Annotated in this window: 32 protein-coding genes and 1 tRNA gene; 12 read left to right on the top strand and 21 right to left on the bottom strand. The window is 39.6% G+C overall.

What is annotated here, in order from left to right; all coding sequences use genetic code 11:
* Positions 1 to 20 precede the first annotated feature (20 nt).
* The 3 genes from PVK63_RS19165 to acnB all read left to right on the top strand — a co-directional run bounded on the left by PVK63_RS19165 (position 21) and on the right by acnB (position 5,691).
* Positions 21 to 97: transfer RNA gene (locus PVK63_RS19165), tRNA-Asp, on the top strand.
* 516 nt (positions 98 to 613) lie between these two features.
* A complete protein-coding gene (locus tag PVK63_RS19160; protein ID WP_130088218.1) occupies positions 614 to 2,881 on the top strand; it encodes a patatin-like phospholipase family protein in 2,268 nt (755 codons plus the stop codon).
* Positions 2,882 to 3,102: 221 nt separating this feature from the next.
* Positions 3,103 to 5,691 carry a bifunctional aconitate hydratase 2/2-methylisocitrate dehydratase gene (gene acnB, locus PVK63_RS19155; RefSeq protein ID WP_130088219.1) on the top strand — a complete coding sequence of 863 codons (2,589 nt, stop codon included), beginning with the start codon at positions 3,103 to 3,105 and terminating at the stop codon, positions 5,689 to 5,691.
* A 243-nt stretch (positions 5,692 to 5,934) separates the two neighbouring features.
* Here acnB and PVK63_RS19150 read toward each other — a convergent pair whose 3' ends face one another.
* The 3 genes from PVK63_RS19150 to PVK63_RS19140 form a co-directional block, all read right to left on the bottom strand.
* The gene (locus tag PVK63_RS19150; RefSeq protein ID WP_274440885.1) at positions 5,935 to 7,077 is read right to left on the bottom strand and encodes a glycerate kinase; all 1,143 of its coding nucleotides are present in this window, start codon (positions 7,075 to 7,077) and stop codon (positions 5,935 to 5,937) included.
* Positions 7,078 to 7,089: 12 nt separating this feature from the next.
* On the bottom strand, positions 7,090 to 8,355 hold the full coding sequence (locus PVK63_RS19145) for a GntP family permease (protein ID WP_130046224.1): 1,266 nt from the start codon (positions 8,353 to 8,355) through the stop codon (positions 7,090 to 7,092).
* Positions 8,356 to 8,481: 126 nt separating this feature from the next.
* Positions 8,482 to 9,627: a sugar diacid recognition domain-containing protein gene (locus PVK63_RS19140; RefSeq protein ID WP_274440883.1), complete on the bottom strand. Its 1,146-nt coding sequence runs from the start codon at positions 9,625 to 9,627 to the stop codon at positions 8,482 to 8,484.
* 137 nt (positions 9,628 to 9,764) lie between these two features.
* Between PVK63_RS19140 and PVK63_RS19135 the strand changes: the two genes are divergently transcribed.
* The 6 genes from PVK63_RS19135 to PVK63_RS19110 all read left to right on the top strand — a co-directional run bounded on the left by PVK63_RS19135 (position 9,765) and on the right by PVK63_RS19110 (position 15,812).
* A complete protein-coding gene (locus PVK63_RS19135; RefSeq protein WP_130088223.1) occupies positions 9,765 to 10,133 on the top strand; it encodes a YacL family protein in 369 nt (122 codons plus the stop codon).
* A gap of 168 nt (positions 10,134 to 10,301) precedes the next feature.
* Complete coding sequence (glnK, locus tag PVK63_RS19130; RefSeq protein ID WP_060994159.1) at positions 10,302 to 10,640, top strand: P-II family nitrogen regulator; 339 nt, start codon at positions 10,302 to 10,304, stop codon at positions 10,638 to 10,640.
* Between the two features lie 17 nt (positions 10,641 to 10,657).
* The gene (locus tag PVK63_RS19125; protein WP_274440880.1) at positions 10,658 to 11,887 is read left to right on the top strand and encodes an ammonium transporter; all 1,230 of its coding nucleotides are present in this window, start codon (positions 10,658 to 10,660) and stop codon (positions 11,885 to 11,887) included.
* 172 nt (positions 11,888 to 12,059) lie between these two features.
* Positions 12,060 to 13,073: a Fe(3+) ABC transporter substrate-binding protein gene (locus PVK63_RS19120; RefSeq protein WP_130046220.1), complete on the top strand. Its 1,014-nt coding sequence runs from the start codon at positions 12,060 to 12,062 to the stop codon at positions 13,071 to 13,073.
* A 67-nt stretch (positions 13,074 to 13,140) separates the two neighbouring features.
* The gene (locus PVK63_RS19115; RefSeq protein ID WP_130048901.1) at positions 13,141 to 14,772 is read left to right on the top strand and encodes an ABC transporter permease; all 1,632 of its coding nucleotides are present in this window, start codon (positions 13,141 to 13,143) and stop codon (positions 14,770 to 14,772) included.
* Positions 14,772 to 15,812 (top strand): ABC transporter ATP-binding protein, encoded by a 1,041-nt coding sequence (locus PVK63_RS19110; RefSeq protein WP_274440879.1) that lies wholly within the window; start codon positions 14,772 to 14,774, stop codon positions 15,810 to 15,812. The genes PVK63_RS19115 and PVK63_RS19110 overlap by 1 nt, the downstream gene beginning before the upstream one ends.
* Before the next feature lie 76 nt (positions 15,813 to 15,888).
* Here PVK63_RS19110 and PVK63_RS19105 read toward each other — a convergent pair whose 3' ends face one another.
* The 14 genes from PVK63_RS19105 to hemL form a co-directional block, all read right to left on the bottom strand.
* Positions 15,889 to 17,301 carry a phosphoglucomutase/phosphomannomutase family protein gene (locus PVK63_RS19105; protein WP_130046217.1) on the bottom strand — a complete coding sequence of 471 codons (1,413 nt, stop codon included), beginning with the start codon at positions 17,299 to 17,301 and terminating at the stop codon, positions 15,889 to 15,891.
* Between the two features lie 79 nt (positions 17,302 to 17,380).
* Positions 17,381 to 19,786, bottom strand: coding sequence for a GH36-type glycosyl hydrolase domain-containing protein (locus tag PVK63_RS19100; RefSeq protein WP_130088227.1), 2,406 nt, complete (start codon positions 19,784 to 19,786; stop codon positions 17,381 to 17,383).
* A 38-nt stretch (positions 19,787 to 19,824) separates the two neighbouring features.
* A complete protein-coding gene (locus PVK63_RS19095) occupies positions 19,825 to 21,726 on the bottom strand; it encodes a beta-N-acetylhexosaminidase (RefSeq protein WP_165371245.1) in 1,902 nt (633 codons plus the stop codon).
* A 21-nt stretch (positions 21,727 to 21,747) separates the two neighbouring features.
* On the bottom strand, positions 21,748 to 22,623 hold the full coding sequence (locus PVK63_RS19090; RefSeq protein ID WP_130048897.1) for an N-acetylglucosamine kinase: 876 nt from the start codon (positions 22,621 to 22,623) through the stop codon (positions 21,748 to 21,750).
* A gap of 2 nt (positions 22,624 to 22,625) precedes the next feature.
* Positions 22,626 to 24,344, bottom strand: coding sequence for a glycoside hydrolase family 9 protein (locus PVK63_RS19085; protein WP_130088229.1), 1,719 nt, complete (start codon positions 24,342 to 24,344; stop codon positions 22,626 to 22,628).
* 48 nt (positions 24,345 to 24,392) lie between these two features.
* Positions 24,393 to 25,388 carry an ABC transporter ATP-binding protein gene (locus tag PVK63_RS19080; RefSeq protein WP_130088230.1) on the bottom strand — a complete coding sequence of 332 codons (996 nt, stop codon included), beginning with the start codon at positions 25,386 to 25,388 and terminating at the stop codon, positions 24,393 to 24,395.
* A 22-nt stretch (positions 25,389 to 25,410) separates the two neighbouring features.
* Positions 25,411 to 26,394: an ABC transporter ATP-binding protein gene (locus tag PVK63_RS19075; protein ID WP_130088231.1), complete on the bottom strand. Its 984-nt coding sequence runs from the start codon at positions 26,392 to 26,394 to the stop codon at positions 25,411 to 25,413.
* 1 nt (position 26,395) lies between these two features.
* Positions 26,396 to 27,421 (bottom strand): ABC transporter permease, encoded by a 1,026-nt coding sequence (locus PVK63_RS19070; RefSeq protein ID WP_130046210.1) that lies wholly within the window; start codon positions 27,419 to 27,421, stop codon positions 26,396 to 26,398.
* 2 nt (positions 27,422 to 27,423) lie between these two features.
* Entirely contained in the window at positions 27,424 to 28,410 is a 987-nt protein-coding gene (locus PVK63_RS19065) for an ABC transporter permease (RefSeq protein ID WP_130046209.1), read from the bottom strand.
* Positions 28,411 to 28,557: 147 nt separating this feature from the next.
* A complete protein-coding gene (locus PVK63_RS19060) occupies positions 28,558 to 30,231 on the bottom strand; it encodes an ABC transporter substrate-binding protein (protein WP_130048893.1) in 1,674 nt (557 codons plus the stop codon).
* A gap of 619 nt (positions 30,232 to 30,850) precedes the next feature.
* Entirely contained in the window at positions 30,851 to 34,228 is a 3,378-nt protein-coding gene (locus tag PVK63_RS19055) for a response regulator (RefSeq protein WP_130088232.1), read from the bottom strand.
* Between the two features lie 163 nt (positions 34,229 to 34,391).
* Positions 34,392 to 35,411: a 16S rRNA (guanine(1207)-N(2))-methyltransferase RsmC gene (gene rsmC, locus PVK63_RS19050; RefSeq protein WP_130048891.1), complete on the bottom strand. Its 1,020-nt coding sequence runs from the start codon at positions 35,409 to 35,411 to the stop codon at positions 34,392 to 34,394.
* A gap of 288 nt (positions 35,412 to 35,699) precedes the next feature.
* Positions 35,700 to 36,785 carry an AI-2E family transporter gene (locus PVK63_RS19045; RefSeq protein WP_130048890.1) on the bottom strand — a complete coding sequence of 362 codons (1,086 nt, stop codon included), beginning with the start codon at positions 36,783 to 36,785 and terminating at the stop codon, positions 35,700 to 35,702.
* A 260-nt stretch (positions 36,786 to 37,045) separates the two neighbouring features.
* The gene (gene hemL, locus PVK63_RS19040; RefSeq protein ID WP_130088233.1) at positions 37,046 to 38,341 is read right to left on the bottom strand and encodes a glutamate-1-semialdehyde 2,1-aminomutase; all 1,296 of its coding nucleotides are present in this window, start codon (positions 38,339 to 38,341) and stop codon (positions 37,046 to 37,048) included.
* A 226-nt stretch (positions 38,342 to 38,567) separates the two neighbouring features.
* Here hemL and erpA point away from each other — a divergent pair, with 226 nt between their 5' ends.
* The 3 genes from erpA to PVK63_RS19025 all read left to right on the top strand — a co-directional run bounded on the left by erpA (position 38,568) and on the right by PVK63_RS19025 (position 43,259).
* Positions 38,568 to 38,909: an iron-sulfur cluster insertion protein ErpA gene (erpA, locus tag PVK63_RS19035; RefSeq protein ID WP_130046203.1), complete on the top strand. Its 342-nt coding sequence runs from the start codon at positions 38,568 to 38,570 to the stop codon at positions 38,907 to 38,909.
* A gap of 138 nt (positions 38,910 to 39,047) precedes the next feature.
* On the top strand, positions 39,048 to 40,160 hold the full coding sequence (locus PVK63_RS19030; protein WP_130088234.1) for an efflux RND transporter periplasmic adaptor subunit: 1,113 nt from the start codon (positions 39,048 to 39,050) through the stop codon (positions 40,158 to 40,160).
* Between the two features lie 9 nt (positions 40,161 to 40,169).
* Complete coding sequence (locus tag PVK63_RS19025) at positions 40,170 to 43,259, top strand: efflux RND transporter permease subunit (protein WP_130088235.1); 3,090 nt, start codon at positions 40,170 to 40,172, stop codon at positions 43,257 to 43,259.
* A 68-nt stretch (positions 43,260 to 43,327) separates the two neighbouring features.
* Here PVK63_RS19025 and PVK63_RS19020 read toward each other — a convergent pair whose 3' ends face one another.
* From PVK63_RS19020 to mtnN, 4 genes are all read right to left on the bottom strand, one after another.
* Positions 43,328 to 44,635 (bottom strand): peptidoglycan DD-metalloendopeptidase family protein, encoded by a 1,308-nt coding sequence (locus PVK63_RS19020; protein ID WP_207215692.1) that lies wholly within the window; start codon positions 44,633 to 44,635, stop codon positions 43,328 to 43,330.
* 180 nt (positions 44,636 to 44,815) lie between these two features.
* Positions 44,816 to 45,427, bottom strand: a complete 612-nt coding sequence (locus tag PVK63_RS19015; protein ID WP_130048886.1) for a TRIC cation channel family protein — start codon at positions 45,425 to 45,427, stop codon at positions 44,816 to 44,818.
* Between the two features lie 43 nt (positions 45,428 to 45,470).
* A complete protein-coding gene (locus PVK63_RS19010) occupies positions 45,471 to 46,424 on the bottom strand; it encodes a cobalamin biosynthesis family protein (RefSeq protein ID WP_130088236.1) in 954 nt (317 codons plus the stop codon).
* Between the two features lie 62 nt (positions 46,425 to 46,486).
* Positions 46,487 to 47,185, bottom strand: a complete 699-nt coding sequence (gene mtnN / locus PVK63_RS19005; RefSeq protein ID WP_130048884.1) for a 5'-methylthioadenosine/S-adenosylhomocysteine nucleosidase — start codon at positions 47,183 to 47,185, stop codon at positions 46,487 to 46,489.
* Positions 47,186 to 47,532: the final 347 nt, after the last annotated feature.

The raw sequence follows: 47,532 nt of genomic DNA, 5'->3' as shown, positions 1-47,532 counted from the left end.
ATATGCTGAATAGACACTGCGGAGTGGTAGTTCAGTTGGTTAGAATACCGGCCTGTCACGCCGGGGGTCGCGGGTTCGAGTCCCGTCCACTCCGCCACTATATTAAGAAGCCCTAATCGAAAGATTAGGGCTTTTTTACGTCTATATATAATACCAATCTACATAAGTATTTGATCATTCTTGCTTGTTAAAATCGATTATATCTGCGTTATAAATTTTGTAATTAGATCCACTAGTTACTGTAATTTATATCTTGCTCTAATCGATTTTTCCTACGCAATTATCTGAACAACTACTTATCTAGAATGGTATAAAGTAAAATGATGCAGAATAGACACAGCGAAGTGGTAGTTCAGTTGGTTAGACTTTCTATTGGAGAGCTTAGCGGCCTGTCACGCAGAGGGACGTGTCGCTCTCAAGGTTAATAGAAAGTCCCGTTAACGTAGCCACTATACTAAGAAGCCCTAATCGAAAGATCAGGGCTTTTTTACGTCTGAATAAAAGTATAATTATACCGAATAGATACTGCGAAATAGGCAGTTTAGTTGATTAAGCTTTTTATCTCCTTCTTCATCCTGTATTCTTTTTATATCAATATTTCAAGGATGATTTTATGCGCTTCAAGCCTCTCCTGTTTTCTTCTATTTTTTTATACCTATCTTCTTCAGTGGCATTAGCTGATGAAACTCGCCCTAAAATTGGGTTGGTGCTTGCTGGCGGTGGGGCAAAGGGTGCTGCACATATTGGGGTACTTAAAGCACTAGAAGAAATGAAAATCCCCATTGATTATATTACAGGTACCAGTATGGGGGCTTATATTGGGGGATTATATGCATCAGGGTTAAGTGCGGATGAAATCGAAATCTTTATTGATACTATTGATTGGAATAGCGGATTTGTTGATAAAGTTGAACGAAGTGAAAGACAAATTAGAGATAAGGAATATGAAGACCGTTATCAAATCGGGACAGATATTGGCTTCTCATTCACAGAACTAAAAGCACCAAAAGGCTTTGTTCAGGGCCAAAATATGGCCAAAATCCTGAGAACAACCTCTGGAAATGTTCCTTATTTAGAGTCATTTGATGATCTTCCTATCCCATTCAGAGCTGTTGCTACTGATATAGAGAAGCTAGAGCCTGTGATATTAGATCATGGCAATTTAGCAGAAGCAATGATGGCAAGTATGTCAGTTCCTGGAGCGCTTCCACCTGTTGAATATGAAGGGCGTTTGTTGGTTGACGGCGGCAGTGTAAATAATATGCCTGTAGATATAGCAAGGGAGATGGGGGCAGATATTATTATCGCTGTAGATATAGGTTCTGATTACTTAGAGGCAAAAGATATCTCCAGTTATTTATCTGTAATGGGGCAATTAACAAATTACATTGTAAAAAATAGCACCCTTCAGCAAGAAAAACTATTAGGTGAAAAAGATATATTACTTTCTCCCCATGTAGGGAAGATGGAAACTGCTGAATTCGATCGAATGCCTTTTGCTTATGATAAGGGTTATGACATTGCTTATGAAAAACATAAAGTATTAGATAAATTAGTTATATCAGAGAAGGCTTATCAAGCTTATAGCGATAATAAATATAAAAAAACAGAGCAACTTATACGTGGTAATTCGTTACCAATAAATAAACTGCAATTAGAGAATAAAAGTTTATATACAGAAAAAATGTTGCTAGACCGTCTTAATATAAAAGAAGGTCAAACATATACCGCTGATGAATTAGAAGCACATATAAGAGATTTATATGTCATTGATAGATTTGAACGAGTTGATTATTACTATAAAGAAACAAGTGAAGGAACTCATGATCTTGTTGTTGAAGTTAAGGAAAAAAGTTGGGGCCCAAATTATTTAGATTTTCGCTTTGCTCTTGAAGATGACTTTGATAATCAGAGTAAATATTCACTAGGAATGTCGATTAATTTTACTGATATTGAATTAACGGGCTTTAGAGATAATCGTTCAGAATTGAGAGTTAATTTTGAGTTAGGAACCGATAAATTGATCTCTGCTGAGTTATATACCCCATTTTTAATCAACCAACTATTATTTACATCATTTAAGTCGACTTATAGTGTTGAGCAGAAAAAATTCTCTTTATCAGGTAATGAATTAAGTTCAATTGATAATGATTTTCCCTTGGAGTACAGCGATTTAGTTCTTGAAGCTGCGTTTGGTCTACAAGGGCGTTTATGGAGTGATTTTAGGATCGGTGGACGATACACTAAAGGTGATGTTGCTTTTAGTAGTATCTCAAGCATTGATGCAAGTTATACTCGAGAAGGTGTTTTTGCTCAGTATCGTCTTGATACATTAGATAACTATACTTTCCCAACTAAAGGTTTCTACGTTCGTTCAGAGTATCTATATTCTCATGATAATGTAGATGACAGTGTTATTGATATTGATGGAACAAAAGATTCAGTTATAGAGTTTACTGTGAACACAAGGGCAGCTTGGACTTATTCTCGTCATACTTTCGTCGGTAATTTTGAGTATGGCGTTGTTGAAAATAAAAAGGGAGATTTACAGTTAGAGCCTAAATCACTCGGTGGTTTTTTACGTTTATCAGGTACACCAAAAGATAGCTTAACAGGACAAAATTTAGTTTTTACTAGTCTTGTATATCGATATCGCTTAATGGATAACGATTTTGGATTATTTCAATCACCTATATATTTAGGTGCCTCAGTCGAAAATGGAGGGTTATGGAATGAAGAACACTTTAGTGACGCTCCAATTTATACCGCAGGCTCTATTTTTGCAGGAATAGACTCACCAATAGGTCCTATTATTTTCGCTTATGGACGAACAGAGCAAAATCATGAATCGGTCTATTTAAGTATTGGTGCCACTTTATAATGTTTAAAAGTGCGCCATAAGTCGTACGTTGCTTGATGTGGGTAGATTTTAATTTTAAGTTAAATTTGATATCATCTGGCCACATTTTTAGTCTATACCGATACATATTCTCTTGTTTTATTGAGATTTATAACAGAATTAAAAAGTTAATGGATATAAACTGAATTGTTTCCAAGGATGTTTACTCATTAAGAGTAGACCAGAAAGTGAGGAATTAAGTCGTGCTTGAAGCTTATCGTAAACACGTCGAAGAGCGTGCTTCAGAAGGTGTGGTCCCAAGACCATTAGATGCTGAGCAAGTAGCAGCATTAGTTGAATTAGTAAAAAATCCACCGCAAGGTGAAGAAGAATTTATTCTTGATTTGCTAGAAAATCGCATTCCACCGGGTGTTGATGAAGCAGCTTATGTAAAAGCGGGCTTCTTAACTGCAATCACAAAAGGTGAAGTGGCGTCTCCATTAGTTAGCAAAGCAAAAGCGACTGAACTGCTTGGCACTATGCAAGGTGGTTACAACATCGAATCTCTAGTATCTCTACTAGACGATGTTGAGCTTGCTCCAATCGCTGTTAAAGCATTGTCTCACACTCTACTTATGTTTGATGCGTTCTATGATGTAGAAGAGAAAGCGAAAGCAGGTAATGCTTCAGCACAACAAGTGCTTCAATCTTGGGCTGATGCAGAATGGTTTACAGCGAAAGATAAAGTAGCTGAAAAGATCACTGTTAAAGTATTTAAAGTTACTGGTGAAACTAACACCGATGACTTATCTCCAGCACCGGATGCATGGTCACGTCCTGACATTCCAGTACACGCAAAAGCAATGCTGAAGATGGAGCGTGATGGCATTACTCCTGATGAACAGGGTAGTGTTGGTCCAATTACTCAAATTGAAGAAATGCAAAAAGATGGCATCCCACTGGCTTATGTTGGTGATGTTGTTGGTACGGGTTCTTCACGTAAATCTGCAACTAACTCAGTACTTTGGTTTATGGGCGAGGATATTCCATTCGTACCAAACAAACGTACTGGCGGTGTTTGTCTTGGTGGTAAAATTGCCCCAATCTTCTACAACACAATGGAAGATTCAGGCGCACTACCCATTGAACTGAACGTACAAGACATGAACATGGGCGATATCATTGATATCTACCCGTACGAAGGTGTTGTTCATAAGAACGGTTCTGTGATTTCAAACTTTGAGCTAAGCAAAGTACTTCTTGATGAAGTGCGTGCTGGTGGCCGTATTCCACTGATCATCGGTCGTGGTTTAACAAGTCGCGCTCGTGACTCTCTAGGCTTAGCTGAAACGGATCTATTTGCTAAACCAATCGATCCATCTGCATCTGATAAAGGCTACACGCTAGCTCAGAAGATGGTTGGTAAAGCATGTGGCGTTGAAGGTGTGCGTGCTGGTCAGTACTGTGAGCCTAAAATGACGACGGTAGGCTCGCAAGATACTACTGGTCCTATGACGCGTGATGAGCTTAAAGATCTGGCGTGTCTTGGTTTTTCAGCAGACCTAGTAATGCAGTCTTTCTGTCATACATCGGCATACCCTAAGCCGGTTGATGTAAATACTCACCATACGCTACCTGATTTCATCATGAATCGTGCGGGTGTTTCACTGCGTCCGGGTGATGGTGTTATCCACTCATGGCTAAACCGTATGCTTCTGCCTGATACTGTAGGTACTGGTGGTGATTCGCATACTCGTTTCCCTCTAGGTATTTCATTCCCTGCTGGTTCTGGCTTAGTAGCATTTGCTGCAGCAACAGGCGTAATGCCTCTTGATATGCCTGAATCTATTTTGGTTCGTTTTAAAGGTGAAATGCAGCCAGGTATCACGCTACGTGACCTAGTACACGCAATTCCTTTATACGGCATCAAGCAAGGCCTTCTGACAGTAGAGAAAGCAGGCAAGATTAATGAATTCTCAGGTCGTGTACTAGAAATTGAAGGCGTTGAACACCTATCTGTTGAGCAAGCATTTGAGCTTTCTGATGCATCGGCTGAGCGTTCTGCTGCAGGTTGTACCGTTAAGCTTTCTGAAGAGTCTATCTCTGAGTACTTGAACTCAAACATCGTTATGCTTAAGTGGATGATCGCTGAAGGCTACGGTGATGTTCGTACGATAGAGCGCCGTATCACAGCAATGGAAGAGTGGTTAGCGAACCCTGAATTGCTATCTGCTGATTCAGATGCGGAATACGCGCACGTTATCGAGATTGATCTTGCTGATATCGACCAACCAATCCTGTGTGCACCAAATGATCCAGATGATGCTCGTCTTCTTTCTGACGTTCAAGGCACTGAGATTCAAGAAGTGTTCATCGGTTCTTGTATGACAAACATCGGTCACTTCCGTGCTGCAGGTAAGATGTTAGAAGAGTTTAACGGCTCACTAAATACTCGTCTATGGGTGGCTCCGCCAACTAAGATGGATAAAGACCAACTGACAGAAGAAGGCTACTACGGTATCTTCGGTCGTGCTGGGGTTCGTATTGAAACTCCGGGTTGTTCATTATGTATGGGTAACCAAGCTCGTGTTGCTGACAAGTCGACGGTAATGTCTACGTCTACTCGTAACTTCCCGAACCGTTTAGGTACTGGTGCGAATGTTTATCTGGCTTCTGCTGAGCTTTCTGCTGTTGGCGCGATTCTAGGTCGTATTCCAACAAAAGAAGAGTACTTAGAGTACGCTGAGAAGATCAATGCAACCGCTGCCGATACATACCGTTACTTGAACTTCCATAAAATGGGTCAGTATACAGAAAAAGCAGATACGGTTATCTTCCAAGAACCCGCTTAATCTTTGCTTATAAATGAAAAAAGCAGCCAAATCGGCTGCTTTTTTATTGCGTTGAATCTTAATACCAATCTACATAAGTATTTGATCATTCTTGCTTGTTAAAATCGATTATATCTGCGTTATACCTTTCTCTTGCAAAAATCAGGTGTAATTAGAACCACTAGTTACTGTAATTTATGCCTTGCTCTAATCGATTTTTCCTACGCAATTATCTGAACAACTACTTATCCAGAATGGTATAAGTTAATTATTTTTAATGTTCATAGAGTAAATAGCAGCGACATTTCTTGCTGTATTTTCAACATTAATAGCGGCTTCTTTTAGCGCTGTTTCTAATGATACAGAGCGGGGAACAACACTGAATACTGCATCAATACCATATTCATGAACAATAGCGCAATCATCAGATAAGCAACCAGCAATACCAATAACAGGTAAATCAAACTTTTTCGCTGTTCTTGCTACACCAATAGGCGTTTTGCCATGAATGGTTTGGCTATCGATACGCCCTTCACCTGTAATCACTAAATCTGCTTTAGCCAGCACATCGCTTAAATTAACTGCGTCCATTACGATTTCGATACCAGGTCGAAGCGTGGCATCAAATAAACCAAGTAACGCAGCACCAAGACCACCTGCAGCACCTGCGCCTTCAGTATCTTTTACGTCTTTATTCAATTGTGATTTCATCACATCAGCATAATGATTTAGGTTTGAATCTAATGTTTTGACCATTTCTGGTGTCGCCCCTTTTTGTGGGCCAAACACGAAAGATGCACCTTTAGGGCCACATAATGGGTTATCGACATCGCACGCGACTTCAAGCGTAATATCATCAAGACGAGGATCTTTATTTGAAGTATCGATCGTTGCAAGGTGTGCTAATGAACCGCCACCAAAAGCAAGATCATTACCATCTTGATCCAGTAACTTAATACCAAGTGCTTGAGCCATGCCAATACCGCCATCATTAGTCGCACTGCCACCAATTCCGACAATAATGTGTTTTACACCTTTATCGAGAGCCGCTTTAATTAACTCGCCAGTACCATAGGTTGTGGTGTGTAAAGGATTACGTAAACTTGGCTCAACAAGGTGTAAGCCTGATGCTGCAGCCATTTCTATAATTGCGGTTTGGCCATCGCCAAGTAATCCATAAAATCCAGTTACTTTCTCACCAAGAGGTGCTGTAACCGTATGTTCAATGATAGATCCACCGGTAGCATCAATGAGTGATTGAACTGTCCCTTCACCGCCGTCGGCCATCGGTAATTTAATATATTCTTCGTTAGGTAATACTTGTTTAAATCCAGCTTCAATTGCCGTAGCGACTTCCATCGCCGTTAAACTTTCTTTGTAAGAATCAGGAGCAATAACAATTTTCATAATAAAGCCTTATTAAACAAATAAACCGAAGACACCAAAGATAAGAGTTGAAACAGTTGCGATCATAAGACCAACCGCTGATTCATATGGGATAAGTTTTAAACGCTCTTTCATGTCCATGTGAACTGCGCCACCAGTTGCATGAAAGAAGCTGCCGTGTGGCATGTGATCTAATACTGTCGCACCTGCATGGATCATTGCAGCACCTGCAAGAGCGGGAACACCAAGCTCTAAAATAGTATGACTAAAGACACTGGCTGCAACTGCTGTACCCGCGGTCGTTGATGCTGTCGCGAGTGACATCATTGCACCTGAAATAGGCGCTAATAAATAAGAAGGAAGACCCGAGGCGGTTAATACATCAATCAGCCCTGATTTAAGTCCAGAGTTCGCAATAATTCCTGCAAGAGTACCTGTACCAAGTAGCATTACCGCAACTGGAGCCATACGAGAAAGGCCTGATACAGCAAAGTGATTGGTGTCTCTAAAGCGTCCCATAGCAACGGCACCTAACAAGCCGCCAAGTGGAAGTGCAATGAGTGGGTCAACGTTAATTCCCGCTATAGGACGTAAAGCAAGAAGGCTAATAGCAACAAGAGGAGCGACGATGGAAGTAACGAAACTTGGTAAACGAGAGTGATCAACTGCTACGACTTCGTGCTCTTGAACTTTGCTGCCTTTATTAACTAATTTCTTAGCGATGAAGTAAGCAAAGACTAGACCGAATAAACCAGGGATCACACCTGCCGCCATTACTGACGTTAAAGGAACATTAAAGGCATCAGCAGCTGCAATGGCGTTTGGATTCGGTGACATAACGTTACCTGCTTTACCACCACCAACCATAGCTAATAGAATCGCCATTTTGGAAAGATCAGCACGACGAGCAATAGCCAGTGCAATAGGAGCCACAGTGATAACAGCAACATCAACAAAAACCCCAACGGCGGTTAAGATCATTGTAGCTACCGCTAAAGCCAGTAAAGCTCGAGTTTCCCCGACTTTCTTTACAATGGTTTCAGCAATAGAGGTTGCGGCACCAGATTCGATTAAAACACCAGCAAGAACACCTGCGGCTAGAATACGAAGCACAGCGGTAACAATGCCCTGAGCACCACCTATCATTAAGTTAACGGTATCTGTAAGTGATACGCCACCAATAACACCACCGATTAAAGCACCAATGATCATGCCATAAGCCGGAGGTACTTTTTTCAAAATGAGTGTTATTGCAACGGTTAAGGCGGCGAGTGCACCTAAAGTCGATACTTCGATCATATTAACGTTCCATTTAATAATTAAGATGCCAGTAATCTATCTTTAAGTGTCGAAATAAGCTTTAGACGAATGAACAAATTTTATTGTCTGGGTAGACCTTTGATTGTGCAGTTGCACAAATGTGTATTATGTATAACTTGATAGTGTTGATAAATATAAATAAGTGCGATCATTTATCTTATTGATATCTAATGATGTTTCTTGTTGTATTTTGTCTATTCGATAGCGAAGAGTATTTCGATGAATATGAAGCGTATTGCAGGTTTGAGCTGAATCACAATTATGACTAAAAAAAGCTCGAAGCGTTTTAATTAAAATACCTTTTGTATCGCTGGCCATTAATTTTTGGATTGGAAGAGCGAGTTGTTCTGAACGCCATGCATCGGTTCGTAAGCCATCAATTAAAACAGGCAAGACATTATCTTGGTAAAAAAGAATACGACTTTTTGAATTAGCAGTATTCATGGTGGCTTTGGCTGTCATATAAGATTGCGCCAACCCTTCTAGATTTGGAAAGTAATCACCAAGCGCTATTTTTATCGTGAACTTTTCATCATGAGAGATCCTTTGGAAAAGTTGGCGAATACGTTTCTCTTCGTGCGATCTATTCCAGCCAGTATTCGTCAATGTAATTGGTTTCAATACCACAACTTCATTTAATGTCACTGAACTGATCGCGACCAAATTATCGCGCTCAGGGTATTCAAGCAAATGAACTAACTTTTGTAAGTGAGTAAGAGAAAGGTTTTCCCCTTTAAATGAGTCAACCTTAATAATGGTAGCGATTCGAGGTTGATGAAGATCGAGCTCTAAGCGTTCAGCAATTGAGTACAGCTGTTGAGCATTGAGTTCTGAAGGTTGAATAAGCTGTAAAACCAACTCTTCCTTATGTCGTTTCGACCACTGTATCTCTGTCATTAATGCCGCTTGCTCTATGATTAGCTCAGCGGTCATTTTTACTAATTCACCGTATTGTTGAATATCTGTTGGATGGCCAGAAATACCAACCACACCAATGATGTGATTTTGGAAAATAATAGGTAGGTTGATTCCCGCTTTTACTCCACGTAATTGCTGAGCTGTAGAGTGATCTATTTCGACAATACGGTTTTCATTAATGGCTAAAATAGCACCCTCATGGCGGCAATTGAGTCGAGATGGATCGCCAGATCCAATAATGACGCCATATTCATCCATCACATTGACAGAATGCTTGATGATTTTCATAGAGCGTTCAACGATTTGTTTTGCGATCACGGTGGTTAGTTGCATGGTTGGATCTCTTTCATCATGGAATAAGGGCTTAACTATAAAAATACTAGGGATAGGATTATACTGGAGGAAAATAGCTCAGCATTGTCTTTGGTTAAAAACGTGTGAGCTAACGTCAATTATCGTAAGGGTTTCCGATGGATTACGAATTTAAGAAAAATACACTCGATGGCACTTATCATGCAAACTTTTCTATGGGGCATGAAGCCATGGGACGTTGGTTGGTGGAAGATGTCGCAAAAGATACCGAACTATTGGCGGAACTGTATCAACAAATAGCAGCAGTGAAGAATACTCAAGATGAATGGAAACGCTCAGGTCAGGTAATGACTCTAATTCTGAGCGATCAAGAAGTTATCGTCCAAGAAAACGCGTTATTTGAAAATTCAGAAGAAGAATTTGAAGAAGATATTCATATGTATGACGATGAATGTATTTCAGTATGCGGCTTAGAAGATTTTGAAACCATGCTTCAAAGTTGGGAGGCGTTTATTCGACGTTTCTAATTTGAGTTATTATTGCTCAATACTAGGGAAAGGCTGCACTTATTTAGTGCAGCCTTTTTTCGTCTTTTGGATGGAGAATAATTAACGCATTGAATTTTTTATGTTTTTAAAGTTGGCACACGAATTGGATTGTTAATTATAAGTTACAAATAATTCAAGGACTGAAGCATGAAAATAATCAATGCCATTATAAAGCCATTTAAATTAGATGATGTACGTGAAGCGCTTGCTGATGCTGGCGTCGATGGAATGACGGTATCAGAAGTAAAAGGATTTGGTCGTCAAAAGGGTCATACAGAATTGTATCGTGGAGCTGAATATCAAGTCGATTTTTTGCCAAAGGTAAAACTTGAAATTGCAGTTCAAGCAGAGCATGTAGACAACATTATAGAGGCTATTACAAAAGCTGCGCATACCGGAAAAATAGGTGATGGTAAGATTTTTGTTTATGATCTTCAGCAAGCTGTGCGTATTCGTACTGGTGAAACTGACACTGAAGCACTTTAAGGATAGAGGACAATATTATGGAACTTTCAACAACAGTATCAGAACTACGTTATGCCCTAGATACCTTTTTCTTCCTAATGTCAGGTGCTTTGGTTATGTGGATGGCAGCAGGTTTTGCCATGTTAGAGGCCGGTTTAGTTCGCTCAAAAAATACCACAGAAATTTTAACTAAGAACTTATGTTTGTATGCGATTGCTTGTACTACGTATTTAATTGTCGGTTATAACATCATGTATGTAGATAATGCAGCGGGTGGGATCATGCCTTCCATTGGGGCTTTAATTGGTACTCAATCAGAAGGGGCTGATCATTCACTTGAGTCTGATTTCTTTTTCCAAGTGGTTTTCGTTGCAACAGCAATGTCAGTAGTATCTGGTGCAGTGGCTGAACGTATGAAACTTTGGTCTTTCCTTGTGTTCTCTGTCATCTTAACGGCCTTTATTTACCCAATGGAAGGGTATTGGACATGGGGTGGTGGCTTCTTATCTGAAGCAGGATTTAGTGACTTTGCCGGTTCTGGTATTGTACATATGGCTGGTGCTTCAGCCGCATTAGCTGGTGTGCTATTACTTGGTGCACGTAAAGGTAAGTACGGTAAGAAAGGCCAAATTTACCCAATTCCTGGTTCTAACATGCCACTGGCAACATTAGGTACCTTTATCTTATGGTTTGGTTGGTTCGGATTTAACGGAGGTTCTCAATTAATGATTTCAGATTTTGAGAATGCAACTGCAGTAGGTCAAATCTTTTTGAATACTAATGCTGCAGCTGCAGCTGGTGCAATCACAGCGTTATTCGTATGTAAAACTACGTGGGGCAAAGCGGATTTAACCATGGTATTAAATGGTGCATTAGCTGGGCTTGTAGCGATTACCGCGGATCCTTTATCCCCGTCTCCATTAGCGGCTGTGAGTATCGGTGCTGTTGCTGGTGCATTGGTTGTCTTTAGTATTGTTGGTTTTGATAAAATTAAGATTGATGATCCAGTGGGCGCGATTTCTGTCCATGGCGTATGTGGCTTATTTGGTTTGATGGTTGTTCCACTTAACAATGCAGATGCAACCTTTGGTGCTCAACTATTTGGAGCTGTGGTTATTTTTGCTTGGGTATTTGGTGCTAGTTTAGTTGTTTGGGCTATATTAAAAGCAACCATGGGCATTCGCGTATCAGAGGATGAAGAGCTTGAAGGGATGGATGTACATGACTGTGGTATCGATGCTTATCCAGAATTTGTTAGTGTGAAATAAAGCGTAGTTAATATTTATTTACAAATTATGAAGCCTCAACATAAACAATGTTGGGGCTTTTTTAGTAAATAATGCGTGAGATCATTGCCATTTAAGAATTGATTTGTATAATAGCGATATTGATAAGTATTCTTATTACCATTTGTAACTAGAGAAATATTAAAGGAATATCATGAAAAAGTTATTATCAGTTTCTGCACTAATCGCAGGTATGTTTGCACCAAGTGTTATGGCTGCTGAAGAAGTTAATGTTTACTCTTACCGTCAGCCTTTCTTGGTTGAGCCAATGTTTAAAGAGTTTACCAAAGAGACTGGTATTAAAGTTAACGTGAAATTTGCTAAAAAAGGCTTGGCTGAAAAGCTAGCTCAAGAAGGTGAATTAAGCCCTGCTGATGTTATATTAACAACAGATATTAGCCGTCTTGCTGAGTTAACAAATAAAAATCTAGTTCAACCAGTAGACAGCAAAACGATTGATGCTAACGTTCCTGCTCAATACCGTGATTCAGATGATGAGTGGTTCGCATTAACGCTACGTGCTCGTAACGTATATTCATCTCGTGACCGTGTTGGTAAGTTAGGTGCTGATTTTGATTATGCTGATTTAGCAAATCCTGAGTGGAAAGGTAAAATCTGTACTCGTAGTGGTAAGCATCCTTACAATGTTTCTCTTGTTTCTTCTATGATTGCTCATCATGGTGAAGCAGAAGCAAAAACATGGTTAGAAGGTGTAAAAGACAACTTAGCTCGTAAACCACAAGGTAATGATCGTGCTCAAGTTAAAGCGATTAAAGAAGGTCTTTGTGATCTTGCTTTAGGTAATAGTTACTACCTAGGTAAAATGGTTAACGATCCTAAACAAGTGCCATGGGCAGAATCGGTATACATTAATTTCCCAAATCAAAATACTGATGGTACTCATGTTAATGTGAGTGGTATGGCGATGGCTAAATACGCACCAAATAAAGACAATGCATTAAAACTAATGGAATTCTTAACAGGTGATGTTGCTCAAGGTATGTACGCTGAAGTGAACTATGAATACCCAGTAAAACCTGGTGTTAAACGTTCTGAGTTAGTTGCATCTTGGGGGGATTTCAAAGCCGATACACTATCTCTAGATGCGATTGCAGATAACCACACTAAAGCAATTAAACTTTTAGATGAAGTGAAGTTTGATCTTTAATTTGATATTTACTATTGGTGAGGTAACAATACCTCACCATTTAAAAAAGAGCCTTGCAGTTTAGGCAATGAAAGAAAAATTATTATTCTGGAAAACCAGTAGTTGGAGTTTATCTCTACTACTGGTTTTGCCGATCTTAGCGATCCTATATACCGCACTAGGTAATACCGATGATATTTTTACTCATCTGTTTAATACAGTGTTACCTACCTATACGTTAAATACGGTGTTATTAGTATTTGGTGCGATGTTCTTTTCCTTAATTTTAGGGGTTCCTTCTGCATGGTTCATGGCCATGTGTCGCGTACCTTCCTCTTCTATTTTGCAGTGGGCGTTGGTGCTTCCTTTAGCAATGCCTGCTTATATTGTTGGCTATATCTACACCGATTGGTTAGATTTTGCTGGACCTATCCAAGTATTACTTCGAGATATTACCGGGTGGCAATCCTACGGGGATTATTGGTTCCCTGATATTCGTACCTTAACCGGTGCTATTCTTGTGATGTCTTTGGTTCTTTATCCCTACGTATATTTACTTGCTCGTGCTGCATTTATGGAACAAAACATCAGTTTGTTGCAATCAGCTCGTCTACTGAAATGTACACCTTGGGAAAGTTTTAAACGTATATCTTTGCCTCTTGCAAGACCTTCTATTGCGGTGGCTTTATCTCTTGTAGCGATGGAAGCGTTAGGAGATTTTGGTACGGTTAGCTATTTTGCGGTTAATACGTTAACGACAGCGGTTTATGATACGTGGTTAGGCTACTCGAATTTGAATGCGGCAGCGAAAGTGTCCGCATTTATGTTGATGGGGATCCTATTGCTCATCAGTGGTGAACGTTATAGCCGTCGTAAACAAAAAATGTTCCAAGAGAAGTTTAATACTAATGAAGAATTTCAATATGAACTTCATGGTTGGAAAAAATGGGGCGCATTTACTTGGTGTTGGGGATTGGTTTCCATCGCATTTATTTTTCCGTTGTTACAATTGATTAGTTATTCTTTTCATTACTTTGAAGAGAGTTGGACGGCAGAGTTTCAAGAGTACGCAATAAACAGCTTATACGTATCTTCTATTGCTGCCGTTATCGCTGTCATTATTGCTTTGGTGGTGAATTTTCTACACCGTTTACAACCAAATAATAAATGGAGTGTAATGCCAATGCGTTTGGCATCTCTTGGCTATGCAGTTCCAGGAACCGTACTTGCCATTGGGGTCATGCTACCAATGATTGGGTTGGATCATCTTGTGAATGATATTTCAAAACAATTAGGCTTTGGAATGGTTGGCTTAATTTTCTCGGGTTCAATCTTCGCGTTAATCTTTGCTTCAGTGACGCGTTTCTCTGCCGTCGCTATTGGGTCGATTGAAAGTAATTTAAATAAAATTCCCCCTTCATTAGACATGGCATCACGCACTTTAGGTTGTGGAACATGGTCGATGTTACGTCGAGTGCATTTTCCATTAATTCGTCGTGGTTGCTTGATTGCTGGGTTATTAGTCTTTATTGAAACCATGAAGGAGTTAAATGCGGCATTGCTATTGCGTCCATTTAATTTTGAAACGCTTGCAACGTATGTATTTAACTTTGCTTCTGACGAGCAATTAGAAATTGCAGCAATGCCTGCAGTATTATTGGTTTTAGTTGGCTTGATCCCATTGATTATAGTTAACCGTTCTCTGGAGCAACATCATTAATGAATTCTGCATTATCTATCTCTAATTTGACTTGTCGTTATCATGATCAAGATATCCTGACTCAGCTATCACTAAATGTTGAGTCTGGTGAAATAGTCTGTCTACTTGGGGCGAGTGGTTGCGGTAAAACAACATTATTAAAAGCGATTGCTGGTCTTTTGCCTTTATCTGAAGGTGAAATGAATCTTAATGGGAAGGTGATTACTGACAGTGATACCTGGTTACCACCAGAGCAGCGAAATATAGGTATGATCTTTCAAGATTATGCATTGTTTCCCCATCTTACGGTAAATGAAAATATCGGTTTTGGCTTAAAGAGTTGGGAAAAGCAGCGAGCAACAGAAAAAGTTGAATCTATGCTTCATCTTGTGCATTTAAGTGGCTTTGGAGATCGTTATCCTCATCAATTATCAGGTGGTCAACAGCAGCGTGTTGCTATTGCAAGAGCACTAGCCAGTGAGCCAGATCTTCTGCTATTGGATGAACCATTCTCTAATATTGATACTCAAGTACGTCATGATTTAATTAAAGAAATCCGCCGTATTTTTAAAGCTCAAGGTGTAACTGCAATTTTCGTGACCCACAGCCGTGAAGAGGCCTTTGCTTTCTCTGATAAATTAGCGGTAATGAATCATGGTGTGATAGAGCAGTTTGGCAGTGCGAATGATTTATACTATTCACCAAACAGTCGCTTTGTTGCTGATTTCTTAGGTGGTGGCTCGTACGTATCAGGCATGATTGATCAAAATGGCAATATTGAAACTGCCGTTGGCTTCATTTCTTGTGGTCGCAGTTCTGATGATCTTAATAAAAAAGCAGACGTGTTGCTTCGTCCACAGAATATAACCTTGTATCGAGATAATGCGGGAGAGGCGGTAGTGCAAGAGCTGCAATTCATGGGAGATACTTGTCGTTATATTGTTGAGCTTAATGGCACTCAACTGATTGGTGTTTCTAATGACGCATTATCAAATGGGGAGAAAGTGAAAGTGGATATTAAACCTCATTGCCCAATTGTTTTTGTTCAAGAAAATAAATAAAAAGAACCCAGCTAATCGACTCAAGTATTAGCTGGGTTAATTCTTTAGAATTTTGGTTTTAGTTAAAACGTAGAAACTAAAGAGAAAGGAAAGCTTTCATTTGATTCAGTACTTTTTCTGCTGTTAGTTGGTCTTCCATTTCAGCAAAAATTCTTAGCAATGGCTCTGTTCCTGAGAAGCGAGCAATCACCCAACCACCATTTTTGAAATAGACTTTCGCACCATCTTCATAGCTTACTTTTTCTATTTCGTATTCAAATTCAGGCAGTTGTTTTTCAATATAAATTTTATTGTACAGTGCTTCTTTTTCACTTGATTTAAAAGTACAGTCGCCTTCGGCTGTGTAGGCATAACCATATTTAGCATAAATTTCATCAAGCATTTCAGATAGTTTCTTTCCTGTTACACTGATCATTTCAACTAATAAACTTGAAGCGAATACGCCATCTTTACCTTTAATATGACCACGAATAGTTAAGCCACCCGAGCTTTCACCACCAAGTAAAGAGTCATCTGCTTCCATTTGTGAACTAATATGCTTAAAGCCTACCGGAACCTCAAAGCTCTTTTCACCGTGATCCGCGGCAACTTTATCTAATAAGTGAGTGGTCGCGATATTACGCACAACAGAGCCTTTCCAGCCTTTGTACTCAAGTAGGTAATAATAAAGTAGCAATAGCACTTCATTTGGATGAATAAAATTACCTTTCTCATCAATGATCCCTAGACGGTCAGCATCACCATCGGTGCCAATACCAATGTCATAGCCATCATGAGCAACTAAGTGCTTTAAGCGATATAGCGTAGCTGCATTTGGGGATGGCATAAGACCACCAAAAGAAGGGTTTTCGCCATCATTGATAACGTCAACATCACAACGAGCACTAATTAATACGGTCTGTAGGGCATTTTTTGCTACACCAAACATAGGATCGATCAGTACACGTAAATTCGCTTTTTTAATGGCTTCCATATCGATAAAGTTAACGATGGAATCAACGAATGCGTTCATTGGATTGATGATTTCAATGCAACCATCATTTAATGCATCTTCAAAATCGACACTGCTGACATCTTGCTGCGTCAAATGAGCAATTTGTTGCTCAATTTTTTGAGTGATTATTTCATCAGCATCGCGGCCGCCTTCAATGAAGACTTTAACGCCGTTGTAATCAGCAGGGTTGTGAGAGGCTGTAATACAAGCCGAGTAAATACATCCCATCTCTTTTGCTTGAAACATAACAATTGGCGTTGGGACAAATCGGTCAATAAAACTGACTTTAATGCCATTTGCTGCGACAACTTCAGCAAACCATTTACCTGCTTTATCTGAAAGAAAGCGACGGTCATAACCGATAACAAAGCCTTTTTCTTGCGCTTGTTCATTGATCATAATATTAGATAGGGCTTGAGCAACAAGGCGTACATTGTCTTTAGTGAATTCTTCACCAATGAAAGCACGCCATCCGCCAGTACCAAATTGAATCATTGTAAATTCCTTTTAGAGTAAGGAGCTTGCAATAAGCTCCTTACTTTTATCATTTAAATTAAGCGTTAATTAAACGTACTTAACCCATGATTACGATAACGTCGTTCACACTGCCTTCTGCTTGAACAGGGACAGCGCCATTAACTTCTTCGCCATTAATCGTGATAGATTGAACGCCTTTACTTACTGAGTTAGGGTTCTTAACTTGAATGTTGTATGTCGCACCACGCCATTGACGAGTCACCGAGAACTCAGGCCAATCAGTTGGAATACAAGGATCAATAGTTAACCCTTCAAATCCAGCACGTACACCAAGAATAAAGTTAGTTACTGCGAAGTAAGCCCAACCAGAAGTACCTGTTAACCAAGGGTGGTTAGCTCGGCCATGATCTTGATGATCTTTACCCATAATAAATTGTACGTATGAGTATGGTTCTGCAACACGCTTTTCAATCATGTCATTTTGGTTGTATGGGTTTAGTGCGTCGTAGAATTTCATTGCACGGTCACCACGACCCAGTTTCGCTTCTGCTACCCAAGCCCATGGATTTGGATGGGAGAAGATTGCACCATTTTCTTTTACGCCTTGGTAAACACGAGTAACAAAACCGATATCATCGTTTGGTGTTGCGAATGAAGGTGAATTTAGGTGTAAACCGTATTCAGAGAATAAGTTCTCATCAACCGCATCCATCGCTTTCTCACCGCGCTCTTGAGATACAGCACCAGATAAAACCGCTAAGGTGTTTGATTCAAGGTGAACACGGCCTTCAGTTTGCTGTGCTGTACCAATTTTGTCGCCATCTTTGGTTAGACCACGAATGTACCAACCGCCTTCTTCATCCCAAAGATGAGTTTCACACGCTTCGCGTACATTAGCTGCCATTTCCGAGTATTTAGTTACATCAGCGTCATTATTACGGAATTTTGCTAAATCTAGGAATTCTTCTAATGCCCAGAAATGTAAGAATGAAACCATTGATGATTCACCACCACCCAAGTTCAAGCAGTCATTCCAGTCAGCACGTAAACCTTTACAAATACCAGTACGGCCAACGTATTCTGCAGAGAAATCTAACGCCGCTTTCATGTGCTCATAAACAGTAGCGTTACCGCCATCAGCGTATGGGATCACTTCGTCGAAGAAAGAGTGTTCGCCAGTTTCCATTACATATTTGATGATCGTCGGAACGATCCATAAATGGTCATCAGAGCACGTATCTTCAATACCGTGGATCTTATCGTCATCCGATGGAGTAGGAACAACGGTTGGTGATTTTGATGGTTTCACGTCTGCTTTTGCAGGATCGAACCAGTCAGGATCAAATAGGTGTAGACCGTAACCCGCTTTAACTTGGCCACGTAATAAGTCTACGATACGTTTGCGAGTCATTTCAGGGTTTGCATGAGGTACAGAGATCGCATCTTGAGCTGTATCACGGTAACCAAGACCCGTACGTCCGCCTACTTCGATGAATGAAGCAAAACGAGACCAAACCACACAGGTTTCAGCTTGATACAGTGTCCAAGTGTTGATCATTGTATCCAAACCTTCGTTTGGTGATTTAACTTGGAACTTATCGCAACGCTCGCTCCAGTGATCTTTAATCTCTTGGAAAGCGGCATCAACATTAGCAACGTCTTGGTATTTTTGACGTAGGCGCTCACCGTTGCCTTTGCCTAGACCAAGTACGTAAGCAAAACGAACTTCTTCACCAGGTTGAATAGTAAATTGCTTATGAAGCGAACCACAGTGGTTGTAACAGGTTTGTGCTGAGTTAGAGCATTGACCTTTTTCAACCGCAATTGGGTTTGCTTCGTCACGGTATGCGCCTAAGAAGCTGTCACGTTGACCGTCGTATGAGTCAGGATCAAACGTAGATGCTAAGTAGTAGAAACCTTCAAAATCATTGGTGTTGTAGTAAAGATCGTATTCGATCACACCTTCATTGTAAGAAGTACCTGCAGAGTACAATGACATTTGGTGGTTTTGGTTATCTGATTGGATATGGCTGAATGAGAATTCAACAAAAGAGAATGCAGAGATAACACGAGGCTTATCGCTAGTATTCTTAATAACCACATCCCACACTTCAGCGTCTTCACCTTTTGGAACAAATAAGGTTTTAGTCGCTTCAATGCCGTTGTAATCACATTTGAATTTAGAGTAAGACAGGCCGTGACGAACTTCGTAGCTTGCTTCATCTAAGCTTTTTGCTACAGGTTGCCATGAGATTGACCAGTAATCGCCTGTTTCATCATCACGTAAGTAAACATAGTGTCCAGGGCGATCAAATGTGCCGTTTGGACGGAATTTAGTAACACGGTTGTACTCTGGAGAGTTATAGAAAGAGTAACCGCCAGCATTGTGAGAAATAACCGTACAGAATTTCTCTGTACCTAAATAGTTAGTCCATGGTGCTGGTACGTCAGGGCGAGTGATTACATATTCACGGTTATCGTTATCAAAAAAGCCGTATTTCATTGTTTTATCCTTAACTAAAATACTAATAATTGGGTGACTTATGGTTGACGGAAATTAATACCCTGACGTGTTAGGGTTGGTAATCGTCCATTTAACCTTGATAAAAAGTCTGTCCAGTTTCTGTGTTGTTTTTGTGTCCACATACCTTCAGACATTGCTAAAAGGCGTGGGAAAATCATGTAGTCCATACGCTCTTGGTTATTGATGATTTCACACCAAAGCGCGCATTGAATACCAAGAATTCGTTTACGAATAGGGTCGTTATCAGCAAGTTCTGCTAATGGTTCATAGTTATATGCATCTTCAAGAGGAAGTACATTAGCCCAATCAACCCCCGGTTCTTCAGGAGCATAATCTTGAGCCATATCTAGATAAGTCGTTTGTCCTGGTTGAAGTACCACATCAAAGCCTTGTTTAGCGCAATTAAGTGCCGCTTCTTCGCTTAACCAAGAGTAAATCACTGTGTCTTTACTGACTTTATTACCATGTTGAGCCTCTTCCCATCCAAGCATTCTTTTACCAAGCTGTTTCAATTTTGTTTCAGCGTGACGAAGTAAGTGGCCTTGAAGCTCTACTGGATCGCTATAGCCTTGTTGTTCCATTAGTTCTTGGCATTTTGAACTGTCTGTCCAAACGCCTTTTGGAACTTCATCAGCACCGATATGAATATATGGAGCAGGGAAAAGTGCAGCAACTTCTTCAAGTACCGTATCAATAAAGGTGTAAGTTCCTTCTAATGCAGGAGAAAGTACATTGTCTGTGTAATGTTGGATACTGCGATAATTTGAGTGATCGTCGGTATCAACTAATAAATGAGGTAGTGCTTTAATAGCAGCGCGACAATGCCCTGGGATATCAATTTCAGGGATCACGGTAATACCACGAACTTCAGCGTAAGCGATCACCTCTTTAATTTCTTCTTGTGAGTAAAAGCCACCATGAGAGCTAGCAACATGCGTATATTGAGGCTCTAAAAGATGGTTAGAACCACGCCAAGCACCAACTTGAGTTAATTCTGGAAATGCTTTGATCTCAACGCGCCATCCTTCGTCATCAGTGAGGTGCCAATGGAAAACATTGAATTTGTATTGAGCTAATTGATTGATTAAACGCTTTACTCGTTCAAGTGGATGGAAGTGTCTTGCGCAATCTAGCATCATGCCACGGTAGTGAAAGCGTGGCTGATCTTTAATTGTTACACATGCTACTAACTGTGTTTCTTCATTAATTAATTGTAATAACGTAGCACAAGCATGAGCAAAGCCTTCAGTTGAACCTGCATGAAGAGTGACTTTATCTTCTGTCACTAAGACTTGGTAAGCTCCTCTATCAAGAGTTGGGTTCGCAATAAATTGGATCTTTCCACTATCACTAATAGGATGACTTTTTGATGTAATTATCTCTAGCTCTTCACTTAACCATGTTGCAGGCCCTTCTGCTAAGTGAGTTTGAATTTCTAGCGAAACGTCATTTAAATTAAATAATCCATCAAGACGCTGCACTGATTCTGGTTTTGGAATTAATGATAATTCAGCGGGAGCCACTCTTGGTATTTGAGTTCGTTTAGTATGTGGTGATGCTAATACTATTGGAGAGATTGAAACCTCTAAAAATTGAGGTTTTTCGCTATCGGCAATGAATATCGCTGCATCATCAAGACCATCAGAAATAAAACGAAAAGGGGCAGTACCAATACTGAATTCAATGTAGTAATGGTTGTTTGCTTTTAGTACTTGGTTAACATTTGGAATGAGTTTGCAGAAACTACCCACTTGTTCCAAAGTGCCTTGAGTATTGCTATTTGGTGCAATAAAGCGATCAATCGTAAAATGAAATTGCCAATGATGAAGATCCACATCGCTTAAATTATGCAATGTTAAGCCAAAGCGACTTAAATTATCTTTTTCAGATAAGACTACGAGGTCTACACGATAATCCATCATCTTTTATCCTTATGAATGCTAGAACAAATTATGTTCTGTTTTTCCTGCCATCATGATGCCACCTTCAATAGCATCAAATTGTGGCTGAACTAAATATTGGCGAATAGAAGGGGATAACCACTCAACAATGCGCTCACCAATACTTCCCATAAGCGCAATCTTTGTTGCGCCTCTCTTATTTAATGCAGTTAAAAACATTTCAATATCAGCTGCGGTTTGTTGTAGCATTTCAATAGCAAGGTCATCCCCTTGTAATGCGAATGAGAAAATTGCAGGAGAAAATTGACCATAATCACATGGACGAGCTGTTTTTGACCAATCTACAATGCTGTCGATGTCATGATTAAAGTGTGCTAATACATGTTCGGTAAGTGCTGTTGCTGGTTTTATCTCATCGGAGGCCAATAGAGTATATTGAATTAAACGAAGCCCCATAATAGCGCCGCCGCCTTGATCTGATATAGGGAACTCTCGACCACCAACCACATGTTGTTGCCCATCTTGAATATAAATACCGCAAGAGCCAGTACCTGCAATCATGATCGCACCATTTTCACCTTTATGAGCACCTAAACAAGCGCCATATGCGTCAGTATTTAGTGTCAGTGAGGCAAAAGGATGTGGTAATTGCATAAAGTTATGCCAAGCTGATTTTTGTTCTGCACCAGCAAGGGCAAGGCCCACATGCATTGCTGAAAAGTCACTTTCTGATAATTTACTTTGCGCTGCGGCTTGAGTGATAGCAGTAATGATCGAATCCATAGCGACATTAATACCAAGCAATATATTGGCGCTGCCACTTTTCGCTTCACCAAGTAATTCACCTTGTGCATCGCGAATACGAGCGCGACAAGAAGTACCACCACCATCAATACCTACGTATAAATGCGTCATGATTATGCTCCTTGCTCTGAGTAATAAGCAGATTGAGACATAATGGCTAATAAATACCATGCTCCGTGAGGGATCCATTGCTCACCCCAACGCCAGTTTTGCAACATATCATCGCCATGTGGTGCTGGGTTAAATGCGATGTCTTCTTCATCGTCAAACCCGCCTGTAATACCGTTACAAACACCACCTTTAGCATTAAAGAAACCAAGCTGGGGAAGATAGTCAGGATTGTTGTGTCCATGACCGTCTAACATACACATGTCATAAGGATTTAGGCCTAATACCCAGTTCAAATTATGCTGAGCAAATTCAGTGAGTTTTTGTTTTACATTCGTTGATGCCAAGTGCGGTAGAACAAGATAACTCATGCTAGCAAGAGATCCGAGTCGTGCGTTTTCTCCTTGCCACCAATAACCTGACTCATTGTCGTGAGCAACAAAGAAAGCACTGTGTTTTTTACCATTAACGGGTTTTACATATTGTCTTGGGTAACCAAATGGATTGAATACTTCAGAAGAGACAGTTAATTCAAATTCAATCGCTTGGTTGATAATTAGTTGAGTATGAGCTTTACGGCTATTATCCGTTTCTACTTCTAAGTATTGAGATAGCGCAATAACAGGAAGGCCAGCTTCTGCTGCGTGAAAATATGGACGTTCGCCATTATCTGTCGCTGACCAGAAGTGTGAGAAATTATCATCACTTTGTTGACGAGCTGATAGTTTATCTGCCCAAGTTCGTGCTTCAATTAAGAAAGTGTTGTCTTGAGTTGTTTTGAAAAGCTCAATAACGGCAAGTAGTGCACAATACTCATCAATAATATTCTCTTCGCCATTATTTAAATAACTAAGGTTGTTTTCTTTTAAATGCCAGTAACCTTTTACTGCTGCTGCGAGATATTCTTCTTGAGTATACTCACCATCTATTGTTAAGCGAGATGCTGCGGCCAATGCTGCGATAGAAACGCCACCACCTTGGCGGAATCCTGCTTGATAGTCATCAGATTTAAGACCATCTTGGGTAGCATAAGCACAGATATCACGTTGATTGATATCCTTACTCCACTTGTCAAATACAGTCATGTAAAAGAAACCTTCCGGACTTTGCATTCTAACTAGGAAGTCAGCACCAAATAACGCCTCTTCCGTAAGACGGGTGCGAGAGAACGCGGCAAAATCCGATAGGTTTTGTGTTAGTTCTAATCCTTTTAGCATATTCCAAACAACCATCGGAATTTGCTGAGGGTTAAGATAATTTGCATAAGACAAATGACTGAGGTATTTACTTACGTCACCAGACGCATCGTACCAACCACCATGAACATCGACGGTTTCATTACTGTTTAATAAAGGGGCTTGCTTATCTTGCTTATCAAAAATGCCGCCACAACGTTGTGATTTAAAGTAGTGCATAACATCAGAAAATGTATGACTCATTAATAGGTTGGTTTTGATAATAAAAGGGTGAGAAATCGCTCCTTCGATAACAAGAATGAATTCTCCCTGTTCTGAGAATTCATTAAATGAGATCTCAGCAAAGTAACCTTGATGCCAATGAGCAACTTGGTTTGATGAAGAAATAGAAAAGCGGTGTTTTACCTCTTGTGTTTGAGTACAAACAATTTGACCTGATATTGGCTGTGCTAAGGCAGTGGTAGTTAATAATACCGCTGATTTCGGTCCGTTTGTTTCATATCCAATATGGTTAGTTAACAGTTGCATCTATTTCTCCAAAATACCAATTACTGCTGTTCGATATTACTAATGAAATTAATTTTCGTATAAGTAACAACGAACAAAATGGTTGTCTGACAGTTTTGTTACGCCAGGCATACGTTCTTTACATTTTTCTGTTACGTGAGTACAACGGCCGGCAAATGGGCAACCTGCTGATTCTGGTGTCCAAAGAGGAATTTCCCCTTTATTACCTTTCAACTTGGTATGGATCGATTTGCTTGGATCTGGCACTGCGGATACTAATAATTGAGTATACGGGTGCTGAGGATCATGGATGATCTCATCAGTGTCTCCCCACTCAACCATATGCCCAACATACATTACCGCGAGATCTTCTGCGATGTAACGAGCGGTTGCGATATCGTGCGTGATGTAAAGTAGAGACATTTCTTTCTCAAACTTCATCTCTTCCATCAGGTTAAGAACCCCTGCACGGATAGATACATCAAGCATGGATGTCGGTTCATCAGCAAGTACAACTTCGGCACCTACTGCAATATTTCGAGCAAGGTTTACACGCTGGCGTTGACCACCTGAAAGTTGATGCGGGAATTTAGCCGCAGTCTCTTTTGGTGGAATTAGACCTACTTGTTCAAGAAGATCATACACACGATCTTCTAACTCTTTCTTATTACCCGGAGCCACTTTCTTATGAATAAGAAGAGGACGAGCAATGTGATGGAAAATGTTATGGGTAGGGTTTAAAGAACCAAACGGGTCTTGCCATACCATTTGAACGCCTTCGCGATAGCTCATTAAGTCATTTTTCTTAACGATATCTTGAATATCACGGCCTTTATACTCGATTACACCGTCTGTCGGTGCGTACATTTTTGCGATCATTTTTGCTGTGGTGGATTTACCAGAACCTGATTCACCAACCACAGAAAGACCACGGCTTTTGTACATTTTGAATGATACGTCGTTGATTGCTCGCATCATTGGGTTTTTTAGTGCGTTACTGCTTACAGGGAAATCTTTAACTAGATTTTTACCTTCAATCAGTAATTCGCCAAATGCTTTGCTCATAATTTACTCCAGAAAATCCGTTTTATGCTTTTGCTTGTGCAATTGTCTCACCGTATAGGTGGCAATTTGACAAGTGACCAGGCTCAATCTGACGAAGCTGTGTAGGAATCGTACGGCATGCTTCGTGTACACGATCACAACGAGACTGAAAGCGACAACCTTGCGGTATTTCTAATAAATTAAGAGGGTTCCCAGGAATACCCGTTAATTTGTTTTTTGGTCCCGTTAGTGGCGGGAATGAACTTCCCAGCCCTTTTGTATATGGGTGGTAAGGAGAGGTTAAGATCTCTTTTGAAGAGGCAACCTCGATTAACTCACCTGAGTACATGATCCCAATGCGATCTGAGAACTCAACCATTAACGATAAATCGTGCGTAATAAATAGAATTGAGAAACCAAATTCTTCTTTAAGCGCATAAATTTTCTGTAAAATTTCACGTTGAACAACAACATCAAGTGCCGTTGTTGGTTCATCCATAATGATCATTTTAGGGTTAAGTGCTAATGCAATGGCAATAACCAAACGTTGACGCATACCACCAGAGAACTGGTGAGGATAATCACTTAAACGACTTGGGTGAATATCAACAATCTCCAATAAACCTTGAGCGCGAGTAATCGCTTGCTCACGAGTCATTGTGGTATGGCGCATGATTACATCACAAAACTGCTCTTCCATTGGAAGTACAGGGTTTAATGCGTTCATGGCACTTTGGAATACCATTGACATTTCACTCCAACGGAAAGCCTGCATTTGAGCGTCACTGTGCTTTAAGATGTCTTTACCACCAAAGAACACTTCACCACCGGTAATGAATGCTGGTGGCTTATGCAGGCGCATTAGAGAGAATGCAACGGTTGATTTACCACAACCAGATTCGCCTGCTAGACCAAAGACTTCACCTTTACCAATGTCAAAACTCACATTGTTTACTGCTCGTACATCACCTGATTCAGTAATGTAATCCACACATAGATTGCGGATAGAAATTTGTGGGTCAGTCATATTAATCTTCCCTGTTCCAATTTAATTCTGGTTTACCTAAATCTGGTTTACGTTCGTTAGTGTCTTGAGCCGCTAGTTTTTTCCAGCGTTTCATGCCTTTATGAGAACGTAGTTGTGGGTTTGCAATCTCATCAACCGCAAAGTTCAGCATTGCAAGACCGATAGCTAGAATAGTCAGAGCCATACAAGGAGCGATTAATTCCCACCATGCGCCAATTAGAATTGATGATGATGTTTGTACGTTGTAAAGCATGATGCCCCAACTGATTGTACTTGGGTCACCAAGACCTAAGAACGAGATTGTTGCTTCCATCATGATTGCGTACATAACCGAACCGATGAAACTAGCACCAACAATTGAGATAAGGTTTGGAAGAATCTCAACAAAGATGATACGCCATGATGACTCACCTAATACTTCGGCAGCTCTTACAAATTCTTTCTCACGTAACGCTAAAGTTTGGGAGCGGATAACACGAGCACCCCAAGCCCAGGAGGTACACCCTATGATGAGGGCGATAGTCATAGGCCCAGCTTCACCAATAAAGGCAGCAAGAACGAATAGCAGTGGATATTGAGGTATAACCAGCATGATATTCATTGCTGCTGTTAGTACATCATCCACTTTTCCACCAAAGTAACCTGCAGAGATACCGATAATCGTTGCTAAGAAACACACAACTAAGCCAGCACCAAAACCTACCGCTAGTGATACACGAGCACCATGAGCAAGTTGAGACCAAACATCACGACCCATACGGGTTGTTCCCATTACGTGATCTGCTTTCTTAGACATTAGTAATGTACGACGATCTGTCGCAAGATTTTCTGATACCCAACCATCAGGGTTATTCTGAGCTGCGTTTACAACAAAGCTTGGGTATTCATGTGGTTTACCTGTACGTTTATCTGGTGCGTGATCACTAAGAAATGGTGCGAACACAGCAATAAAGATAAACATGAATAGGATACCTAAACCAAATAGAGATTTAGGGTTACCAGAAAGTAATTTAATTAAGCCTTTCATTATTATTTTCCTCCCTTGCGTAGGCGAGGGTCTAGAACAACATATAACATGTCAGCAAGAAGGTTAAAGAACAGCATGAACAGAGTCATGATAAGAAGCTGACCTTGAAGAACTTGGTAGTCACGAGATGTGATAGCGTTAAATAGTACAGAACCAAGACCTGGGTAGTTAAAGATAATCTCAACGATTAATTGACCACCAATCGCCATACCTAGTGACATTGATAAAGCAGTAACACTTGGAAGCATTGCGTTTCGTGCAGCATAGTTAAATACAACTCGGTTTTCGCTTAATCCCTTTCCTTTAGCCATGGTGATGTAATCTTCACCAAGTAGGTTAATCATGTTGTTACGCATGTTAATTAGGAAACCACCAATTTGAACGATTGAAGCACATAACAGTGGAAGTATTGCATGATAAGCAACATCTTTGATAAATGCCCAACTTGTCCAATCAGGAATTACACCTGGGGTATACGCATACCCTGTTGGGAACCATTTTAAGCCGACAGCAAAAGTAAACATGGCAAGCATAGCAATAACTACTTGTGGGACAGCTTGAATAACCAGCATCCCAGGAGAGATGAATGTGTCATAAGCACTGCCGCGTTTCCATGCTGCGAAAATACCTAGGATTGAACCTAAAGAGAAAGACAAAACAACCGCGGTACCAGCAAGAAATAGAGACCAACCAAATGCGCCGCCTAATAGTGTATTTACACTTAAAGGGTAGAACTTGATAGAAGTACCTAGATCCCAAGTTAGAATGTTTTTGATGTAGATAAAGTATTGCTCGTATAGAGGGCCATCAACAAAACCAAGCAGTTGTTTCATCGCCTCGATACGCTCAGGAGTTACCTGAGTGGTTGCATTAGCGAACATCATGACAACAGGATCACCTGGCATTGCTCGCGGAATGATGAAGTTAATCGTTGCAGCAACGACCAACGCAATAAAATAGAACGATAAACGTCTTAGAAAAAATCCCATAACTCACACCTTACTCATCCAGATATTGTTTGCCTGACCTGGAAATCAGGACATAAAAACCCCTGACGACGAGCGCCATTCCTTTAGCTAGTAGGGAAGGGGGGAATAGGCGGTGCACAAGGGGTACACCGCAAAGATAGTTACATATTACTTAACAGGTTTTAGGTCAAGAACGTGTAGAAGACGCTCAGGGATACCTGCCCAGATATTTGGACGACCCTTAGGATTCTTCTCGTTCCACCAACCAGTGAAGCGTTTAGTGTTGTATTGGTACATGTAAGCACCAGACATTACAGGGATTGTTACTTGATTCTCTGCAATGATTTTCTGAATGCCATGAGCGATTTCTAGTTGCTCATCACGGTCAGCTGTTTTGTAGAAGCTATCAAGTAGTGCATCCAGTTTCGCATCTTTGAAGTAGTGCATTGCGAAACGTGGCATACCATCACCATTTTGAAGTGCTGAGTTATAAGCACTGTTCCAGTATAGGTGAGGATCGGCACCGTGGAAGTAGTTAGTGTAAGCTACATCATAAGTTGCATCTAACATCGCTTGGTTGTAAACCGCAAACTCTGGAGTACGAGCTTTTGCTTTAATACCAACTTCATCTAGTTGCTCAACAGCAAGTTGAACCGTGTTGTTGAAGTCAGTCCAACCATTTGGTGATTGCACTAGAAGCTCAAACGATTTACCTGATGGAGTTTCAACGTATCCATCACCGTTAATGTCTTTAAAGCCTGCTTTAGCTAGTTGCTTTTGAGCCGCTTCAACATTGTATGTATTGAATTTCTTGTACTTGTTATGAATAGCTTCATCAGACCATGCTTCAAATGCATAACCAAGACCAGATGCGAAATCATTCACAGTACCGCCGCCGTAGAATGCGATATCAATGATGGTTTGACGATCAAGAGCCATACCCATAGCGCGACGGAACTCAACGTTTGTTAGTGCTTCATTTTTAGCTGCATCAGGGTTTTTGAAGTTAACCATGAATGCTTGTGTACCTGATGGCGGGTACCAGTATTGGTGGTTAGGACTTGCTGAAGCGTAAGTACGGTCAATGTCAGGAATGAAAGATGAAGTCCAATCAAGTTCTGAGTTAACTACTTTACCTAATAATTGGTCGTTGTTTGCGATTTGAGGTACACGTAAACAGTCTACATCTAGGTTGTCGTTATCCCAGTAATTCGGGTTACGACATTGAATGTAAAGTTGTGGTGTAAAAGTATCAATTTCAGTAAATGGACCTGTACCTACTGGATTTTCGTTAGTAAACGTTGTTGGGTTTTCAACTTTAGACCAAATGTGTTCAGCAACGATTGGAACTAATGAAATTTCGTATGGAACGTTTGAGTTAGCTTCAGATAGGCTAAATTTAACTTGATATTCGTTTACGCGTTCAACTTTTGTTACCCATTTATTGATACCACGTTGATCAAGCTCAGGCTTGTCTTTTAATAGTTGGTAAGAATAAATCACATCATCCGCTGTGAATTTCTCACCATCAGACCATTTTACTCCTTTACGAATATCAAAAGTAACACTCATAAGATCGTCAGACATACGGAAGTCTTCAGCAAGACGCATTACAGGTTTATTACCGTGCATCTCATTAAAGATAACTAATGGTTCGTAAACAAAATCAGTTGTTGTACGAAGGTTAGTTGCTAAGTATGGGTTAAAGTTTTGGATCATTGTAGGGTAGAAATCTGGCACTACTGTTAGCTCACTACGAGCAGCTGCATCTGTTGCTGCAAAACCCGTTGTTGCTGCTAATACAGCAGCAGCTAGTGTAGTTTTTTTAATATTGGCAAGCATAGCTGTTCCTTACTCTTTGCTTTAGTTTCACGATATATACGTCTTTATCAATTTGATAAACACACATTAAAGACCTACCTCAAATCCATTTTTCCAAATTGCGTTTAAATGTTTTTTGAGTGGCCTGTAGGCCTTGGGCATGTATAGAAAAGCGCTTTTGCATTAAAACGTCAATTTCGATTACCGTTAAAAACGGCAAAATTGATGGATTTAACGTTAAAACCGTTACTTTTAATTGTTTTGTTTATTATTTGAACGAGTTTATCCGTGTGATACCACGCAAATAAATACCGTACCATAAGATGAAATGTTAGTGGTTACTTACCTTGTTTTCTTTTCTGGTAAAGGTTCTTAGGCTTAGCTTTATAGATAGTGATAGGAGTCACTAGTGATCTTGAACGTTAATTTTACCGCTAAAATTATCACATCAAATTTGTTGTGAGTCGCTTCTCATAATTATGACAAACTGATTAAACCTAGGGTATTAAGTACTGATATTCGTAAATTTAGCGGTATTAAGAATAGATTTTGGAAGGCTTATTTCGCCATGATAATTTGTAATGATGAAAAAAAACCTACAAATAATTGTAGGTTTTTATTGGGATAAAAATAGAATAATTTAGGCTGATGCAATGAGAATTTGAAGTTTGTCTTTAATTCTAACGAGCTTTTCTCGTTGGGTATTATGTTGCTCACAATGCGTCAAGATGTACTCTAGGGTGCTTATTACTGTGCGCCACCTTGGTGTTTTAGGTAATGTTTCAACGCGTAAATACTTATCTAGAGTTCGAGTTTGTAACGTGCTTCTATCAAGGTAAACTCGCCATAATCCACTTTCTTCAGCTAAAGTGTATTTAGTTTGCCCTGTTGATTCTTCCCAATAATGCAGCCCTGAAGTCATCCCATCGACAATTAATTCACGCATAATGGTGCCTTTATCATCTTTATTTTCATTAGCCTTTGTGACCAATTGGGCTATATCACCACTGAGTAGAGATAAGGAGTCTAATTTCTGTTTATCTCCGTCAAACGCAAAGGCAGAAAGTGCTTCAACAGCGCTTTCTAAATCATGAATGCGCTGCTCACTGGCTTCATGTTTGTGACTTACGATGAGCATTAATGATAAACCAGACTCTGCTGGTAGATGCAAAAGGTCTGCATTAATTTGCTCTATTCCACCATCAATATAAACATCAATATTACCTCTGTGATTTTGCTTACTTTCAATTAAGCTTCGTTTGGCAATCAGTTCATCAATAGAGTAGCGAGTTAGTTGCTCTTCTGTTCTTTGGAATAGCTTAGCTGCTGCGTGATTAACATATTGAATGTTGCCATCTTTTTTAGCGCAAATAATAGCCTCATGAGCATGATTTAATTGCTCTAAAATATGTGTTTGTGTTTCTAGTAAGCTGGCTTCTACTTTTTCTCTATGACGTATTTCTTGTAGTAATCGGCTGTTTTCATTAATAAAGCCTTCAGTTTGACTTGCTTGAATATGTGCTTTAATTCTGGCAGCTAATTCTTGTTTATTAAAGGGTTTGCTTAAATAGTCGTTAGCACCAGATTCAAACCCTCTCACACGATCTTGAGTTTGATTTAATGCAGTGAGCATGATGATTGGTAGTTGTGAATGATTGTATTCTTGTCTTAGGGATTGACACACCTCATAACCACTCATACCTGGCATCATTACATCTAGTAATAATAATTCTGGCTTTTCTTCTTTTAGTACCTGCAAGGTTTCAGGCCCGTCATTTGCTGTTTTAACGCGATAGCCCTCAAGCTTTAAAAAGCTACTTAATACTTGAAGGTTTACCGGTTCATCATCGGCAACTAAAAGTAAGGGACCATCAGGATTCTCAGGGATCTCTTCTGCTAATTCATCCAGATTGTATTCTAACTTCTCAGGTGTTTGATAATGAGCTATGTCTTCTTTAGTAAGCAATTTATGATGCTGTATTTGCTCTTTTGTTGCTAAAGGAATCGTAAAGCTAAAAGTAGCCCCAACCATTGGTTGACTGCTTACATAGAGAGAGCCGCCCATGAGTTCAATGAGTTGGCGGCTAATTGATAAACCGAGTCCAGAGCCTTGGCGGTAGCGATTTGAGTCATGTCCTGCTTGAATCAATGGCTCAAAAATATGCTCTAATTCATCGGCAGGGATACCATGGCCAGTATCGACAACTTGCACTCTTAAACATTGGTCAACGACGCTAGCTGAAATTACAATTTTACCTTCTGAGGTATACTTAATTGCATTGCCAATTAAATTGTAGAGAACTTGCTCAAGACGCTGTTCATCGGCATATACAGAAGGTAATGATTTATCTACTTGGTTAATGATACGAATAGGTTTATTGCCAAGTAAGTGTTGTGATAATTCGAGGACTAGACTTGTTGCTGCTGATAGATCTGCTACATGGCGGTTAATATCCAGATTACCATGGCGCATTTTATGGTAGTCCAACAGATCGTTAACTAAATTAGTTAGTCTTTGACCGCTGTTAATGATTATCTCTAATTGGTGTCGATGAGAAGCCGATATTGGACCATTTGCACCAGTGTATAGCGCTTCAGCAATACCAACCATGCCATGTAATGGCGTTCTTAACTCGTGAGATGTGGTTGCGAGAAACTCATCCTTCAACTTATCTGTAGCTTCCAGTTCTTTATTCTTATTTTGAATAAGAGCAAGGTTAGCTTCTAACTCTTCGTTCTGCGCCTTTATTAGTTGAATCTTTTCTCTAATTGAACGTTGCATACGAGCAAAACTGACGGCCAGACGACCGATCTCATCTTTTCTATCAGTACTGATCATGTCTTGGTCTAGATCCCCGGCAGAAACACGCTCTGCTGCCCAAGTGAGGCGTAAAAGAGGCGCGGTAATCGAATTAGATAGGAAATGGGAAGCGATAACAACACTGACAATTGCAATAATCATAGCAACAATAAAAATCTGCTCTAATTGTTGAATACGTGCAAATGCTTCTTTTTCAGGCAACTCAATAGATAGCCCCCAAGTATGGTTATCAATAGTAATAGGAGTAAACGCAGCCAATACATTTTTATCTTTTTTATCAATAAAGCTGCCAACACTAGTTTTCCCTGAAAGTGCTGCAATTATATTTTTAGATAAATTTTTCTTTGTATCATTATTGTTAATACGAGAGTAAGAGTCTTCACCAACAAAGTAGGTTTTTATCGAACTATTTTCTTTATTAACTAACAGGTTAGATAAACCAGTATTTGGAAGTTTAAAAAGAACGAAACTATGCAAGTAGCCTTGTTGCACGATAGGTGCGGCGAACCAGGAGATGTTCTCATTATTGATGTAAGAGAAATCAGAGAAGATAATCGGAATGTTTTCTTTATTCTTCGTTTCTTTCATCATATCTCGTACTTGGCTATAGGTTTTTTCTAGAGCCGTATTTTTATATTTACCTGTGAGTAAATTGGTGCCGTAGTTATCTTCTTTTTTTGTGGAATAAACAACATTACCGTCAATATCAACAAGAAGAATATCAGTAAAGTCAGAGCGTTTTAGTAGTTCTTGGTATGCCCAGTGGTAACGCTTATGCAAAAGACGATAGCGCTCACTACCAATATAAGAATTAGATTCTGGTAAAATACTGGTGCGGATCTTATTCCCCGATCCTTCTATATATCGTTGCTGAGCGTTTTCTCTGGCGCTTTCTATAGAGCTACCTAAATGAGGAAAAGCACTGACGAGACCGTAGAATCGACCACCACTCGCATTGGCAAGTTCAGAGCGTGCAAAGCCCAATACTTCAGACTTTTTTGCTTTGAAATAGTCCGTTATTTGTTGTTCTTTATTGTCCCTTAACGAAACTAGGTGGGCAGTACTTTGAGTTGCTAAATCTTGACTGTGAGAGTGAAGGAAGAAAATAGCAATAATTGACAATGGCGTAATACTTAACGCAAGAAAGGCAATCATTAACGTATTTTGAAGACGTTTAAAGTGTTGTTTTTTTTCCATATTTAAGCCTGGTTTACACTGTGATCCATTCAGCGGAATTGACACAATTAACGTGTCAGTAGTTATTGTTATGATGAATATTAACGAGAAGTTCTGCTGCTCTTATACGTAAATTACGTTAAAAATCAAGCAGCAGAAGAGTAAAGTGCGGCGGGGTGCTAGATTATTTTTGTGCGGCGTAAATTTTAAATTTGTTATTTTTTGCTAGGGTTAAGCATTCCCCAAAAGCTTTTTCAATAATAGGTGGATATTGTAAGAAACTATTCGCAACTAAAATCAATTGGCCTTCATGAGTTAGGTTTTGTGGTGCTTTTTCTAGTAGCTCTTCTGTCGAAGAGTAGTGTGTCTTTAAACCTGCATGAAAGGGGGGATTACTGACAATAAATTGGTAATTCTCTTTAGTATCAGAATACACATCACTCGCAAATACTTTACCATCAAGGTTATTTGCTTTTAGTGTTTCAATTGATGAGGCAATTGCAAGCGCACTGATATCTACCATATCTAAATGAATTTTAGGGTTTAATGTTTTCATTACAGAGCCTAAAACGCCTGCGCCACAACCAAAATCAAGTACGTGACCACGTAAAGTAGGTAGCGTTTGTAATAAAAGCTCAGAGCCTTTATCAAATTCACCATGGCTAAATACGCCTGGTAAGCTTCTTACTTCAATTGTGTGCTCTTCAAATTGAACTTGATACTCTTTAAACCACGATTGTAGGTTAAAAGCTGGTACTGATTCTGTACATTGACCCCAATAAAAGCTGCAGCGACGAGCAGAATCAAATTTATTTATTGGTCCAAAATCAGCAAACATTTTTTCAATGCTTTTCACGCCGCTTCTATTTTCACCAACAACAACAATTTCTGTTCCTTTACCTAATTTAGCTAATAGCATCATTAGGAGATATTCAGCTTCAGCTTTTGCTTTTGGCCAATAAAGTAGGATCATATCGGCATTGGTATTTTCAGTTAACTCAGAACCAAAATGGCACTCAATACTGTCATTGTTTTCAAACTGCTTATAGTAGCCATAGTTAGTCGTAAAGATTGATGTTGAAGCACAATGTTTGACTAACTCTAGTGGGAAATCATCAGTAAGTTCACCAGCAATGAGAACGTGTTTGCCTTCAAAATAAGCAAGTTGACGTTGAGTGATTTGACTTGGAGCAGAGTAAGACATAGTGGCCTCAAAAGAATACAAAAACTGACGAGATTGTCGCACAAAGCTAAGGGAAGAAAAAGAAAAGTAAGAGGCTGTTTATCAGAGTAAATAAATACAGCCTCTATTTATACCAATCTACATAAGTATTTGATCATTCTTACTTGTTAAAATCGATTATATCAGCGTTATAAATTTTGTAATTAGATTCACTAGTTACTGTAATTTATGCCTTGCTCTAATCGATTTTTCCTAAGCAATTATCTGAACAACTACTTATCCAGAATGGTATTAATGGTTCTTAAGGTGTTAATTTTTATCTTGTTGGTCTAAAAAATCTTTAAATTCAGTTTCATACATATTAAATAACACTAATGTTAGAGCGAAAATAATAGGGCCATAAATTAAGCCGATTAAACCATATAAGTGGATTCCGCCTAATAAAGAAAAGAAAATAAGCAATGTATTCATTCCTGAATTACCTTGCATTAATAATGGTCGTACAATGTTGTCAATCGAACCTACCACGGCAACCCCCCAAACCGTTAAGAACAATGCCCATTCCCATTGATTCGTTAGTAGTAAATAAATCGCTGCTGGAACCCAAATCAGTGCAGTGCCGACCACCGGAATAAATGAAGCAAAGCCCATCATTGTTCCCCAGAATAAACCCGGAAATCCAGCTAGCCACATAGCAAAGCCGCCCGCTAAACCTTGAGCGATGGCTGTCAAGAACGAACCTAGTACGGCTGATTTTGAGACTTCTTCAATCTCATCAAGTAAACGATCTTCTTGGCTTCTTGAAAGGGGAAGTACGTGTCGAAATGCTGAGATAATCTTATCTTGATCGCGTAATAAGAAGAAAAGAACAAAGAGCATTAAAAAGAAGTTCATTAATACATTGGTGACATCCCCAAGGATCTGGGCGCTAACACCAACGACCCTGGTACCAACCTGAGAGGCTAATTGAGCTATTTTTTGGGTTATTTCAGCAGGATCAATAGCATCAAAAGGTAAGTGCTTATTAAAAAATGCCAATATTTGAGAAACTATAGGATGCTCAAATAATGCTTGAACACCACCTTCGGTAACCCAATGATAAGCGTCTTTAGAAAAAGTAGCACCTTGCTGTACGATAGCAACAAAAACAAAAAATAAAGGAATAGCAATAATAAAAGTGAGTGCCATACAGGATAAGATAGCGGCACTGTTTGGACTGTTAGGCAGTTTTTCACTGATTTTATTATGCAATGGCGCAAACAAAAGAGACATAATAAAAGCAAGAATGATAGGGTTTAGGTATGGTTGTATTAATAAAAAACACGCATAACTGGCAGCAAGTAAAGCTGCGATTAAAACCCAATGACTGGAATTTAGTTTATTGAAATGAGACACATTCTTCCCTTATGATGCGGTAAGCAATTTACAAATAATGGTAGTAAGTTAAGTTATATAGGTACTTGGTTAGCTTAGCAAGAATAATGGGGAGTAATAATGGGCTGTTGTGATAAAGAGACGTGTAGCAGTAATAAAAAAAGAAAACTTCCAATAATCCCTCTTATTATTGTTGGATTAATGGTATTGGTTATTTATTTCTGGCAATAAAAATGGCTTCTCAATAAGCAGAGAAACCATTTTTTATTTATGTTGGTCGTTTATTTAGTGCTTGAAGCCATTTCAGCAAAACTGCGATCGGCGGCTTCTAATGTCGCTTCGATTTCTTTTGGTCCATGAGCTAGAGAAGTAAACCCAGCTTCAAATGCTGAAGGTGCAAGATAAACACCATGCGATAGCATTAGGTTAAAGAAACGCTTGAAGCTTTCAATATCACATTTAGTGACGTCTTCATAAGTAGTAATCGTTTCTTGATCAGTAAAGAAGAAACCAAACATACCGCCAACGTAATTAACTACCATTGGGATACCGTGCTTATTTGCTAGCTCTTTTAAGCCTAGCGCTAATTGTTTTGTTGTAGTAGCAAGGCGTTTTTCATTGCCTTCTTCTGTTAGTACTTTTAAGCAAGCAAAACCAGCCGCCATTGCTACAGGGTTACCTGAAAGCGTACCTGCTTGGTAAACAGGACCAGTAGGGGCAATGTATTGCATCACTTCTTTACGGCCACCAAATGCACCAACAGGCATACCGCCACCAATTACTTTACCAAGCGTTGTTAGGTCTGGTTTGATGTTGTAGTAACCTTGAGCACAGTTTTCAGCTACGCGGAAGCCAGTCATTACCTCATCAAAGATTAATAGTGCGCCTTCTTCATCACAAATTTGACGAAGACCTTCATGGAAGCCTTCCACCGGAGGGATGCAGTTCATATTACCTGCGACAGGCTCTACGATAATACAAGCGATCTCACCCTTGTTTGCCGCAAATAACTCACGAACCGAGTCTAAATTATTAAATGTTGCAGTTAGTGTGTATTTAGCAAAATCAGCAGGTACGCCAGGAGAGCTTGGTTGACCAAGTGTTAACGCACCAGAACCGGCTTTAACAAGTAGACTATCGGCATGTCCATGGTAACAACCTTCAAATTTCATAATTTTATCGCGGCCTGTGTAACCACGAGCAAGACGAATGGCGCTCATTGTTGCTTCTGTACCAGAACTAACCATGCGAACTTGTTCCATTGATGGAACTAATTCAGAAACGAGTTCAGCCATGTTAATCTCAGCTTCTGTTGGAGCGCCAAAACTTAAACCACGTTGTGCTGCAGAAATTACAGCTTCACGAATGGCAGCATGGTTGTGACCAAGGATCATTGGACCCCAAGAGCCAACATAGTCAATATAAGCTTTGCCATCGGCATCAAAAATTAATGGGCCATCGGCACGCTCAATAAAGATTGGTGAGCCACCAACGCCAGCAAAAGCACGAACAGGTGAATTTACGCCACCAGGAATTTTATCTTGAGCTTTTGCGAATAGTTCTGCTGATTTGGTCATTACTTATATCCTCATAGTAATCAATTGGACCAGTTGCGCGCTATTGTACCTAAAAATGCTTGAGTTGATCGTATTAATCCCCATCTAATAGTAAAATAGTGACAGGAAATGCGATCCCGATATTAAGTGGTAAAGCATTAGATATAATTGAATACTTGAATGAAACAGTCAGGTATTAGATAATCAGCAATAAAATAGAATTGGAAACCAATCCTGAGAGGTTTAAATGAGTGATGTATCTGTGCCGTTAACGTTTTCTGATGTTGCCGCAGCAAAAGTAAAAACGCTAATTGCAGAAGAAGAAAACCCAAATCTAAAACTACGTGTATACATTACTGGTGGTGGTTGTAGTGGTTTCCAATATGGATTTACGTTTGATGAAGAAGTGAACGACGGTGATATGACCTTAGTTAATGATGGCGTAACCTTGGTTGTTGACCCGATGAGTTTACAATACTTGATTGGTGGTGTTGTTGATTATACCGAAGGGCTTGAAGGTTCTCGTTTCTTCATTGATAACCCGAACGCAACAACAACCTGTGGTTGCGGTGCTTCGTTCAGTGTATAAAAACTGATAAAGAAGGTAAGTTCGAGGTTTCTCGCTTACCTTTTTTTATAAATTTAAGTTATAAAGGTTACTTAATTTCTACAGTAAATCAGGATGTATTACTGTTTATCTACCTCTAAAGCACTAAGGATTGTTGCTATGGGTAAATTCGCATCTCGTTTTTCTTCATATATTATCCATCGCCCTTGGATAATTTCTTTCTGTTTATTTTTAAGCTTATTTTTATGGATAATAAGCGGTCCTTCTCATGCTGATAATGCAGAGATAAAAGAAGATAATCAGTCTTTGAGCGTTCCTCTTGCAAATGTCATTGTTGAAAAATTTCAGTCTATTCCCACTCATAAAACCATTTCTTTATATGGCAGAACTGCGCCTGATCGTAAAACAATATTAGGTGCACAAGTTGGCGCTCAAATTGAGGATATCTTAGTTCGAAAGGGCGTTAGAGTAAAAAAAGATCAACCAATCGCTCATTTAGATATGGCAGATCTTGACTTACGCTTAAGCCAAGCCAAAGCCATATATTCGGTACGAATGAAAGAGTTTAAAGCAGCAAAAGAACTTCGCCGAAAGGGATTACAAGGTGAAGTTGCTTTTAGTCAAGCTGAAGCATCTTTAGCGGAGGCCAGAGCGAGCGTAAGAAATGCTGAACTTATTTTAAAGAACACGACGGTTACCGCCCCATTTGATGGCATTGTAGAACACCTTTTTGTTGAGGTCGGTGACTTTGTGAGTCGTGGTGATCCTGTTGCAAAAGTTGTGGTGTTAGATCCTTTAGTTATCGAAGTTAATGTAAGTGAAAGGCATATTGGGCAGATTGAAAAAGGGCAGAAAGCAGAAGTCTTTTTTATTAACGGTTTATCAATTGAGGGGGATGTTCGTTATATCTCTAGCGTATCATCATCGTCGACCAATACTTTTTCTGTTGAAGTTGAAATACCAAATGCTGGGGCAGATATTTCTGCAGGCATGAGCTCTGAAGTAGAAATAAACCTCGATCTTCAGCCGGCGCTAAAAGTGTCACCGGCTATGTTGGCACTAAATGAAGCTGGAGACTTAGGGGTAAAAACAGTTATTCAAAGTGAAGGGCACGCAGACAGTGATCAACAAGTAAAATTTGTGCCGATCCAATTAGTAAAAGCAGAAGATGATGGGATTTGGTTAACAGGGCTTGGTGCTGAAGTCGATATTATTACCGTTGGCCAAGGGTTTGTTCGTGATGGTGACTTTATTCACGCAAAACGTAAATAGGGACATTGTATGTTAGCCATTATTAATGCAGCTCTGAGTCGCTCTCGAACCATGCTTATGCTACTGGTGCTGTTACTTGTAGCAGGTATATCGACTTATATTATTATCCCAAAAGAGTCGAATCCGGACATTACGATCCCAATCATTTATGTATCAATGAGCCATCAAGGTATTTCTCCTGAAGATTCTGAGCGCTTATTGGTTCGCCCGATGGAGCAAGAATTACGCTCTATTGAAGGGATCAAAGAAATGACAGCGGTCGCGGGGGAAGGCCATGGTTCGGTAACATTAGAGTTTAATGTTGGAACGGATTTGGATAAAGCCCTTACCGATGTAAGAGATGCGGTTGATCTGGTAAAACCGGACTTACCAGAAGAGAGTGATGAGCCAACCGTACATGAAGTTACTCTAGCAGCAGAACAAGCCGTATTATCCGTAGTGCTATATGGAACGGTACCTGAGCGAACCGCAGTACAAATTGCACGAAAATTACAAGACAAGCTCGAAAGTTATAAGCAAATATTAGAAGTTGATATTGCAGGAGATCGAGAAGATGTTGTTGAAATCATAGTAGACCCTCTTTTATTAGAAAGTTATGGTCTAGATCAAGCCGCTATTTATAATTTGATAGCGTTGAACAACCGAGTGGTTGCAGCTGGGTTTGTTGATACCGGTTATGGACGATTTTCAGTTAAAGTCCCTTCTGTTTTTGATTCATTAAAAGATGTCCTTGAATTACCTATTAAAGTTGATGGTAAGCAAGTGGTGACTTTTGGAGATATTGCAACGGTTCGAAAAGCGTTTAGAGATCCTAATAGTTACGCTCGACTAAATGGTGAAAAGGCCATTGTCCTCGATATCAAAAAACGCTCTGGCGAAAACATAATTGAAACAGTTGAGATAGTAAAAGCAGTTTTAGCCGGTGCTCAAGCGCTTGACTCATGGCCAAACAATTTATTGGTAAAATACACGTGGGATGAGTCAAAAGACGTTAAGATCATGCTTAACGATCTGCAAAATAATATTTTATCAGCCATTTTATTAGTAGTGATTGTCATCATTGCTATTCTAGGAGCAAGAACGGCCCTTCTGGTTGGGATCTCAATTCCGGGTTCGTTCCTAACTGGCCTATTAATGTTAGCGCTGTCTGGGTTAACCATTAATATTGTCGTGCTATTTTCGCTTATTATGGCGGTAGGAATGCTTGTTGATGGCGCAATTGTGGTTACTGAATATGCCGATCGACGAATGCAGGAAGGTGCGAACCGTCTTGATGCCTATCGAGAAGCTGCACAACGAATGGCGTGGCCGATCACCGCATCTACCGCAACCACCTTAGCTGCTTTTGCCCCTTTGTTATTTTGGCCTGATATTACAGGCGAATTTATGAAGTACTTGCCTCTCACCTTAATTGCTACACTGAGTGCATCTCTTGTTATGGCACTTTTATTTGTCCCGGTTTTGGGGAGTTTATTTGGTAAACCTCAACAAGTCTTACCAAAGAAGAGGGAAAAACTGTATGCGTTAAGTCAGGGGGATTTTAGTCAAGCTGAAGGGATAACAAAACTCTATTTTCATACATTATCAATGGCACTTAAGCACCCATTTAAAATTCTGTTGTTAGCAATAATATTAGCAATAGGGATTGGGTTTACTTATGCGAAAGCTGGTTTGGGTGTTGTCTTTTTCCCTGATGTTGATCCTCCATTCTTAACGGTCAAAGTGCGCTCTCATGGTGATCTTTCTATTAATGAGAAAGATAAATTAATGGTTGAAGTGCAAGACCAAATATTGGGAATGAAAGAATTAGACAGTATTTATACGCGAACCGGTGGCGATGATGAAATTGGACAAATTCAAATAACCCCAGTGGATTGGCAATATCGCAGACCAGTGAAAGAGATCATCAATGATTTAAGGACTCAAACAAAGGACATTGCAGGTATTGAATTGGAGTTTAGTACACCGAATGCTGGCCCTCCGAGTGAGCATGATTTAGTTATCGAACTCAGTGCAAGAAACGGTGAGTTACTTAATCAATCAGTAATGCGAGTAAGAGAGTGGATTGATGCGAATCCAGCCTTTACGAATGTTAGTGATACTTCAAATAAACAAGGTATTGATTGGAAAATTGATATTCGTCGAGATGATGCCGCACGCTTTGGTGCGGATGCGACACTGGTTGGTAATACTGTACAATTTGTGACGAATGGACTCAAAATAGGGGATTACCTGCCAGATGATAATGATGAACAAGTTGATATTCTTGTTCGTTTTCCTGAAGAACATCGAGATATCGGACGTTTTGATGAGTTAAGGGTAAAAACCGCTAATGGATTAGTTCCTATCACTAATTTTGCACGAATTATCCCTACTCACAAACAAGATACGATTCATCGAATTGATGGGCATCGAGTGCTAACGGTAAAAGCCGATATGAGTGATGGTTATAATTTGAGTATTGAATTGCCAAAAATTGAATCAGCATTAAGCGCTTTAAATTTACCTGATGGGGTTGAGTTTAAACTGAGAGGCCAAAACGAAGAGCAGAATAATTCAGCCGCATTTCTTCAAAATGCTTTTGTTGTTGCTTTAGCGGTGATGGCGATCATTTTGGTAACTCAATTTAATAGTTTTTATCAGGCTTTCCTTATTTTAAGTGCTGTTTTATTTTCAACGGTTGGTGTCTTTGCAGGTTTGCTTATCTTCCAACGTCCTTTTGGCATCATTATGTCGGGGATAGGGGTCATCTCTTTGGCTGGGATTGTTGTTAATAATAATATTGTACTTATTGATACCTACAATACATTGCGTAAAGAAGGGCTTGAGAAAGTTGATGCAATATTACAAACAGGGGTTCAGCGTTTACGACCTGTGTTATTAACCACAGTAACGACGATTTTAGGTTTGATGCCAATGGTATTGGAAATGAATATCGATCTGGTAAGTCAAAAAGTAGAGTTTGGTGCTCCTAGTACTCAGTGGTGGTCACAATTAGCAACCGCAGTGGCTGGGGGGTTAGCCTTTGCTACGGTATTAACTCTTGTATTAACACCTTGTTTATTGATGCTAGGTCGAGATAAAAAACACTCAAGTTAAGGATAAAAATAATGCCCTATGTTGTCACTGATTAACGACATGATAGGGCATTATCTTATTTTCATTTATTAGTGGGTTAGCACAGGGTGATTACCCACAATAAACTGACTGTATTGTTCGAGTTGTTTTAAACGCTCTTTTGCTACCACTTCAAACTCTTTTTTATCATTGCCTGTTAATGATTTTGATTGTGGTAACGAGACCGTTCTTGCATCTTTATGAACACCGTTAACTAAGAATTCATAATGTAAGTGAGGGCCTGTAACTCGTCCTGTACCACCTAGGGTACCAACCGTATCTCCTTGCTTTACTCGTTGTCCCGCTTTGACATAACGCTTAGTCATATGTAAATACTTAGTAATGTAGGTATTACTATGGCGAATAAAGACATAATTACCATTGAATTGATTGTAACCTGACTTATCAACCACACCATCACCTGCTGCCCAAATAGGGGTACCAACAGGTGCGACATAATCAGTGCCTCTATGTGCTTTTCTTTGCCCTGTTACTGGGTGCAAGCGACGAGGGTTAAAGTTAGAGCTTACATAACGGAAGTTAATTGGAGAGCGTAAAAAAGCCTTTTTCATTGCTCGGCCATTTGGCTCATAGAAATTGCCATTTTTATCATTACGAATAGCAGTAAAGGTATCTCCGCGATTGGTAAAAGAAGCCGCAATAATATTTCCTTTACCTGCGTATTCACCTTCAACATAACGCTCTTCATAAAGAACGTTAAAACTGTCGCCTTCACGAATGTCTAGAGCAAAATCAATATCCCAACCAAAAATGCCTGCTAATTCCATTATTTGGTTTGCATTTAAACCTGCGCTAATTGAAGCATTCCAAAAATTAGAGGTAATTGTCGCTTTGGTATAATTAAGTTGGGTTTCGATGTCTTGTTTTTCAAATAAACCAATGTATTGGTCACCTACTTTACTGATCCTATAGGTTTCAAATTTACTAATAGGACGGATAAGTTGGATAATTTCTTGGTTTTTATTGAAGCCAAACTTTAATTTATCACCAGGACGGAGGCGGGTTAATTGTTGCTCAATTTCTTTATCGCTGCTGGTTAGATTATAAAGTTGGCGAGCGGTTAGTCCTGCTCGACTGAATAATACAGAAGCACTTTCACCTGACTTAACCGTATAATTCTCCCAAGAGAGTTGCTTATTTGGGGAGGTTTGTTCATGCGAAATAAGTGATTCTTGACGAATTTCAATGGGGTATGTTTGTCCGACCGCTAATTTATAAAAGCCTGAGTCAGGGGCGACCGAGTCTGGAATTGTCGCTACAGCAACAATTATCCCAGCGCTACAAATACCAATAAGAATACGATGGATAACAGGAATGCGAGTTAATTTAGATAATATCATTCGACTAATTAGGTAAAGAATTCATAGAAATAACAACATAGGAGTTTAGCTTGTTTTTGAGTTAACTGCTATGTGACGAAGTTATCGTTTTGTCACCTTTTAATAAAAAAAAGTTCCATTAATTAAAAATAAACAAAAAAGCCAACTCAATAATGTGAACAGAGTTGGCTTAATACTTTATTTATTGAGCGCAAAAGTCGGTAAAGATAGATGCCAGCGAATAGCGGCTAATCGAATGACCAATGTTGTTGCTACGCCAAAGAGCATGGCTGTTGAGCTTTGAATATTAAACTCAAGAACTGAGGTATGAACTATACCTCCGATAATACAAGCAGTGGCATACACTTCACTTCTTAATACCATTGGTACTTCGCGAGCAAGAACATCACGAATAATGCCTCCTCCGCAGCCAGTTATTACCCCCATAATCACGGCAACCATTGGGTCTGCGTTATAGCTTAGGGCCTTTTCAACACCAATTCCGACAAATACAGCTAGTCCAATGGCATCAGATACAGGAAGAACATACCAAGGAAGACGTTTTGGTTTTCTGATGATTAACATGGTTAAAATGCAAGTAACAAAAATGACTAATAAATAGTTAGTATCAGTAATCCAGAAAACAGGGGTAGCGCCAAGCGCCATATCTCGAATGGTTCCTCCGCCAATAGCGGTAACGCTAGCGAGAACAGTGACACCAAAAGGGTCCATTTTTAATCGTCCCGCTAATAAAACGCCTGAAATAGCAAAGATGGCGGTACCAAACATATCAATTATATAGATTAACATCTTGTCCTCTATGACTTACTGCATGATGTCGTTGAAATAAAAGTTATAACCCATGTTTGATTATAACCATTAGAGTGCTTTGAAGAATTAACCAAATAGCAATTCTCCAGCTTAAGAAACGATGTATTTGCGCTAAATGAAGAGCTGACGGCGCAATTTTCCCTCCCAGCTTTGGGCGGCTAATTTTCTTGCCTTGATAAATAACAGGACCGCCAAGAGAAAGCTCAAATTTTTTACCAATAATGATAAGTAGCCACGCATTATTTGTGTTTGCCCAACTCTTACGTTGCAGATTTAAGGTGTGGAGCGTGTTTTGAAGGTGTTTACCAACAAGACATAATAAGCTAAACAGTTTTAAAGGAATAAAATCAAGAAAAGCTTGTATGGTTAATGCCGGAATGCCAAATGGTCGGAATGAATCTCTTGATGGAGACCAAGCTCTTGCTAACTCTAAAGATAAGCGGTAAATAAACGCACCAATACCACCAGCAATCGCATACCAAAATAAAACGCCAATGACGGTTCTTGCGTAGCCTAAAATTATCGTTTCTGCACTGGCTTTGCCCAAACCTAATAGAGATAAAGGCTCAACATCTCGGTTAACCCAAGGTTGTAGAGCAGCCTTTGCTTCTTCTTTATTGTTTTGATTAATTGATTGAATTGTATCTTTACAGAGTTTTTCAACGCCTCGCCATTCTAGTGAAATAAGAAGTAGTCCCAAATTAAATAGAGGAAGGTTCCAAACTATGGGTTGAGCTGCGATACAGACAATAAATGCAGGGATGACCATTAAGGCCCAAGCGAGAGAGCCAGAAAGAAAACGTTGTTGATAAGATCGAGTATTATTTACTTTGTTCGCTAATAACTCTGCGAATTTTCGCCAAATAGTCATGGGGTGGGCATGAACTGGGATCGGTAAAAGCAAATGAAATAATAACGCTCCCCATAAAACCAACAGAGAATAATCAGCAATGAGTAAAGAGAATTTTTCAAGCATATATGTTTACTATATAAAAGAGAGAAAATTGAGCTAGCGTTTGGCTAGCTCAATTTAAGATGCTATTTATTTAATAGAGCAACCATTTTGGTCACCATCTCAGATGAGCTTTGTGCGGCAAGAGGTAAAAACTCTTCAAAACTCATTGGAGACTCTTTATCTGCAACATCTGAAATTGCACGAACAACAACAAATGGAACTTCAAACTGATGACATGTTTGAGCTATTGCTGAAGCTTCCATTTCAACAGCAATAACTGATGGGAAGTGAGTACGGATAAACGTCTGGCGTTCAGGTGTGCATACAAAAGCGTCACCAGTGCAGATTAAGCCACGAACAGCGTGTTTATTTTCCATTTGTGTCAATGCTTGCTCTGCTACAGACATTAATTTTTCGTCAGCTTTAAAAGCGGCTGGCTGTTGCGCCATTTGGCCCATTTCGTAGCCAAAAGCTGTTACGTCTGCATCATGGTGGCGTACTTCTGTTGAAATTACGACATCGCCAAGATTTAATGATGAATCAAACCCACCCGCTGAACCCGTATTTAATACAAGATCTACATTATGATCTGAAATAAGTAATGTTGTCCCTACTGCTGCTGCAACTTTACCAATACCAGATTGCAGTAATACGACGTCTGTTCCAGCTAAGGTACCAGTATGGAAAGTACATCCTGCTTTTATCGTGGTTGTTAAACCTTCAATTTGTTCTTTTAGAATGGCAACTTCTTGTTCCATTGCACCGATAATGCCGATTTTCATGTGTATATCTCAATAAAGTTTGAATAGATGATAATTGTAACATAGCTATTTAAGTGTGAGGAGATAAGACTGATTGAGGAAATAATCAATAAAATAGCCTTTTTAGTATGGTATTTACCCTATGTGGTTAATTGTTGTTCTAACGGTATTTTTTTTAATAAAAAGGCTTGCACGAAAATCTGAATTGCCTATACTGCGCATCCACTGACACGGAGCGAGTGATTCAAATCACAGTATGCCTTGTTAGTTTGCTCTTTAAAAATTTGAAACCTATTAATCTGTGTGGGCACTTGTGAGTTGATAATCACTAGTTTGTTTTCACTTTTCAAAGTGATGATAAACAAAAT

The sequence above is a fragment of the Aliivibrio sp. S2TY2 genome (assembly GCF_028765525.1).
In the GTDB taxonomy this organism is placed as follows: Bacteria; Pseudomonadota; Gammaproteobacteria; order Enterobacterales; family Vibrionaceae; genus Aliivibrio; species Aliivibrio finisterrensis_A.
This window is presented reverse-complemented; position numbering and strand designations above follow the sequence as displayed.

Excerpts from the sequence above, each read along its gene's own strand:
- PVK63_RS19160 (WP_130088218.1), top strand. The coding sequence starts at position 614 with ATGCGCTTCAAGCCTCTCCTGTTTTCTTCTATTTTTTTATACCTATCT.
- PVK63_RS19150 (WP_274440885.1), bottom strand. The coding sequence starts at position 7,077 with ATGAAAATTGTTATTGCTCCTGATTCTTACAAAGAAAGTTTAACGGCG.
- PVK63_RS19145 (WP_130046224.1), bottom strand. The coding sequence starts at position 8,355 with ATGATCGAAGTATCGACTTTAGGTGCACTCGCCGCCTTAACCGTTGCA.
- PVK63_RS19140 (WP_274440883.1), bottom strand. The coding sequence starts at position 9,627 with ATGCAACTAACCACCGTGATCGCAAAACAAATCGTTGAACGCTCTATG.
- PVK63_RS19135 (WP_130088223.1), top strand. The coding sequence starts at position 9,765 with ATGGATTACGAATTTAAGAAAAATACACTCGATGGCACTTATCATGCA.
- glnK (WP_060994159.1), top strand. The coding sequence starts at position 10,302 with ATGAAAATAATCAATGCCATTATAAAGCCATTTAAATTAGATGATGTA.
- PVK63_RS19125 (WP_274440880.1), top strand. The coding sequence starts at position 10,658 with ATGGAACTTTCAACAACAGTATCAGAACTACGTTATGCCCTAGATACC.
- PVK63_RS19120 (WP_130046220.1), top strand. The coding sequence starts at position 12,060 with ATGAAAAAGTTATTATCAGTTTCTGCACTAATCGCAGGTATGTTTGCA.
- PVK63_RS19115 (WP_130048901.1), top strand. The coding sequence starts at position 13,141 with ATGAAAGAAAAATTATTATTCTGGAAAACCAGTAGTTGGAGTTTATCT.
- PVK63_RS19110 (WP_274440879.1), top strand. The coding sequence starts at position 14,772 with ATGAATTCTGCATTATCTATCTCTAATTTGACTTGTCGTTATCATGAT.
- PVK63_RS19105 (WP_130046217.1), bottom strand. The coding sequence starts at position 17,301 with ATGATTCAATTTGGTACTGGCGGATGGCGTGCTTTCATTGGTGAAGAA.
- PVK63_RS19100 (WP_130088227.1), bottom strand. The coding sequence starts at position 19,786 with ATGAAATACGGCTTTTTTGATAACGATAACCGTGAATATGTAATCACT.
- PVK63_RS19095 (WP_165371245.1), bottom strand. The coding sequence starts at position 21,726 with ATGGATTATCGTGTAGACCTCGTAGTCTTATCTGAAAAAGATAATTTA.
- PVK63_RS19090 (WP_130048897.1), bottom strand. The coding sequence starts at position 22,623 with ATGACGCATTTATACGTAGGTATTGATGGTGGTGGTACTTCTTGTCGC.
- PVK63_RS19085 (WP_130088229.1), bottom strand. The coding sequence starts at position 24,344 with ATGCAACTGTTAACTAACCATATTGGATATGAAACAAACGGACCGAAA.
- PVK63_RS19080 (WP_130088230.1), bottom strand. The coding sequence starts at position 25,388 with ATGAGCAAAGCATTTGGCGAATTACTGATTGAAGGTAAAAATCTAGTT.
- PVK63_RS19075 (WP_130088231.1), bottom strand. The coding sequence starts at position 26,394 with ATGACTGACCCACAAATTTCTATCCGCAATCTATGTGTGGATTACATT.
- PVK63_RS19070 (WP_130046210.1), bottom strand. The coding sequence starts at position 27,421 with ATGAAAGGCTTAATTAAATTACTTTCTGGTAACCCTAAATCTCTATTT.
- PVK63_RS19065 (WP_130046209.1), bottom strand. The coding sequence starts at position 28,410 with ATGGGATTTTTTCTAAGACGTTTATCGTTCTATTTTATTGCGTTGGTC.
- PVK63_RS19060 (WP_130048893.1), bottom strand. The coding sequence starts at position 30,231 with ATGCTTGCCAATATTAAAAAAACTACACTAGCTGCTGCTGTATTAGCA.
- PVK63_RS19055 (WP_130088232.1), bottom strand. The coding sequence starts at position 34,228 with ATGGAAAAAAAACAACACTTTAAACGTCTTCAAAATACGTTAATGATT.
- rsmC (WP_130048891.1), bottom strand. The coding sequence starts at position 35,411 with ATGTCTTACTCTGCTCCAAGTCAAATCACTCAACGTCAACTTGCTTAT.
- hemL (WP_130088233.1), bottom strand. The coding sequence starts at position 38,341 with ATGACCAAATCAGCAGAACTATTCGCAAAAGCTCAAGATAAAATTCCT.
- erpA (WP_130046203.1), top strand. The coding sequence starts at position 38,568 with ATGAGTGATGTATCTGTGCCGTTAACGTTTTCTGATGTTGCCGCAGCA.
- PVK63_RS19030 (WP_130088234.1), top strand. The coding sequence starts at position 39,048 with ATGGGTAAATTCGCATCTCGTTTTTCTTCATATATTATCCATCGCCCT.
- PVK63_RS19025 (WP_130088235.1), top strand. The coding sequence starts at position 40,170 with ATGTTAGCCATTATTAATGCAGCTCTGAGTCGCTCTCGAACCATGCTT.
- PVK63_RS19015 (WP_130048886.1), bottom strand. The coding sequence starts at position 45,427 with ATGTTAATCTATATAATTGATATGTTTGGTACCGCCATCTTTGCTATT.
- PVK63_RS19010 (WP_130088236.1), bottom strand. The coding sequence starts at position 46,424 with ATGCTTGAAAAATTCTCTTTACTCATTGCTGATTATTCTCTGTTGGTT.
- mtnN (WP_130048884.1), bottom strand. The coding sequence starts at position 47,185 with ATGAAAATCGGCATTATCGGTGCAATGGAACAAGAAGTTGCCATTCTA.